Annotated in this window: 56 protein-coding genes and 1 pseudogene; 36 read left to right on the forward strand and 21 right to left on the reverse strand. The window is 58.9% G+C overall.

Features of this window, described 5'->3' with window-relative positions; genetic code table 11:
* Positions 1-58 precede the first annotated feature (58 nt).
* The 7 genes from repB (at position 59) to AC07ED_RS03630 (ending at position 8187) form a co-directional block, all read left to right on the forward strand.
* Positions 59-1027, forward strand: a complete 969-nt coding sequence (repB, locus tag AC07ED_RS03600) for a plasmid partitioning protein RepB (RefSeq protein ID WP_245918252.1) — start codon at positions 59-61, stop codon at positions 1025-1027.
* 210 nt (positions 1028-1237) lie between these two features.
* A complete protein-coding gene (gene repC / locus AC07ED_RS03605) occupies positions 1238-2323 on the forward strand; it encodes a plasmid replication protein RepC (protein ID WP_245918253.1) in 1086 nt (361 codons plus the stop codon).
* Between the two features lie 106 nt (positions 2324-2429).
* The gene (locus AC07ED_RS03610; protein ID WP_105236774.1) at positions 2430-4598 is read left to right on the forward strand and encodes a ParB/RepB/Spo0J family partition protein; all 2169 of its coding nucleotides are present in this window, start codon (positions 2430-2432) and stop codon (positions 4596-4598) included.
* A gap of 99 nt (positions 4599-4697) precedes the next feature.
* Complete coding sequence (locus tag AC07ED_RS03615; RefSeq protein ID WP_074646410.1) at positions 4698-5171, forward strand: hypothetical protein; 474 nt, start codon at positions 4698-4700, stop codon at positions 5169-5171.
* Between the two features lie 387 nt (positions 5172-5558).
* Positions 5559-5723: a hypothetical protein gene (locus AC07ED_RS03620; RefSeq protein WP_008335988.1), complete on the forward strand. Its 165-nt coding sequence runs from the start codon at positions 5559-5561 to the stop codon at positions 5721-5723.
* A gap of 254 nt (positions 5724-5977) precedes the next feature.
* Entirely contained in the window at positions 5978-7030 is a 1053-nt protein-coding gene (locus AC07ED_RS03625; RefSeq protein WP_105236775.1) for a hypothetical protein, read from the forward strand.
* A gap of 752 nt (positions 7031-7782) precedes the next feature.
* Positions 7783-8187, forward strand: coding sequence for a single-stranded DNA-binding protein (locus tag AC07ED_RS03630; RefSeq protein WP_074646413.1), 405 nt, complete (start codon positions 7783-7785; stop codon positions 8185-8187).
* A gap of 101 nt (positions 8188-8288) precedes the next feature.
* Here AC07ED_RS03630 and AC07ED_RS03635 read toward each other — a convergent pair whose 3' ends face one another.
* Positions 8289-9362 carry a hypothetical protein gene (locus tag AC07ED_RS03635; protein WP_107718007.1) on the reverse strand — a complete coding sequence of 358 codons (1074 nt, stop codon included), beginning with the start codon at positions 9360-9362 and terminating at the stop codon, positions 8289-8291.
* 236 nt (positions 9363-9598) lie between these two features.
* On the opposite strand from AC07ED_RS03635, the gene AC07ED_RS03640 reads away from it, so the two are divergent.
* From AC07ED_RS03640 to AC07ED_RS03675, 8 genes are all read left to right on the forward strand, one after another.
* Positions 9599-10798 (forward strand): DUF932 domain-containing protein, encoded by a 1200-nt coding sequence (locus AC07ED_RS03640; RefSeq protein WP_074646415.1) that lies wholly within the window; start codon positions 9599-9601, stop codon positions 10796-10798.
* A 123-nt stretch (positions 10799-10921) separates the two neighbouring features.
* Positions 10922-11362: a JAB domain-containing protein gene (locus AC07ED_RS03645; protein ID WP_074646416.1), complete on the forward strand. Its 441-nt coding sequence runs from the start codon at positions 10922-10924 to the stop codon at positions 11360-11362.
* A 108-nt stretch (positions 11363-11470) separates the two neighbouring features.
* On the forward strand, positions 11471-11989 hold the full coding sequence (locus AC07ED_RS03650) for a DNA repair protein RadC (protein WP_074646417.1): 519 nt from the start codon (positions 11471-11473) through the stop codon (positions 11987-11989).
* 101 nt (positions 11990-12090) lie between these two features.
* Positions 12091-12582, forward strand: coding sequence for a DUF6878 family protein (locus tag AC07ED_RS03655; protein WP_074646418.1), 492 nt, complete (start codon positions 12091-12093; stop codon positions 12580-12582).
* A gap of 10 nt (positions 12583-12592) precedes the next feature.
* The gene (locus AC07ED_RS03660) at positions 12593-12970 is read left to right on the forward strand and encodes a DUF6915 family protein (RefSeq protein WP_074646419.1); all 378 of its coding nucleotides are present in this window, start codon (positions 12593-12595) and stop codon (positions 12968-12970) included.
* A gap of 1 nt (position 12971) precedes the next feature.
* Positions 12972-13169: a hypothetical protein gene (locus tag AC07ED_RS03665; protein ID WP_074646420.1), complete on the forward strand. Its 198-nt coding sequence runs from the start codon at positions 12972-12974 to the stop codon at positions 13167-13169.
* Between the two features lie 75 nt (positions 13170-13244).
* The gene (locus AC07ED_RS03670; RefSeq protein ID WP_074646421.1) at positions 13245-13664 is read left to right on the forward strand and encodes a hypothetical protein; all 420 of its coding nucleotides are present in this window, start codon (positions 13245-13247) and stop codon (positions 13662-13664) included.
* The gene (locus AC07ED_RS03675; protein ID WP_074646422.1) at positions 13657-14301 is read left to right on the forward strand and encodes an antitoxin of toxin-antitoxin stability system; all 645 of its coding nucleotides are present in this window, start codon (positions 13657-13659) and stop codon (positions 14299-14301) included. The genes AC07ED_RS03670 and AC07ED_RS03675 overlap by 8 nt, the downstream gene beginning before the upstream one ends.
* 55 nt (positions 14302-14356) lie before the next feature.
* On the opposite strand, the gene AC07ED_RS03680 is transcribed toward AC07ED_RS03675, so the two are convergent.
* Together AC07ED_RS03680 and AC07ED_RS03685 are read right to left on the reverse strand one after the other, a co-directional pair.
* Complete coding sequence (locus AC07ED_RS03680) at positions 14357-14971, reverse strand: Abi family protein (RefSeq protein WP_245708041.1); 615 nt, start codon at positions 14969-14971, stop codon at positions 14357-14359.
* Between the two features lie 361 nt (positions 14972-15332).
* The gene (locus tag AC07ED_RS03685; protein WP_074646424.1) at positions 15333-15629 is read right to left on the reverse strand and encodes a hypothetical protein; all 297 of its coding nucleotides are present in this window, start codon (positions 15627-15629) and stop codon (positions 15333-15335) included.
* A gap of 176 nt (positions 15630-15805) precedes the next feature.
* Here AC07ED_RS03685 and AC07ED_RS03690 point away from each other — a divergent pair, with 176 nt between their 5' ends.
* The 4 genes from AC07ED_RS03690 (at position 15806) to AC07ED_RS03705 (ending at position 22872) form a co-directional block, all read left to right on the forward strand.
* Positions 15806-20182, forward strand: coding sequence for a strawberry notch family protein (locus AC07ED_RS03690; protein ID WP_074646425.1), 4377 nt, complete (start codon positions 15806-15808; stop codon positions 20180-20182).
* A gap of 3 nt (positions 20183-20185) precedes the next feature.
* Positions 20186-21217, forward strand: a complete 1032-nt coding sequence (locus AC07ED_RS03695; RefSeq protein ID WP_105236777.1) for a DUF7146 domain-containing protein — start codon at positions 20186-20188, stop codon at positions 21215-21217.
* 365 nt (positions 21218-21582) lie between these two features.
* A complete protein-coding gene (locus tag AC07ED_RS03700; RefSeq protein WP_105236778.1) occupies positions 21583-22515 on the forward strand; it encodes a DUF2493 domain-containing protein in 933 nt (310 codons plus the stop codon).
* Between the two features lie 84 nt (positions 22516-22599).
* The gene (locus tag AC07ED_RS03705) at positions 22600-22872 is read left to right on the forward strand and encodes a WGR domain-containing protein (RefSeq protein WP_009574187.1); all 273 of its coding nucleotides are present in this window, start codon (positions 22600-22602) and stop codon (positions 22870-22872) included.
* 261 nt (positions 22873-23133) lie between these two features.
* Here the strand turns inward: AC07ED_RS03705 and AC07ED_RS03710 are convergent, their stop codons facing one another.
* The 3 genes from AC07ED_RS03710 to AC07ED_RS03720 are packed head-to-tail and all read right to left on the reverse strand — an operon-like array spanning position 23134 to position 24909.
* A complete protein-coding gene (locus tag AC07ED_RS03710) occupies positions 23134-23922 on the reverse strand; it encodes an ImmA/IrrE family metallo-endopeptidase (protein ID WP_105236779.1) in 789 nt (262 codons plus the stop codon).
* Positions 23919-24332 carry a hypothetical protein gene (locus AC07ED_RS03715; protein WP_105236780.1) on the reverse strand — a complete coding sequence of 138 codons (414 nt, stop codon included), beginning with the start codon at positions 24330-24332 and terminating at the stop codon, positions 23919-23921. The genes AC07ED_RS03710 and AC07ED_RS03715 overlap by 4 nt, the downstream gene beginning before the upstream one ends.
* Complete coding sequence (locus tag AC07ED_RS03720; RefSeq protein ID WP_009574182.1) at positions 24319-24909, reverse strand: hypothetical protein; 591 nt, start codon at positions 24907-24909, stop codon at positions 24319-24321. The genes AC07ED_RS03715 and AC07ED_RS03720 overlap by 14 nt, the downstream gene beginning before the upstream one ends.
* A 162-nt stretch (positions 24910-25071) precedes the next feature.
* Between AC07ED_RS03720 and AC07ED_RS03725 the strand changes: the two genes are divergently transcribed.
* The 15 genes from AC07ED_RS03725 (at position 25072) to AC07ED_RS03795 (ending at position 40885) form a co-directional block, all read left to right on the forward strand.
* A complete protein-coding gene (locus tag AC07ED_RS03725) occupies positions 25072-25611 on the forward strand; it encodes a multiubiquitin domain-containing protein (protein ID WP_051130673.1) in 540 nt (179 codons plus the stop codon).
* The gene (locus tag AC07ED_RS03730; protein WP_074646429.1) at positions 25608-25988 is read left to right on the forward strand and encodes an E2/UBC family protein; all 381 of its coding nucleotides are present in this window, start codon (positions 25608-25610) and stop codon (positions 25986-25988) included. The genes AC07ED_RS03725 and AC07ED_RS03730 overlap by 4 nt, the downstream gene beginning before the upstream one ends.
* Positions 25985-26878, forward strand: coding sequence for an ANTAR domain-containing response regulator (locus tag AC07ED_RS03735; protein WP_105236781.1), 894 nt, complete (start codon positions 25985-25987; stop codon positions 26876-26878). Before AC07ED_RS03730 ends, AC07ED_RS03735 begins: the two co-directional genes overlap by 4 nt.
* Positions 26879-27035: 157 nt before the next feature.
* On the forward strand, positions 27036-28289 hold the full coding sequence (locus tag AC07ED_RS03740; protein ID WP_478241837.1) for a transporter substrate-binding domain-containing protein: 1254 nt from the start codon (positions 27036-27038) through the stop codon (positions 28287-28289).
* Between the two features lie 185 nt (positions 28290-28474).
* Entirely contained in the window at positions 28475-29311 is an 837-nt protein-coding gene (gene urtB / locus AC07ED_RS03745; RefSeq protein WP_478241839.1) for an urea ABC transporter permease subunit UrtB, read from the forward strand.
* A 2-nt stretch (positions 29312-29313) separates the two neighbouring features.
* Entirely contained in the window at positions 29314-30474 is a 1161-nt protein-coding gene (gene urtC, locus AC07ED_RS03750; protein WP_105236783.1) for an urea ABC transporter permease subunit UrtC, read from the forward strand.
* A gap of 3 nt (positions 30475-30477) precedes the next feature.
* Entirely contained in the window at positions 30478-31230 is a 753-nt protein-coding gene (gene urtD / locus AC07ED_RS03755) for an urea ABC transporter ATP-binding protein UrtD (RefSeq protein ID WP_105236784.1), read from the forward strand.
* On the forward strand, positions 31230-31925 hold the full coding sequence (locus AC07ED_RS03760) for an ATP-binding cassette domain-containing protein (protein ID WP_105236785.1): 696 nt from the start codon (positions 31230-31232) through the stop codon (positions 31923-31925). The genes urtD and AC07ED_RS03760 overlap by 1 nt, the downstream gene beginning before the upstream one ends.
* A 41-nt stretch (positions 31926-31966) precedes the next feature.
* The gene (locus tag AC07ED_RS03765; RefSeq protein ID WP_105236786.1) at positions 31967-33007 is read left to right on the forward strand and encodes an aliphatic amidase; all 1041 of its coding nucleotides are present in this window, start codon (positions 31967-31969) and stop codon (positions 33005-33007) included.
* Between the two features lie 72 nt (positions 33008-33079).
* The gene (locus AC07ED_RS03770; RefSeq protein WP_105236793.1) at positions 33080-33886 is read left to right on the forward strand and encodes a CbbQ/NirQ/NorQ/GpvN family protein; all 807 of its coding nucleotides are present in this window, start codon (positions 33080-33082) and stop codon (positions 33884-33886) included.
* Positions 33883-36120, forward strand: a complete 2238-nt coding sequence (locus tag AC07ED_RS03775; protein WP_105236787.1) for a nitric oxide reductase activation protein NorD — start codon at positions 33883-33885, stop codon at positions 36118-36120. The genes AC07ED_RS03770 and AC07ED_RS03775 overlap by 4 nt, the downstream gene beginning before the upstream one ends.
* Before the next feature lie 21 nt (positions 36121-36141).
* Positions 36142-37830, forward strand: coding sequence for a GMC family oxidoreductase (locus tag AC07ED_RS03780; RefSeq protein ID WP_105236788.1), 1689 nt, complete (start codon positions 36142-36144; stop codon positions 37828-37830).
* Positions 37808-39043 carry a CaiB/BaiF CoA transferase family protein gene (locus AC07ED_RS03785; RefSeq protein WP_105236789.1) on the forward strand — a complete coding sequence of 412 codons (1236 nt, stop codon included), beginning with the start codon at positions 37808-37810 and terminating at the stop codon, positions 39041-39043. Before AC07ED_RS03780 ends, AC07ED_RS03785 begins: the two co-directional genes overlap by 23 nt.
* Positions 39040-39876, forward strand: coding sequence for an enoyl-CoA hydratase-related protein (locus AC07ED_RS03790; protein WP_105236790.1), 837 nt, complete (start codon positions 39040-39042; stop codon positions 39874-39876). The genes AC07ED_RS03785 and AC07ED_RS03790 overlap by 4 nt, the downstream gene beginning before the upstream one ends.
* A gap of 16 nt (positions 39877-39892) precedes the next feature.
* Positions 39893-40885, forward strand: coding sequence for an MDR family oxidoreductase (locus AC07ED_RS03795; RefSeq protein ID WP_105236791.1), 993 nt, complete (start codon positions 39893-39895; stop codon positions 40883-40885).
* 366 nt (positions 40886-41251) lie between these two features.
* Here AC07ED_RS03795 and AC07ED_RS03800 read toward each other — a convergent pair.
* Positions 41252-42121 (reverse strand): annotated as a pseudogene (locus AC07ED_RS03800) (type IV secretory system conjugative DNA transfer family protein); the annotation flags it as partial.
* A gap of 350 nt (positions 42122-42471) precedes the next feature.
* On the opposite strand from AC07ED_RS03800, the gene AC07ED_RS03805 reads away from it, so the two are divergent.
* Positions 42472-43191: a HoxN/HupN/NixA family nickel/cobalt transporter gene (locus tag AC07ED_RS03805; RefSeq protein WP_009574170.1), complete on the forward strand. Its 720-nt coding sequence runs from the start codon at positions 42472-42474 to the stop codon at positions 43189-43191.
* A gap of 120 nt (positions 43192-43311) precedes the next feature.
* Here the strand turns inward: AC07ED_RS03805 and AC07ED_RS03810 are convergent, their stop codons facing one another.
* The 14 genes from AC07ED_RS03810 to AC07ED_RS03875 are packed head-to-tail and all read right to left on the reverse strand — an operon-like array spanning position 43312 to position 54619.
* Positions 43312-44337, reverse strand: coding sequence for a TrbL/VirB6 family protein (locus AC07ED_RS03810; protein ID WP_009574169.1), 1026 nt, complete (start codon positions 44335-44337; stop codon positions 43312-43314).
* Positions 44337-44756: a hypothetical protein gene (locus AC07ED_RS03815; RefSeq protein ID WP_009574168.1), complete on the reverse strand. Its 420-nt coding sequence runs from the start codon at positions 44754-44756 to the stop codon at positions 44337-44339. Before AC07ED_RS03815 ends, AC07ED_RS03810 begins: the two co-directional genes overlap by 1 nt.
* A 16-nt stretch (positions 44757-44772) precedes the next feature.
* Positions 44773-45807, reverse strand: coding sequence for an ATPase, T2SS/T4P/T4SS family (locus tag AC07ED_RS03820; protein WP_043872329.1), 1035 nt, complete (start codon positions 45805-45807; stop codon positions 44773-44775).
* Between the two features lies 1 nt (position 45808).
* Positions 45809-47134, reverse strand: coding sequence for a TraB/TrbI/VirB10 family type IV secretion system protein (locus AC07ED_RS03825; RefSeq protein WP_043872330.1), 1326 nt, complete (start codon positions 47132-47134; stop codon positions 45809-45811).
* Positions 47131-47832, reverse strand: a complete 702-nt coding sequence (locus AC07ED_RS03830; protein ID WP_009574160.1) for a TrbG/VirB9 family P-type conjugative transfer protein — start codon at positions 47830-47832, stop codon at positions 47131-47133. The genes AC07ED_RS03825 and AC07ED_RS03830 overlap by 4 nt, the downstream gene beginning before the upstream one ends.
* Positions 47829-48476, reverse strand: coding sequence for a VirB8 family type IV secretion system protein (locus AC07ED_RS03835; RefSeq protein ID WP_043872331.1), 648 nt, complete (start codon positions 48474-48476; stop codon positions 47829-47831). The genes AC07ED_RS03830 and AC07ED_RS03835 overlap by 4 nt, the downstream gene beginning before the upstream one ends.
* Before the next feature lie 14 nt (positions 48477-48490).
* Positions 48491-49288: a type IV secretion system protein gene (locus AC07ED_RS03840; RefSeq protein ID WP_028095516.1), complete on the reverse strand. Its 798-nt coding sequence runs from the start codon at positions 49286-49288 to the stop codon at positions 48491-48493.
* Complete coding sequence (locus AC07ED_RS03845) at positions 49285-50451, reverse strand: lytic transglycosylase domain-containing protein (RefSeq protein ID WP_043872332.1); 1167 nt, start codon at positions 50449-50451, stop codon at positions 49285-49287. Before AC07ED_RS03845 ends, AC07ED_RS03840 begins: the two co-directional genes overlap by 4 nt.
* A 4-nt stretch (positions 50452-50455) precedes the next feature.
* Entirely contained in the window at positions 50456-50671 is a 216-nt protein-coding gene (locus tag AC07ED_RS03850; RefSeq protein WP_043872333.1) for a hypothetical protein, read from the reverse strand.
* Positions 50668-53052, reverse strand: a complete 2385-nt coding sequence (locus AC07ED_RS03855) for a VirB4 family type IV secretion/conjugal transfer ATPase (protein ID WP_043872334.1) — start codon at positions 53050-53052, stop codon at positions 50668-50670. Before AC07ED_RS03855 ends, AC07ED_RS03850 begins: the two co-directional genes overlap by 4 nt.
* The gene (locus AC07ED_RS03860; RefSeq protein WP_009574151.1) at positions 53042-53320 is read right to left on the reverse strand and encodes a VirB3 family type IV secretion system protein; all 279 of its coding nucleotides are present in this window, start codon (positions 53318-53320) and stop codon (positions 53042-53044) included. The genes AC07ED_RS03855 and AC07ED_RS03860 overlap by 11 nt, the downstream gene beginning before the upstream one ends.
* Positions 53321-53341: 21 nt before the next feature.
* Positions 53342-53656, reverse strand: coding sequence for a TrbC/VirB2 family protein (locus AC07ED_RS03865; protein WP_043872335.1), 315 nt, complete (start codon positions 53654-53656; stop codon positions 53342-53344).
* Positions 53653-54336 carry a lytic transglycosylase domain-containing protein gene (locus AC07ED_RS03870; protein WP_043872336.1) on the reverse strand — a complete coding sequence of 228 codons (684 nt, stop codon included), beginning with the start codon at positions 54334-54336 and terminating at the stop codon, positions 53653-53655. Before AC07ED_RS03870 ends, AC07ED_RS03865 begins: the two co-directional genes overlap by 4 nt.
* A complete protein-coding gene (locus AC07ED_RS03875; RefSeq protein WP_009574148.1) occupies positions 54293-54619 on the reverse strand; it encodes a hypothetical protein in 327 nt (108 codons plus the stop codon). The genes AC07ED_RS03870 and AC07ED_RS03875 overlap by 44 nt, the downstream gene beginning before the upstream one ends.
* Before the next feature lie 218 nt (positions 54620-54837).
* On the opposite strand from AC07ED_RS03875, the gene AC07ED_RS03880 reads away from it, so the two are divergent.
* Positions 54838-55092, forward strand: a complete 255-nt coding sequence (locus AC07ED_RS03880; protein WP_158664612.1) for a hypothetical protein — start codon at positions 54838-54840, stop codon at positions 55090-55092.
* The last annotated feature ends 377 nt before the right edge of the window (positions 55093-55469 follow it).

Consider the following 55469-nt stretch of genomic DNA (forward strand, 5'->3'; position numbering starts at 1 on the left):
TGAACAGCGTTGCTGATGAGCTGGAGCAGACAATCCAAATGGCATGGGGGCGTCGCTGATGGCTCGAAATATCTTCAACCAACCACCGAAAGACGAAAAAGAGTCGGCAGCCCCCTCCCCTGCCCCGGTCAAATCCTCGAAGCTACCTGGCTCTGTTGGCGGATTGCGGGATTCTCTCCGGGAAATCACTGCCAACTCAATCCGAGATATCGAGCCCGACCGGATCGATATGGATGGTCTCCGGGATCGCCTGATCCTGGAAGATAGTAGCATTGAAGATCTCGCCGAAAGCATTCGCAAGCATGGTCAGCAAGTGCCGATCATGGTTCGCCCCTCTGACCAACCGGATCGATACCGCATCATCTACGGGCGTCGCAGACTTGCAGCCATTCGAAGAGTTGGTGGAACCGTCAAAGCGATCGTTCGAACGCTCGATGATGATGCTTCTCTGATCGCGCAAGGTCAGGAAAACAACCTGCGGCTGGATCCGTCCTTCATTGAAAAATCTCTTTTTATCAAAGAGATGCAAGAGGCCGGTTACAAGCCTGGCGTCATTCAGGACGCCCTAGGCCTCACCCGGCAAGGTGTGTCGAACCATCGTGTGGTCATCGAGCAGCTGCCTGACGAACTTGTCCGGCTTATCGGCCCGGCTCATGGCGTAGGTCGACGCCAATGGGGTGATCTTGCTGCACTTTCAGAGAAGGTTCCGCTTGTCGACATTGCGCGTGAGACACTTGCCTCTCTGCCTGACACCACTCCAAGCTCGGACAAGTTTCAAGCCGTCTATGTTGCTTGCTCCAGCAAGGCGCGTGGCGCAGCCAACCAAAGCGCCCGTGGCCAAACGACCGTGGTAAAGGACAATAGTGGTAGCCCTGTCGGCACACTTTCAGTCGATGGCAAGTCGATCGCTATCAAGATCACCCGCAAGGACAACCCGGAATTCGGCCAATGGCTCGAAGAGCGCGCGGAAACCACGCTGCGACAGCTTTTTGAACAATGGCAGAATGAGAGAGGCTCGGGGAGCTGATCCCCGGTCATAACCAAAAACACGAGCAGAGGAGAAAGGCGAAGACCAAAAAGAAAAGAGCCCCCCAAGGTTTCCCCCGGAGAGCCCTCATCATCTGATTAGCACCTGTGATGTAGCAATCTCCGACATACCGGTCAAGAGTCACCGATTCGGTGGACGTCTTTTTGTTGCCTTTTCTCGCCAAAAACAGCGGGAAGAGCCGGGGAAGTTGTGGGCCGCAACGGTCGTCGTTCAACAAACATGGCATTCACAAAGCTTTCCGTTCAGACCTTTGGCGTCGGCAAGGGCACCCCCGCCACGTCAACACCTGAGACCGACATCTGGGCAGTCTTCCGCGCGCTCAGAGATACTCGCAGCCTGTTCGGTCTCCGTCCAGGACATGTTCAAACGCTCCAAGCGATGCTGAGCTTTCTCAAGCCCGGGCATGGAGACACAGTCTTCGCTTCCAACGACGAGATCTGCCGTCGAGTTGGCGGGATCGATGAACGAACCCTCCGTAGGCACATCGATCGCTTTGTTGAACTCGGTTTCATGAAGCGCCACGACAGCCCAAATCGCAAGAGATACCGAGTGAAGTCCTCCGAAGGTCAGTCCATTAGCTATGGCTTGTCGCTGGCTCCGTTGCTCGCGCGTGCCGGCGAACTACTTGCGACAGCCCAAGCGATGGAAAACGCTCGTCGGGATCGCGTGTTTTTGCGAAAGCAAATCCTAACCAAACTTGCTCAGATCGACGAAGCTGACCCCGAGAACGAACTCACTCATCAGGTACGCCGAGTTCTTCGGAGGAAGCTCTCGATCGCGGAGTATCGTGCTTTGCTCGGCGAACTGGAGGCTCAATGCAAACAGATGTCCACCGCGGTGGACGCACCAGAAACAATGAAACTGCCCGCCAATGACGGGCAAACTGTCCGCCACCATTCTAAGTCTAAAAAAGAACAAAAAGATTTAGAAAGCGGGACCGACAGCGAAACACTTACCCTGAAAACGCTCACAACCGTTTGTGACCAAGCTACATCGTTCGCGACGAACTCACTTAGGAACTGGCACGATGTCGAAAGCCACGCGAGAACGCTCGCTCCAATGATGGGAATCCACGAAAGCACCTTCGAAAAGGCTGCTAGGAAAATAGGCTCTCAAAAAGCATCATGCGCCATCTTCATAATTCTCCAGATGAGCAATCGCATCCGAGACTTTGGAGCGTATTTCCACAGCATCACGCTCGGTCGCAGAGAAACTGACTTCAACCCATCACTGTTGTTGGAGAGGCTTTCTCGTTCTGGGGCAGCAACTGCGTGATGTCCACCGCGGTGGACATGTTGAGAGGTAGAGATGGGCTGTGAAAGGGGTGACGGGAAGTGAGATCGGAAGAGTGGCTTCCGGCGCCCGTCGTGGAGAAGATCTGATGGCGAAATCTGCCCAGAAAGTCACCCTGTCCCCGTCCCGGGACATTCCCTTCGACAAGCTCGTGCTGAGCCAGTCCAACGTCCGGCGCATCAAGGCCGGCATCTCGGTCGAGGAACTGGCCGAAGACATCGCCCGACGCGGGTTGCTGCAGAGCCTGAGCGTTCGGCCCGTTCTGGCGGAGGATGGGTCCGAGACCGGCAAGTTTGAAATCCCCGCTGGCGGTCGGCGCTTCCAAGCCCTGTCACTCCTGGTGAAGCAGAAGCGTCTGGCCAAGACGACGCCCATTCCCTGCATCGTACGGGATGCCACTTCTGCGATCCTCGCCGAAGACGACTCGCTCGCTGAGAACATGCAGCGCGCAGCCCTGCATCCTCTCGATCAGTTCCGCGCCTTCGTGGCGCTGCGGGAGAAGGGTCAAGGCGATGAAGAGATCGCAGCCGCCTTCTTTGTCACGCCGCAGGTGGTCAAACAGCGCCTGAAACTCGCCGCCGTGGCCCCTGCCCTGCTCGAGCTTTATGCCGAGGATGAAATGACGCTGGAGCAGTTGATGGCCTTCACGGTCAATCCGGATCACGAGCGTCAGATTCAGGTCTGGGAGGCGATCAAGTCGTCCTGGAACAAGGAGCCCTATCAGATCCGGCGCATACTGACGGAAACCTCGGTGCGGGCCTCCGATCGTCGTGCCGTCTTTGTCGGCGTCGATGCCTATGAGGCTGCTGGCGGCACCATGTTGCATGACCTCTTCCAGGGCGATGACGGGGGCTGGCTGGAAGACCCTGCCCTGCTCGATCGTCTGGTCAGCGAGAAGCTTCAGGCTGAAGCCGAAGTCATAGCGACCGAAGGTTGGAAATGGATCGAGGTCTCGCTCGACCTGCCCTATGGCTACAGCCACGGCTTGCGGCGTCTCAACGGAGACCCGGCGCCGATGACGGAGGACGAAGGCGCGGCCCATGCCAGGCTGCTTGCCGAATACCGAGCGCTCGAAGAGGAATACGAGGGCCAGGATGAATTCCCCGAAGAGATCGACGCGCGTCTTGGCGAGTTGGAAGTCGCGATGGAGAAGCTCGAGACCCGGCCGCTGATCTTCGACGCGGGGGAGATCGCGAGGGCAGGGGCGTTCGTGACGCTTGACCGTTATGGCGAGCTTGCCGTTTATCGGGGCTTTGTGCGGCCCGAGGATGAGCCAAAAACAGACGTCGACGTCCACAGCGGTGAACAGGCAGCAGACGGGCCGGGCGTGGAGCTTTCAACGGGGAGCAATGTGGACGGTATCGGCCACAGCACGGTGATCACCTCTGCTGGTCAAGCGCTTGGCGTCAACGTGCCCGACGACGAGGACGATGGTGCGTTGAAGCCCTTGCCTGAGCGGCTGGTCATGGAGTTGACGGCGCACCGGACAGTGGCACTGCGGGAAGCTGTCGGGCGCTCCCCCGACGTCGCGCTGACGCTGCTGCTCCTGAAGCTCGTGGGTGACACCTTCCAGACGTCCAGTTCGGCCGGCAGCTGCCTCGAGGCTTCGGTCCGTCACGTCTACATGTCGGCGCAGGCGAGCGATCTGAAGGACAGCGTGGTGGCCAAGCTGGTCGACGATCGCCACGCCGAGTGGGAGGCCGACTTGCCGCTCGGCGACGATGCCGCTCTCTGGGACTACCTGACCTCCCTTGATCAAGGGAGCCGGCTGTCGTTGCTCGCGCATTGCCTCAGCTTCGGGGTCAACGCGCTCCATGAGAAGGTGAACCCCTATGGTGCCGGTATCTCCGCCAGCGGGTTGACCAGGCGGATGACCCAGTCTGACTTGGTCGCCCAGGCGGTCGAACTCGACATGGTCGAGGCGGGTTGGCAGCCGACGGCCGATACCTACCTGAACCGCGTGCCCAAGGCCCGGATCCTCGAGGCCGTGCGTGAGGCGAAAGGGGAGGGGACGGCGCAACTCCTCGATCACCTGAAGAAGGGCGAGATGGCGAGTGAAGCCGAGCGTCTGCTGAAAGGCAGCGGCTGGTTGCCGGAGGTTCTGCGCCGTCACGATCTGGCAGCACTCGATGGCGCGGAAGGGCAGGGGGCGCCTGAGCTCGTTTCCGACGCTGAGCAAGCCGAAGATGTCGACCTTCCCGCCTTCCTCACCGCTGACCTGCCGAGCAATGAGGCATCGATGATAGCTGCGGAGTGATCTGCGCCATCCGAGGGCGGGGAAACCCGTCCTAGATCACATAAAATACAACAATATCAATATGATGAATGCAAAATCACGCATTCAGGATGAGGAATCATGTCTGCATCGACCATTCTCGACACCGCGCCGCTAGGGGCGCTCATTCGCTACACCGACAACAGTCCGAAACCACCTGCGCGTTTCACGAAGAAGCTCGCGGCCTGGGAACGCTCGAACGGCGTTGGCCGTCTCGTCAAGAAGGAGCCGCCGCGACCCTATCCGACCCGGGCGGCGCCGGCGTCGTTCACGCTGCACGAGGGGAACTTCTCTTCGGACGGAGTCATTCTCGTGACGATCATGCGAACGCATTCGGCTGACAGCGCCTTGACCTTCGAGGTCGCTGAGGAACCACAGCCCGGGCAGGTTCGCGTCCTTTTGGATTTCGGCGGTTGCACGGAGCTGCTCCACCTGGCCGAGTCTGTCACGGCTGCCGAGCTCTGGATCGCCAAAGAAGGCTATCGCAATGCGCGGCTGGAGATTGTCGGCGAAGAAGGCGCTGCTAGGGCAGGGGGCGCGGAGCTTGCCGCCTGAGCCTACGTAGAACCCACGGGGCCCGCCAAAGCGCGGGCCTCTCACCCATCACGACCCTGTCCCGCGAAATCGCGGAGCACCATAGGATCCAATCCAACACGGAAGGAGGTCTTCTACCAAATGTCTGCCGGGAGGCTGGCAGCGATAGCATCAGCGGGACACCCGGCTCCAGTCAGCGGTCGCACCATCCCCCGCTCGCCATTCCCTTCCTTGCCCCGAATCCAGTCTTCGAGATCAACCCGCGAGGGGTCGGACTACGGGCGAGCCCGTGCCGCCGGGTGGATTCGGACGAGCCGAACGCACCCGGTGATGTCAGCCAGTTTTCGGGCCAGCGGGGTCCTGTCGCGCGGGGGATGGTCCTCCGCCTCCAAGACAGGAGCCAAACAGATGTCCCGCAAAGATGCACATGCCTTCGCCGCCTCCCTCGCCGCCACGCTCATGGTTTCGATCGTCGTCTTCCAGGCAGGTGATGGAACCTTTGGCGCCGTCCCCGCCGATGAAATCGACGGAGACGAGGTACAGGTGGTGGGTGAGATCGACCCCTGGGCGTAACGCCCACGGGATCGAAGACGGCTCGGGTTCGGAGCAAGGCTCCGATCCGGGCCTTTCGCCTGTCCACCGTTCCGGCCGACCGGCAGAATGAGCCGACGATGGTCGGCATGCCTTTGCATTAAGAAAACAAGCTCGAGCGTTAGCCAATCTGGCTTTGCACAGACATCAGCGGTCAATTGCAGTGCAATGAATGCAGCTTGAACATCGTCAGGGTTCGTCGGACACTGCGTTGTATTTGGTTCGGGTCACGTCGCATGCTCTACAAATCATTGATTTCCTTATACGGTTCATCGCTTGCGGGTAAATCGGCTCCTGCTGACGACCTGGTTTGGCACTTTACGCCGTCCGAGGATCTGAGGCTTTTTCGCGAGTATGCGCTCGATGCCCTACAGCAGGCAAAAGTATACCTGCTCGACCATATGGCTGCAGCCTATGCCGATACGCTTCATGACGCAGTCGCCAAGCAGGCTTCGGAAACCGGTCTTCCCGCAATGGCCATTCTGGGTGAGGTAAAGCTCCCCGCCGACGTTGTTTGGGTCGAATTTGACGATCGAGAGCTGGGTGTCGCGCGCTTTGAACGGGCTTCACATGTAACGAGACATGACGACAAACCCATAGGCACTGGTCTACGCGGCTATCTCATCGATGATCGAAACAATGGCCACTTGCGCATCACGATGTTCCATCGCCGCGACAATTCGAGGGTCGTCGATCCAATCTGCGCTTTGCTCGTGAAGCGAACTCCGACAGGCGAGTTGAACTACGACAACGTCGAAATCGAGTTGAGCCGTTCCATGGTCGAATTCCGTGTGCGGAGCGGTGATACGATGGAAATGATCAACGGTCGGCGCACGGTGCACCAAGTTGAAACAGGCTACGATCTTTTCATCCCCTACGCGCTCTTTGCGATGCTGGTTTCCCCGGACTTGGGGGGCATCATTCCCACGGAACATGAGACGTTCACGGCCAAGGACGCAAAGACAGCTCGAAAGTTCGGGAAGTCCTGGATTCTGGGTGCGCAGAAATCCCATCTTACAATCCGCATTGGTCCGCAGGCCGCGGCTCACATGCAAGAGCGTCAGGCTCGCCTTGAGTTCGAGCGGCGGACTCAGGACGGACGCAACGGCCCTGTTCGCCATTGGGTGAGCGAACATGAGCGGCGCTATCGCAGCGGTAAGGTTGTCTTGGTGAAGGGGCACCACAGAGGGCAATTGCCTGCGCCCAATCTGCCAACGCGTGTGATGGGGCCAAAACCCGAGGCAACGATTTTCGAGTTAGACGCAGTTGATCCGTCCGACCCAGACTGAACCCGGAGTTTGCCGCGCGGTCATGTCGTCGGCCGTCAATCTATCGCCGCCACATCGACGAACTCCCGTAGTTTTCGGCCGTGACCTGACCAGGTCGGCGCCAAGAGCTCAGGGAGCCGGAAATCCAACAATGCTGGCGCGAAGCGGTATCCGCTCTCCCCGATCAGTTCGGCCAGGAAGTGGCCCATACCGTGGCGATGGCTTCCGCCTTGGTGCAACCTTTCACCATGCACCAATCCAAGACCGTGGAGAGTGCCCCGGCGACTTCCTTTTGCATTTTCTGTACGCGTTGAGCGACAGCGCCCCGAGATCGCAATCAGCTGTTGGGTGCGGTCCGTGTCCGGAATATTCCGGTATCGATAGCCCGTCGCAGCAAGGCCCTGCATTTCCCAACAGGTAAGGGCAGGGGGGCGAGAGCCGGTGATCGACAGTTGCGCCGCTGGTGGGGTGCAGGGCTTTGGGTCAAACAGTCCGATTGGCAAGGGGACATGGTCTGGCATGGGCTCCCCGCATCTCTCCGTCTCCTGGGCCATCCCTTCGACTGACAATCCCCTAATCCCGTTCGGTCTCCTGCGCGCAACCCCGCGTCAGTCCGGGCCGTGTTGGCCGCCTTTGGCGTCCTGCCCGCTCCACCCCGGTCGTCTGGGGGTGTCCGGTGTCCATGCTGTCCACCGTGCACGCGTCATCCGACGGGCTTTTTCAGGGTCTTGTCGAAGGGACGGTCCCGAAGACAGGACACACAGGAGCTTATCATGCAGAACATCGTCATCCTCGCCGGCAACATCGGTCAGACCCCCGAAGTCCGCACCACCCAGAGCGGCACCAAGATCACCAACTTCAGCCTCGCCACCTCGCGCCCCCGCCTCTCGGAAGGCCGTGTGATGCGCGACGAGAACGGCTACCGGGTCATGGACACCGAATGGCACCGCATCACCTGCTTCAACGGTCTCGGCAAGACGGTCTCTGAGCATTGCGAAAAGGGCATGAAGGTCCTCGTCCACGGCCGCATCCACTACACCAAGTGGATCGACAGCATGGGGAACGACCGCTACGGCTGCGAGATCATTGCCGAGAAGGTCGACTTCCTGAGCCGCCCGAAGTCGGCCGAGAACGAAAACCCCGAGCTGGTCGACCGCGACGACGAGATCCCGTTCTGAGGAACGGGGTCTCCCCCTCGGGCCCGGTGGGAAAACCCGCCGGGTTCGCTGCACTGCTACAATGTAGCTTCGAGCCCACTTTGGCCGATGATGCAATGCAGCTATCTGCCGAGCAGTGCACGCATTAACGGGTTCGTCATGGCAATGTCGGGCATGCTTTCCGATCGGTATGGAATATTGAATTTAATCAGGTCGTCGGACTCGCGCGACGCTTCGACACCAATGCTCTCAGCCATGTCCTCTAAGATATCGCCGATTGCCTCGAAGGCATCCAAATTCTTCCATCTCCCAAACTCGTTCCAAAGCGCCTCCTGCATTTCAATCAAGCGTTCGTAGAACGGAGAAAACCACCCAAACTCAGCCTCATCGGTGAGAGCAGGCGGATGCGTTTCCGGGGTTTCCTGCGCCGCTGCAGCACCCACAAAGTAAGATGAATACTTCAGCAGATCGCCGAGCTTCCCATATACTTCCCCTACAATCTGCCCAACATCCCCGTGGGTCCGATATGCCTTAATCAGCTCATAGCATTGGCCCCTGGTATCGCCCAACACCTTGACCAAGGTTTCGAGGTAACCCTCTACGGGATCATCTCCAATGGAGCCTGCGATGCGGCATACAGCATACTCATCCCACGTTGCCAGAATAACCTGCCAGCGCATGTTATCTAGGATATTGCTGTGTGTTTTCTGAAGAAGAAACCCGGGGAACGACTTGTCAAATGCTGCTGTCACCTCCACATGCGCGCATTCGTGTGCAATTAGGTGAAGTGATTGCCAAAAGTATTCGGTTTCCTCCCCAGGTCCTTCTAGGATGCTGAGCGCGTAGTTCGCGTTAAGTACTAGATGCGTTTTGATCACACCGTCGCGAATTACCGTGGGCGCCATTGCAACACCGATGGCGACACCTTTGGTGGCGGTGAGTGTGTAGGTTGTCTCATATCCACGATCAAGATCAGCCAGTGCTTCGTCGTAGTCGAAGGCGACCGTCACGCCATCCAGGTTGGTTAGGTCGATGGATTGGCTGATGACGCTGAGAACGGAATGCAACTTGTACATCGCCTCCTTGGCGTAGTCCTCGTCTGGAAACATTCTGGCGGAAAACTGAAGATCGCTCGGAATCGTAGTGCCTTGTGGCAGTTCGGCGGTCTTGCCCTCTTCATCCTGCAACTTGCTCACCTTTCACCCCCTAAGTCTGAGATTCCCACGCACATCTAGAGATGGACACATACTGCGCTGGTACAACCGAATCTGGGTAGGAAATTCGGCGATTGCGCAATCGCAGCGAGCGCCCGCTTCGTCCCGCATTGCCGCCGCTCGTGCCTCTTTTGAAGAGTGAGAGAAAGGCTGGTTGCTTTCGCGACAGGTTAAAGGCTGGGAGAGTGGCTCCCGGCGCCTGTCGCGGAGGAATGCCGATGGGCGTTGTTGAAGTTCTGGATCCGGTACAGCCGACGCGGGCTGGTGGCTGGAAGGTGGATGTGAGCCGGGGTGAGCGGAACGGGCGGGTGTCGTCCGAATGGTTCAACCGGCCCGATGACGAGCGGTATCTGTCGCTCGACGATCTCTGGGCGAGCGTGAAGGGTCGCTCCGAGCGCAGCCGCAGCCGCGTGGTGCAGACAGCGGACATCCGCGTCGAGGCCGCGCGCGACAGCGCCGAGCGATTGCACCTGGTCCTGCCGAAGGCGCATGAGCCGGTCGTGCCTACCCATTGGGCGTTTGGCCAGCTTGCCAGCATTGTCGGCGCTCCGGCCTCCTACCTGCGGCAGTTGCCCGCGCCGCTGGCGGGGATCAACCTGCAATACGGCCTGACCAACCACCGCGCCGAGCAGGTGAAGACTCTCGAGACGGAAGACGGCCAGACCGAACTGCGCGCCGTGACCGGTCCCGACTACGGCCGCATCCATGACTTCGAGCTTGTCGAGGCGGTGCAGCGCATCGCGGGCAATGGCACGGGCGATACGCGCTGGAAGGTGCCGGGTGTGCTCGACTGGTCGACCGGGGTCTACAACCCCGATGTCGAAATCAGCCGCGATACGACCACGCTCTACGCTTCGGACCGCGATGTCTTCCTGTTTCTGGTCGACGACCGCAATCCGATCGAGGCGGGCAAGTTGCCCGACGGCTCCCCCGATCTCTATTTCCGGGGCTTCTATTGCTGGAATTCCGAGGTGGGCGCGAAGACCCTCGGCATGGCGAGCTTCTACCTGCGGGCGGTGTGCCAGAACCGCAACCTCTGGGGCGTCGAGGACTTCCAGGAGATCAAGATCCGCCACTCGAAATACGCCGCTTCGCGCTTTGCCCATGAGGCGGCCCCGGCGCTGACGCGGTTTGCCAACTCCTCGCCGCAGGGCTTCGTGAATGGCATCAAGGCAGCACGGCAGCAGGTCGTGGCGCGCAGCGACGAAGACCGCGCGGATTTCCTGCGCAAGCGGGGCTTCTCGAAAGCGGAGTCGGGCAAGATCATCGAGAAGGTGCTGATGGAGGAAGGCCGCCCGCCCGAGAGCATCTTCGACTTCGTGCAGGGCATCACGCGGCTTGCGCGCGACAAGACCCAGCAGGATGCGCGCCTCGACATGGAAGGGCGCGCCAAGAAGCTCCTCGACCGGGTCGGCTGACGCGAAGCCCGGCACAGCGACCGCCTGCATCCGCGGCGGTCGCGTTTTCCTCTTCCACATGCACGCCACTGGCCCCGCCTCGAGAGGGCAGGGGCTTCGAGGTGGGCAACTCGCGAGACCTCCATGACCCCCCAGGAAAAAACCGTCATCCTCGAGGCCCGAGACATCCTCGGCCGTTATCTTAGCCAAAACCCCGTCATCGACAGCTGGCAGGGGCTTTTGGACTATTGCGCGCTTACCGTCCGCGGCCCGATCGAGCGATTTCACGTGCTCTATCTCGACCGCAAGAACCGCATCCTTGCCGATGAGCTCCTGTCGACCGGAACGGTCGATCACGTCCCGGTCTATCCGCGCGAGGTGATCAAGCGGGCGCTGATGCTGAACGCCAGCGCCCTGATCCTGATCCACAACCACCCATCGGGCGATCCAACGCCGTCCGAGTCCGATCTCAGCATGACGAAGGAGATCCAGAATGGCTGCAAGTACCTGGGCCTGACGTTGCACGACCACATCATCGTCGGCGCCGGGACGGAGCTGAGCTTGCGGGCCCTCGGCAAACTCTGAGGGCCCATCGGACCCATCACCGCCGCCCCTTCGAGGAAGAGGGCGGCGGTTTGGTTTTTGACGGATGAGGCGGGGAGAGAGGCTTCCCGCGCCGTCGGAGATACTCCCATGTTCGACCTGTACTTGCCCATCCACCCGACCGCCTTCGCGCGGGGCATCCCGCCACATTTTCCCTTGGGCGACACCGATCCCGATCATCCCTTCGCCCTGACACTGTCGCGCCGCGCACCGGCTGACCTCATGTCGGGCCGGGCCGCCCCGCTGGTCCTCGCCCGTTTCGCTTCGCTGGCCGAGGCCATGCAGGGCGCGATCGATCATGCCGAGGGGATCGACCCGGGTGCCGCACCCCAGCTTCTGGCAATCCTCGACCGCGACGCCCGCCTTGTGCTGGCCGGGGCCGCCAGTGATTACGCGGTCGCCTGGTGCCACCCGGTGACGAGCGCGGCCGAGGCGCGGGGCGTGGTGACCGAGGCGAGCCAGCTGCGCGCACAGGCGGGCCGAGCGGCCACCTGGGGTGAGCCCGATCTGGCGCAGCGGCTGCGCCACCGCGCCGATCTTCTGGATGCGCGGCTGGTCGATCCGCTCTGGCGCGGTTTCGCCGCCCGGGCGCTGCAGGTCGCGGCGTGAGGCCCGAGAGACAGAGGAGGGCAGGGAGGAATTGGAGTTGTTCCGGGTGAGAGAGAACGCCCGGGACAGCTCCGATCCCTTCCCTTGACCGGAGACACCCGATGACCCTGACCGAACCCTCCCTCACGCCGCCTATGGTGCCCCCGACCGTCGACATGGCGCAGATCATCGCGGCGCATGCCGAACGCACGGCTCGCATCGAAGCACTGCGCCCTGGCAACAAGGACCGCCTCTTCGACGGCCTCATGGCAGCCGGCATCACCCATGTCACCGTGACGTTCGATGGTGCCGGCGACAGCGGCCAGATCGAAAGCATCGGCGCATGGTCCGGTGATACCGCCGTCGATTTCCCCGCCACCGAAATCGAATACGCCGCGCTGACCTGGGACGACCCCGAGGTCGAGATGCGCAGCCTGTCGCTCGAGGATGTTGTCGAACAACTCGCCTACGACTTCCTCTCCGACACCCATGGCGGTTGGGAGAACAATGACGGCGCCTGGGGCGAGTTCTGCTTCGACGCCGCTGCCCGCTGCATCCATCTCGAGTTCAACGAACGGTTCACCTCGTCCGAACTCACCACCCATGATTTCTGAGGGGGCGGGTATGGCACATCCCTATCACCACGCCCTCTCCTCGGTGAAGAAATGGGGCGGCACGGTCGACGACTTCATCGCCGTGCATTCCTGGTTCGACCAGAGCAAGGAGATCACAGCCGACTTTCGGCACCGGGCGCTGCGCCACCATGCGGAGGGGATCTTCATGGCCGAGACGATTTTCGGGCAGACTCTCACGCTCTCGACCGGGCGCATCATCCCGACCCGCTGGGTCGGGGAACAGCATGTGAAGGAAGACCTCGGCTTCATCCCGAGCTTCGCCGACTGGGTAAAGGCGATCCGGCCCGAACCCTGGATGGGCCGGGCCGAGCGGATCGAGGCCCTGGTTGATCCGCATCTCGCCTCGCCCGTGGTCGAGGTCACCTGAGATGAGCGATCCAGCCTATCAGCGCCTCGGCCTGTCCGAAACGGCTTCGCCCTACGCCGTCCTGCGGGCGGCGGTCAGGGCGCTGCATCCCGACACGCGCGCCCTTCGCACCTTCCGGACGGCGCGCAAGCGCTTCTATAGGCAGATGCTCTGCGCGCATGCCGCGCGACAGGCGGCAGGCGACAGTCCTACCGGCTGATCGCCCCCAACCACCCCTTCATTCCAACACAACGCCCGGCCGCCCGGCCGGGTTTTCCTCATTCAGGAGGTCCCCATGGCGGATTACTTCACCCATTTCTCATGCCTGCTCGACGTCGGCACCCCCGACAAGGCTGCTCGTGCACTCGCGCTGTTCCAGAAACTGCGCGCAGCGGATCAGGACGCCGACGATCCGGAGGTGGCGGGTTTCACCCTCGTGCATCAGGACGCGCCCGAGGGCAGCACCCTCTGGATCCATGATGACGACGACGGCGATGTCGAAGCCGTCATCCGCTTCGTGCTCCGCCTTGCGGACGACCTCGATCTCACCGGGCTTTGGGGGTTCCAGCATGCCCTGACCTGCTCTCGGCCACGACTCGACGCCTTTGGTGGCGGCGCGCATGCCATCGATCTCAGCACGCGCAAATCCATCGGCTGGTCCAGCACGCAAGAATGGCTGGCCGCAGCATTGAACGGGGAGGGCATCGATGCCTGAGGTGATCTGCACCACCGTCTACCAGTTCCCCGAACTCTCGGATGCCGCCAAGGAGAAGGCGCGCAGCTGGTATCGCGAGCTTGGCCCCCATGACGATTGGTGGGACGCGGTCTATGAGGATTTTGAGCGGGTCTGCGAGATCCTCGGCATCCGCCTGAAAACCACACCCATCCGCCTGATGGGTGGCGGGACGCGGGCCAAGCCTTGCATCTGGTTCTCCGGCTTCTGGAGCCAGGGCGACGGGGCCTGCTTCGAGGGCTACTGGTCCCACGCCAAGGGCGCGGCCGCGCGCATCCGGGACTACGTACCCACGGACACGACGTTGCATGGCATCGCCGACCGGCTGCAGGCCATCCAGCGGCGGAATTTCTACCAGCTCGCCGCGGAGGCCAGCCACCGTGGCCGCTATTACCATGAATGTACCATGTCAATCGACGTCACGCGGGACAGCGCGACCTGGCAGCCGCCGACTGAGGACGCGGAAGAAGTCGTGACCGAGGCGCTGCGTGATCTGGCCCGCTGGCTCTACCGCCGGCTTGAGGCCGAATACGACCACCTCACTTCGGATGAGGCCATCGAGGAGGGGATCATCGTCAACGAGTATACGTTCACGGAAGGAGGGCGGCGGTTTGGGTGAGCTGATCTCGTTCCACGCAGACAAGCGGGGGCTAGGTGTTGTCAGTCGGCAATGCTCACGGCTTCTGCCGCACGACCGTCATGACCCGGGAATATTGTTTGATCCAGATGGCCTTATCTGGGCTCAACCATTTAATCAGTTCCATGATCTGACTATACTCAGCGGTGATATTTCGATGATGAATTGGTTCATGATGAAAGACGCGGTTGCGAAATTCACGGACATCGTCACAGCGCTTGTATAGTTGTGCATAGGAAACAGGCCCCGGCAGGTGAGGGAAGTCTCCATGCAGATTTGCCCAGAAGACGGGTTCGTGCCTTGGCAGCAGCATTTTCACCCAGAATCCAAAATTGAGCTCTGCGGTCATTCGCCCTGAGGTAACCGCGCCCGTTGTGACGAGCTTGTCGCGTGCTGTTTTTACTATGCGCTTGCCGCCGCTCTTGATCTGCAAGAGAAAGGCAGGGTCATCCCACCATTGCGGACCATAGAGCGCGATGAGGCGAGCGACGATTATGTTCCTTAGACTGACCTCGGCTGCGCTCAGTACAGGGAAGAAAGCCTCACTGAGCTGAATGTTCCAGCCATAGAGGGCGAGAGCGTGATCTGGATCGTGACCAGCAGCAATGAGGTACTTCGTGAGGCGTTCTTGAGAAATTATATTTGTTACCAAGTACTTAATGCTCCGATCGACTGTTCGCACGACTTTCACACTGCGCTTGACAGTCGTGCGAAGATACCCATATATGAGAGCAATCGAAGGCAAAGTCAGGCCTTCAAACCCTTAGAAGCCCGCGACAGCCGTTACAGGTCCTCGCGGGTTTTCGCTTTTTATACATCTACTTACGGAAATCCAAGAAGATTTGGCGAGGCAAACTCTCAGCCCAATATGGTGCGGTGGCGCTTGGTCATCCCACTATTCTGCTTCTAGTCGACCTTCACCAGGAATGGCTTTTCCAAGCTCAGAGTTATGACGTGTGAAGATACCGCAGGCCTGTGACCCCGTTCGTCGGGGGACGAGCGCCCCGTTCCTGTCACTTGTTCCCGTCGATCCACTTCGACATGAGCCCCTTGTCGCGGAAGCATTCGTCCGGAACGGCGCGCCTTTTGATCCGGGCGAGTTTCTCAGCGAAGGCCACCTGCTTGGACGTGGGCAGCCGGTCCATGTCCGATACCGGTTTCATCTGGGCCTGAGCCTCGATCCAAGCGCTCAAAGATCGCCGGTCTTGCTGAACCTCCCAGGGCAGGAGCGTTCGGTTGCGCAGGGCGAGCGACCGCGCATAGGCAATCTGCTTGGGCGTTACGGGCAGGGCGTGCTTGGTGCTTTCCATTGTGGAACCCCCTTTCTGGCTTGGTTCTAAAATAGAACATAACAAGAACAAAATCAAGCCAAGCGTCGGGAACACCTTGGTGCGAGAGGGAGAGAGGGGCCGGGAAAGATCAGGTCCGAGGCTGCCCGAGATAGGGTGTCCGGGCCTGATCCTGTCCTTCATTCCGGAGTTTCCCGATGACCCATCTTGCCCCTGTTGCGCAGGCGTCCTTGCCTGCGCCCGTTGTTCCGTTGGCAGCAAATCCTGCCCCTGCGATCGTTGCTGTTGCCGAAGCGCTGCAGCCCGATCTGGCGCAAGGACTTCAGATCGACGCGCTGCACCTGCGCCGCGAGATGGAACATGCCTTTGGCGGTTCCGATGCGACCGGTGCCTGGGACTGGAAGCTCGCCTATGAGGCGGGTGAGGTGGCGCAGATCCTCTTTCTGCAAAAGTTCGGTCGGGCGCTGCTTGCGCGTGCCGGCTCGCCTGCGGCGCTCTTGCCGATCCTCGCCAAGGTGGCAGGCCTCTTACCCACGCACACCCGGCGGTCGGAAGAGATGGAGCGCTTTCAGCAATTCTCGACGCCGCTGCCTATGGGGCTCACGGCTGTGGCGGCAGCACAGCTCACGCCCCGAGATCTCGTCCTCGAGCCGTCGGCCGGGACCGGGCTTCTGGCGATCCTCGCCGAGATCGCCGGCGGCACTCTGGCTCTGAACGAGTTGGCGGACACCCGCGCCGACCTTCTTCGGCTGCTTTTCCCGGGTCGCCCCGTCACCCGGTTCGATGCCGCGCAGATCGATGATCATCTCGGCGAAGAGACCCGCCCGAGCGTCATCCTGATGAACCCGCCCTTCTCGGCCCAAGCCAATGTCGATGGTCGGTCGACCGAGGCGACGGCCCGGCATCTGCGCTCGGCCCTCGCGCGTCTGGCCCCCGGCGGACGGCTCGTCGCCATTACCGGAGCTGGTTTCGCGCCGGATGCGCCTGCCTGGGCCGAGACCTTCGGCCGTCTGACCGAGACCGCGCATCTGGTGTTCTCCGGCGCGGTGTCGGGCGCAGCTTTCGCCAAGCACGGCACCAGCTTCGAGACGCGGATTTCTGTCTTTGACAAATGCCGCGGCGGTGAGCCGGGCGGCACCACCGCAGACCTGCGCCAGCCCACGTCCCCGGACGTGGCACATCTGATGTCTCGGGTCACTGCCGAGGTCCCGCCGCGCCTGGAGCTTGATCCGGCAGCTACCGTGAGTCTGGGCCACACTTCCCTCTTCCCGGGAAGTCCTGCCCCGACCCCCCGCAAACCCGTCAGCCGATCCCGCGCGACCTCCGCAGCTCAACCGGCGAAATCAGACATACCGATCGAGGTCGAAGACCTAAACTACGCGCTTCGCGACGTCGCCGGGGACGAAGATGCCGCACGGCTGTCCGACGCGATCTACGAGACATTCCGTTTGCAGGCTATCGACATCCCAGACGCCGCATCGCACCCGACCAAGCTTGTGCAATCGGCGGCCATGGCCTCTGTCGCACCGCCGAAACCCACGTACCGCCCCAAGCTGCCCCCGGCCATCCTGCGTGACGGCCTGCTGTCAGACGCGCAGCTCGAGACCGTCATCTACGCGGGGGAGGCGCATGGCGCGCATCTCACTGGGTCTTGGACCGTCGATGAGACCGGTGACGTGGTCTCCGCTGCACCGGACGATGCCGCTGACGCCGTCCGCTTCCGCCGCGGCTTCTTCCTCGGCGATGGCACCGGAGCGGGCAAGGGCCGCCAGTCGGCTGGGATCCTGCTCGACAACTGGTGCCAAGGCCGCCGCAAGGCGCTCTGGATCTCGAAGAGCGACAAGCTTCTGGAGGATGCGCAGCGCGACTGGTCGGCGCTTGGCCAGGAGCGGCTTCTGGTGACGCCGCTGTCGCGTTTCGCACAAGGGCGCGACATCCCTCTGACCGAGGGCATCCTCTTCACCACCTATGCGACGCTGCGCTCCGAAGAGCGGGCGGCCAAGAAATCCCGCGTCGACCAGATCGTCGACTGGCTCGGGGCGGATTTCGACGGGGTGATCCTCTTCGACGAAAGCCATGCTATGGCGAATGCCGCCGGGGGCAAAGGCGAGCGGGGCGATACCATGGCATCGCAGCAGGGCAGGGCGGGTCTGCGCCTGCAGCACAAACTTCCGAATGCCCGCGTGGTCTATGTCTCGGCCACGGGCGCGACGACGGTCCACAACCTCGCCTACGCGCAGCGTCTCGGGCTCTGGGGCGGGGAGGATTTCCCCTTTCAGACCCGGTCGGAATTTGTGGAAGCCATTGAGGCTGGCGGTGTCGCGGCGATGGAGGTTCTTGCCCGCGACCTCCGGGCGCTCGGTCTCTACACGGCGCGGTCGCTGTCCTATGACGGTGTCGAATACGAGATGCTCGAACATGCGCTCAGCCCCGAGCAGCGCGGCATTTACGATGCCTATGCCGGGGCCTTCGCCATCATTCACAACAACCTGATCGCGGCGTTAGATGCGGCGAACATTTCTGGCGAGAGCGGCACGTTGAACCGTCAGGCGAAATCCGCCGCGCGGTCAGCCTTCGAGAGCGCCAAACAGCGCTTCTTCGGCCATTTGCTCACCTCGATGAAGACCCCCACGCTGATTGCATCCATCGATGCCGATCTGGCTGCGGGTCATGCGGCGGTCATCCAGATCGTCTCGACGGGCGAGGCACTGATGGAACGCCGCCTGACGGATATCCCGACTGACGAATGGAACGATATCCGTTGTGACATCACCCCCAGGGAATACGTCCTGGACTACCTTGCCCATTCCTTCCCGGTGCAGCTCTACGAGCCTTTCACCGACAGCGAAGGTAATCTTTCGTCGCGCCCCGTCACGCGAGACGGCCAACCGGTCGAATGCCGCGAGGCCGTCCGACGGCGCGATGCGCTGATCGAGAAACTGGCTTCGCTTCCGCCCGTGCCGGGCGCACTCGACCAGATCGTCCAGCGCTTCGGCACCGACCTCGTCGCCGAGGTCACGGGCCGGTCGCGCCGTATCGTGCGCAAGGGCGAAGGAAGTGCTGCGCGCCTCGTCGTGGAAAATCGGGCGGTCTCGGCCAACCTCGCGGAAACCGCCGCCTTCATGGATGACGAAAAGCCTATCCTGATCTTCTCGGATGCCGGGGGCACCGGGCGCAGCTACCACGCCGATCTCGGGGCGAAGAACCAGCGCTTGCGGGTCCACTACCTCCTGGAACCCGGCTGGAAGGCAGATGCGGCGATCCAGGGCCTCGGGCGCACCAACCGCACCAATCAGGCGCAGCCGCCGCTGTTCCGGCCGGTCGCCACCGATGTGAAGGCGGAAAAGCGGTTCCTCTCGACCATCGCGCGTCGTCTCGACACGCTTGGCGCGATCACCCGCGGCCAGCGCCAGACTGGCGGGCAAGGGTTGTTCCGACCCGAGGACAACCTCGAGTCGCCTTACGCCCGTGATGCTTTGCGCCAACTCTACCGCCGCATCTATCGTGGCGATGTCGTTGGCTGCTCGCTCGGGGCGTTTGAGGACGCGACAGGTCTCAGCCTGACCGACGACAACGGGCTAAAAGACGACTTGCCGCCGATCACGACTTTCCTCAATCGCCTGCTGGCGCTGACGATCGACATGCAGGCCGTGCTGTTCGCGGCCTTCGAGGAGCTGCTCGATCAGCGAATTGCGGGTGCTATCGCCGCCGGGGTCTACGATCTCGGGCTCGAGACACTCCGTGCCGAGAGCTTTCGAGTGACCGACGCACGTGTCATCTACGCCCATCCCGGCTCCGGCGCAGAAACCCAGCTTCTCACCATCGCGGAGAAACGCCGCAACACGCCGACCTCGCTCGCGGATGCGTTCGACTGGCTGGATGACCCGAAGGCGCGGTGTCTCATCAACAGCCGCTCGGGCCGGGCTGCCGTGCAGGTTCCCGCCACTAGTCACATGCTGGACGATGGGACCATCGAGCCGCGCCTGCGCCTGATCCGCCCGCTTGATGCCAGCACGGTCCCGGCCAAGGTCATGGAGGACACCCACTGGCTCGAGGCCGACCGCGCGGCCTTCACTGCGGCGTGGACTGCGGAACTGGCCGAGGTGCCGGAGTTTTCGGGCTCCACGCTGCACATCGTGGCAGGTCTGCTGCTGCCGATCTGGAAGCAGCTTCCCCAGGATGAAACCCGGGTCTATCGCCTGCAGACCGATGACGGGCAGCGCATCATCGGCCGCCGCGTCTCGCCTGCCTGGGTCGCGACCACGCTGGCCACCGATGCGCCCAAGCTCTCGGCCGCTCAGATCCATGCCCTCGTTCTGGAGGGCAAGACCGTGGTGTGCCTGTCCGAAGGGATGGAATTGTACCGCTCGCGCGTCATGGGCGCGAACCGGATCGAACTGTCGGGCTTCTCGGAGGCAGCCAAGGATCGGCTCAAGGCCGATGGCTTCTTCTCGGAGATTATCAGTTGGAAGCTTCGGCTGTTTTGCCCGACCGACGCCGATGGCATCGCGATACTGGATCGTCTGCTTGCACGTTGTCCTGTTGCAAGGCTACATGATCGCGGAGGTTGTTGACCCATGTATTCCGAGACCGAAGACCTCGTGCGCGATCTGGCAGAAAATGCCGAAGGCGTCTGTCGTGCCTACCTTCCCGCCGGACGGCGGGAAGGATCCTACTGGATCGTCGGCGATCTGCAGAACAACCCCGGCCGGTCGCTCTTCGTGCGGTTGACGGGCCCTGCGTCGGGACGAGGGGCAGCGGGCAAGTTTATGGATGGGGCCACAGGCGAGCATGGCGATCTCCTGGACATCATCCGCGCCCGGACGGGGATCACGCGCTTCCCCGACCTTCTCGCCGAGGCCCGAGCGCATCTTGGCCGTCCGCAGCCGGTCGTCCCGGATAGGCAAGAGCCGAGGAAGGCTAAGGCGCCCGGTGGCACTCCTGCGGCGGCGGCGCGTTTGTTCGCGGCCTCGAACCCGATCACAGGCACGCTTGCTGAGACCTACCTCCGTTCCCGAGGCATCACCCAATTCGGGGCGAACGGCGCCTTACGCTTCCACCCGAAGTGCTGGCATCGGGAAGAGGGGCAGACCCGGAGTATCCCCAGACCTGCGATAATCGCGGCGGTCACCGATGGGGCAGGGGCCGTTCAGGGCGTGCATCGCACCTGGTTGGCCGCTGACGGGCAGGGGAAGGCGGCAGTGAAGCCAGAGCGTCGGGCTATGGGTCACCTCCTCGGCAATGCTGTCAGGCTGACCCCGCAGGATGACATCCTCGTCATCGGCGAAGGCATCGAGACCATGCTGTCCCTGTCCGAGGCGTTCCCAGGTCTGCCCGTCTGGGCGGCACTCTCTTCGGGTCACCTCGGGGCGGTCCTGCTGCCAGCGGGGCTGAAGCGCCTCTACATCGCGATCGATCGCGATCCGGCCGGGCATCGCGCGGCAGAGAAGTTGAGCGCCAGAGCCTCCGAGGTCGGGGTGCGCGTGCGGGTGCTGGAACCGCGGCTCGGGGATTTCAACGATGATCTTCGGGCGAACGGCAAGGACGCGCTGCGCCAGCATCTGGCAGGTCAGATCGGGCCAGAGGATCGGCATCGCCTATTGGGCTGAGCTGCATCGCGCAGGGGGGGGCTGGGAGTGCGGGGCAGGAGGCAGCATCCCAGTCGTGGCACTGGATCGTCGTCCTCACCCCATCCCGGTCCTTGCGCATCCACCCGTCAGCCCTGCGCGGCCTTCAAGAGATGGGCAGGCCGTCAAAGCGTTTGCCCCTGCAAGGTCGGCAGGGAACCTATTTCCGCCGGCGGCAAAGCCGCCTTTGCATCGCGAGACAAATAGCTTCCCTGCCGACCTCCTCCACGCTGTTCCGGCCCCGGTGAAGCCGGGGTGAAGGGGCAACCGCTCCGACGGCTCGGGTCTGCCCATGAAGGCCGCGCGGGATGACGCGCGGACGAGACAGGCCCGGAGGCAAGAAACCGATGACGATCCAGACCCACGACGACGCGTATGAACCCGCCCATAGCGCATCCCAGACCGCCCATGCGCTCGACGAGCTTCAGCTCTATGGCTATCGCCCCTTTGACGAGCCCGATCCGCGCCCGATGCCCGATGGGCAGCGCCTCGCCGTCGCCGTCGCCGACATCTTCGACGCCCTCGTCGCGACCCTGGAAGACACCCGTATGGAACCCGACCTCGAAGAGGTGCTCTGGGGCCAGGTCAACCTCTTCCACCGCGCCACGGCCCGGATCGAGCGGACGCTCGATGAGAACGAGCAGGCGCAGCGCCGCCTCCAGCGCGAGCAGGACGGCTCCGAAGTGAAGTCCGTCGAACTCGAGCGCCTGACGGCCGAAGGCCTGACTCTCGTTGAACGGCGCAACTGCATGGACATGATGCGCGATCACGCCGCCACCGAGTTCGTCCATCACACGGGATCGACCTGGCGCCCCCGCACCGGCTCGATGGTGAACCGCCAGCACATGACCGCATCGCTCATCGACAGCCGCGACTTCCTGGCCGCCAAGCGCCGCGCCGAGACCGAGGTAATGCTTCCCGCTGGTCCCAAGGTCGCCCTCACCGGCGGGACCGACTTCAATGATCACCGCCTGATCTGGGGTAAGCTCGACCAGGTCCGGACCAAGTATCCAGACATGGTCCTCCTGCACGGTGGAAGCCCCAAAGGCGCAGAACTCATCGCCGCCAAATGGGCAGAGTCTCGGGGCGTGACGCAGGTCGCCTTCAAGCCTGACTGGACCAAGCACGCCAAGGCCGCGCCCTTCAAACGAAACGATGCGATGCTGGATGTGCTCCCGGTCGGGGTCCTTGTCTTCCCCGGCACCGGTATCCAGGAAAACCTCGCCGACAAGGCCAAGAAGCTCGGCATCCCGGTCATGAAGTTCGAGAAGGGGGCGTGAGCCCCCGACTTCAATCCGGCACAGAACATTGTGGAAACGTCGAAGAGCGCTTGATATTGTGGTCCGGAGAGAGGCGCCAACAACATGTTCGACATATCGCAGCAAATGGAAGTGTTCCCGACAACGGTCGATCTCAAGCGGATCGACCCGTCTCTCAACATGCGGCGCTTCTATCGAATGAGCGTTCAGCCGGACCTGTTTGGCGGCGCATGCCTTGTGCGGGAATGGGGCCGTATCGGGTATAGAGGGCAGATGCTAATCGAACAGCATGATGACGAGGGCAGGGCGGTCAACGCTCTGATGAAGCTGTCGGCGACGAAGCAGCGGCGGGGCTACAAATTATTGGGCGAAATTTGAAGAAGCGGCCCGATGCAGCCACTGACCTTGAACTCAAACGCTGCACTGTCATTTCCCAAGAGATGTATTGCTTTGAAGCGATATGCGAAAGGCTGTGAACGTGAAGCGCAAGCCGACCAAGCACGTGATCTAGAGCAGGAGCGGCAGGTGTACGAACGCATGCTTGAGAGACAGTCTGAGGCATCTCGTCAATACAGCGTGGGTAAATTTAAGTCAGCTTGAGCACTTGCTGGGTGAAGAAGCTATTGAGGTTGTGAATTTTTATCGCGCCATCATGTATTCGCTCTTCAGGACCAGCAAGGTCATGACCTCGTCGTCACCCACACGGAACGACTGCTCAGCAAGCTCATACCGATCGGCGCCCTCTGTATCGAACCAGGTGTCCGCGTCCATAAGAGACAGCGAGATGTCGTCCCGGGCTCCCTTGTGCAGGATATCGTGAGCGTTGCTCTGCGGGTCAAGTGTTCGACGCAGGAACCATCGCTCCCCGACGCTCTTCGATCTCTTGAACCAGTTGAGGCCGCCGCGGCTGTAAGAGGCCAGGAGGCTCGGCTCGAAATCCAGATCCACCAAGCGATACGCCATGGCCGTCTTGCTGACAGAAAAGGCGTCCGAAAGAAGACGGACGGTGCGCATATCGAATTTCCTGAAGTCATTCAGTGCGCTCTTGAGCATGAACTCCGGCATCAACAGCTCTGAGGCGAACCGGTTGGCGCCCTTCTCTCGGGACATTCCTCGTTCCCGCCCCTTGCTACCCCCGATATCCTCTTTTGCACAAAACAGATGTTCTCCCCTGTGCCATTCCCAGTGCCCCAGTTCGTGTGCGAGGGAGAACCTCTGGCGCCGTAGATTTCCATGCGCGTCATTCACGGCGATTATCGCGCGGCCGACGTCAGCTCGACCATGGATGCAAGCCTCACATCCGTCCATTTCCCGGTAGTCAACCTTGGCACCTTGAAGCCAGGCAATGGCTTCAAGGTTGATGTCTTCCGGTCGCTTCAGGCGCAAAGCCTGGAGGATCTCCTCAGCACGACGCGGAGAATGAGTCATTCTTCATCGCCGTTTTTGTCAGGCCAAGCGTCATCGTCGAACAGGTCTTCCAAGTCCTTCTCGATCCCTTTTCTGTCTCTCTCCGACAGCTTCATTCCATGACGAGCGGCCACCGTATCGGGCATGAAGTTGCCAGGCCTGTTCGCAGGCCTGCGTTGAGCCATGGAGACGACATTCTGGTCGCGCGTTGCACGACCTTGCTCAGCTGCGGCCTTGGCTTCCTTCATTGCCATTTCGGCGACCTCGTCTTTCGCGGTCTCCAGCCAAACTCTCATGCGATCACCGAAAGCAGCAATGTCCTCCCCGGCCTCTTCAGCCTCTTTTCGAATATCCTCGTCTGAAGCGTTCGTGATAGCTTCGTCGATTTCCTCCGCCAGGCGATCTTGAAAGGTTTTCTTATCCTTCGCCATTGAGCATCTCTTTCATTTCCGGGTGGGCGTTGCGTGTCCTTTTGACCCGCTGCACCACCGTGTTGTATTCCCTTTCATTCCAGTCGAGGCCCGTCATGATCTCGGACTTCGATTGCCCTTCCTCCAGAGCCAGGAGGTATAGCTGTGAATCGTCATCACCCTCGAAGAGCGCCATGAAGCGGGCCATAAATTCTTTCTCGAAGAGCTGCCCTTCTTGGTTGCACGACGAGGCAATGTCCTTCGCGGCCTCCATGTCTTTGTCGGCGTTCTTGCGAAACCCGATCTTAGGCCGCTCCGATGCAATGCTCCGCATCACGCCGGAGAGAAAGTCCATAAGCGCAACACCTTTGGGCCATTGGCGTGTCCCGGTGATCTCACTTTTCATCACCCTCATGACGGCCTCTTGAAGGACCTCCTCCTCGTCGCCGACTCGGTTGTTCCGAATGCACCAGTTGCGCGCCTTCTGAAGGAGCTTTCTGAGTGCGACATCATCGCGGAAGAGAAGGTCCAGTTCGTCAGTGAATTCCTTGAGGGTATTGAACTCTTGGGGTGTGTCTTTCGCCATGCCAATCGCCATCTTCGCTGCTCTTAATATACATATGCGCACTCAGCGACCTATCGCAGTCAAGAAAATTCAAAAAAATATCAAGGCTAAGAACGCGAACCCTCTTGTGCCGCGCATACACCATTGATGGCGCCTGCTGCGGGCGTCGAGCAGACAAGAAAAGGATTTGCTGCCATGACTACCGAACAGATGGAAATCGAAGATCTCCAGGCCGCCCTGAAGGCCGGCCGCAAGCCCCGCGACCACGGACCCTACAAGGTCAAAGTCGGCGACCACGACCTGAAGTTCACCGACGCCGTCATCGACGATCCGACGCCCACCGGCCGCCAGATCATCGAGGGGGCCGACTTCCGTAAGGCCGAGGAACACCTCGTGTTCCAGGTGCTGCGCAACGGTGAACTTGAAGAACTGCGCCTCGAGGAAACCACGGATCTGCGCCCTGGCCAGGTCGAGCGCTTCCTGGTCTTCCCGAGCGCGGAATCCTTCCGCTTCGACATCGATGGCAAACGCCTCGAGTGGGGCCACAAGGTCATCAGCGGGCGCGTGCTCAAGAAGCTGGCCGGGGTCGATCCCGCGAAGTTCGCCGTCTGGCAGGTGATCCCCGGCAAGGATGACATCCTGGTCGGCGACACCGATCTGATCTGCCTCGCGGATGCTGGCCTGGAGCACTTCTTCACCGGCGTGCCCCAGACCACGGAAGGGGGTGCGGCATGAGCCTCCTCCCCCGTCAGGATCGCCGCTACCTCGAGGGTCGCGGCATCACCGTTCGCGAGGTCATCGAAGGCGGAAAGAAGGGCGTGATCCTCACCGGGATCACGCTGCCGGAAGGCAAGTATCAGGTCGCCCAGGTGGATATCCTGATCCTGCTGCCGCCCTCGTATCCCGAGGTCGCCCCCGACATGTTCTACGCCGTGCCGCATCTGAAGCTCCTTGTCGGCCAGCGTGAGCCCCGCTGCACGCAGGCACGCCAGGCCTTTGATGGCCAGAACTGGCAGCGCTGGTCTCGCCATAACAACCAGTGGCGTCCCGGCACCGACGGCATCTGGACCATGCTGAAGCGGGTCGAAGAGGCCCTGGAGGTGGCGGCATGAAGCGCAGCGACATCACCCTCCACGCCCGTCACCGCGACAAGCTGCAGGCGCTGCTCGCGCACCCCCGTGGGCACGAGGGCGCCGCCTACATGCTGCTCGGCAAAAGCGAGATCGCGCAGGACCCCTGGGACCTCGAGCCGCGGACCCGTTACACCTCCTACGAGGTCATCGCGATCCCGCAGGAGGACCGCGTCGATGCCAGCGACAAGCACGTCACCTGGAATACCAACTCCTTCGCCCAGCTCTGTCGCCGGGCCAAGGAGGAAGGCCTGGTGCCGGCGATTTACATTCAAGCCAACATCAATGAGCGCGTAATGCACAAAAAAATTCTCTCTCGATTGTCACGTTTGGACATTTCGCTTGTTACCCAACCTGATGACGATGGGCTGGAACTGGCCCGTACTCTGGCATACACGAAAGCCAATGTGGAGCGGCGCTGGCCTTGCCCTGATCAGATTGGATCAAATTGCGACATTCTGGTCTGTGATTTTGAGCCCGGAATTGAGAAGCGTTATCCTTGGTCGCCAGGCGAAGCAACGGCTGCCGTTGTTTTGGTTTTGCCGCCAGTAAGCAAGATCGATGTTGATCAAATCCACTCTGCCCTGCCCGATGCGTTGCTCTATCGGCCGTTCCGACCAGAGACATGTCTGGCAGTCATTTCGACCGCCTGGGATAGCTTCAGTTACCATCGTCGACTGAACATGCGAATCGCACAACTTGATGACAGCGTTCGATCTTTGCGAGATGTTGAGCGTGCAAAAACGATTCTGATGCAGGAAAGAAAGATGAGTGAAAACAAAGCATTCCAAGCGCTTCGCGAGGAAGCAATGGAGCGAAGAATGCAGATTTCAAAGCTTGCAAAAACAATTGTTGACAACCGAAGACACTAATCGTTAGCGTTTAGTCCAACCCGTGAGAGGGTAATCTCACATCGGGATATCCGGCAACAACGCCGGCAAAATTTAGCGGCAACATCAGCCTCACGCTAGACCTTGATTGGTCTTCGTGGGGTTTTTTGTTGTGCGCACAACGGGGAAGGAAATAAAAATGCGCAGAAGAGATTTAATTAGAAACGCGTCAGCTTTGGCGGGCGTTTCGTTGGTAGCACCTGCTGCTCTTGGTAAATCAGGAATGGCATTCGCCGCAGGCGACACGATTGATGTCGGAGTACTGTTTTCACAAACAGGTGGTTTGTCGATTATTGAAAAGTCACTGGCTGATGCAACTCTGATGGCGATCGACGAAATCAATGCATCGGGCGGTGTGCTGGGGAAGATGATCAACCCCTTGACCGAGGATGGGGCTTCTGACCCGAAAACATATAACGAAAAGATCTCAAAACTGATCATTCGTGATCGCGTGCCGACCGTTTTCGGCGGCTACACTTCAGCGAGTCGCAAAGCCATTCTGCCGGTTGTTGAGCGCCGCAATAACGTCTTCTTCTATCCGACCTTCTATGAAGGCTCCGAGTGCTCCAAGAATGTTGTTTACACGGGTGCTGTTCCAAACCAACAGCTATCCAACTACATTCCTTGGATCATCAACACATTGGGCAAGAAGAAATTCTTTATCGTTGGTTCCAATTATATTTATCCAAAGGAAATGGCCAAAGTCAGTAAGATTTTGATCGAGCAGAACGGCGGCGAATGGGTTGCTGATGAATATCTGGAATTGGGCCACTCCGAATGGGGCAGCATGGTTCAAAAGATCAAAGCATCGGGCTGTGATGTGGTCCTGTCAAACGTTGTCGGCGACTCTGTTGTTGCCTTTTACCGGGAGTTCGGCAATCAGGGCCTGACGCATGCAGAACTTCCTATCTGCGCGACGGTCACGTCTGAAATTGAAATTGCTGCTATGGGTGCCGACTATGCGGCGGGCAGCTATACGTCCTTCCCTTACTTTCAGGCCATCGGCTCTGACGGGAATAAATCGTTCATTGAACGGTATCGGGCCTATGTGAATGATCCTAACGCGGTGACACATCACGCTCTGGAATCGAGTTACTTCCAGGTTTACCTGTGGAAACAGGCTGTCGAAGCAGCAGGCGAAGCAACGCCGCAAGCCATTCTGGAAGCTGTCAAAGGCCAGGAGTTTGATGCGCCAAGCGGCCACGTAACTGTGGATCCCGAAAACCTGCACACCTATCTGACCCCACGTATCGCCCAGTGGGGCAGTGATGGTCAGGGTCAGATTGTGAATGAGTTCAGTGCTCCGGTTCGACCGCTTCCGTATGTTGCATACGGAGAGTCGGCAGATAACCTGTTCTGCGCTTCAGACGGTTTGGACACCAGCAAACTCTAATCCACCTTTACACCTAAATCCCTGGCCCGATCGTTGATGTTTGATGATCGAGCCGGGTCACCACCCCGCCACGTCCTAGTGGATGCGGGACAGGTGATTTCTATCCAAAAAACGGAGACTGCGCCGCAATGGTAGACATGTTGTTCATAGGACTTTCGCTCGCTTCGATCCTTCTGCTCGTCGCATTGGGCCTGACGATTACCTATGGTGCCATGGGGGTCATCAATCTTGCCCACGGCGAATTGGTGATGATCGGCGCCTACACTGCCGTAATGGCCGGCCTTCATTTGCACCTGAATATGATTTGGGCGATCCCAATCGCTTTCGTTTTTACCGGCGCTATTGGCTTGCTGATCGAACGTTTGGTCATCCGACACCTGTATGGACGGGTGCTGGACACGCTATTGGCAACATGGGGCATTGCTATTCTGCTACAGCAGGCCGTCCGACTGGAATTGGGCCTGTCGTTTTTTGGCATCCATATTCAAGGGCTAGGACCGGGACTTCAAAACCTAGAAATCCCCGAATTCCTGAAATCTTCATTCCTGATCGGTGACTTTGTTTTTCAGCCATATCGGAGTTTTATCATTCTGGTGACGTTGCTGTTGACCGCGCTGACCATGTTCCTGATGTACCGCACACGCATGGGCATTCAAGTGCGCGCTATCATGCGTAACCCGGAAATGGCCGAGGCCTGTGGCATCAACGTAAAACGCGTATCAACCATGACCTTTGCCTATGGCTCAGGGTTGGCCGGCGTTGCTGGTGTCATGCTTGCAGGCTTCAAAACCGTATCCCCTGAAATGGGGTCTGCGTTGGTGGTCGATGGTTTTCTGGTCGTCGTGGTCGGCGGTGTGGGCAGCCTGATCGGCTCTGTCGCAGCAGCCGGATTGCTGGGCGAAATCACAAGTGTGATCGCGGCCTATAGCAACGACATTCTTGCCCGTGCAGCGGTCTTTGGACTGGTGATCGCAATCATCATGTGGCGGCCCGCCGGGCTGTTCTCTTTCAAGGGGCGATAGTCATGACCACCCAACCTCAAACCCGCCAACGGAACGCAGAAATTCTGGCATATGGCCTATTTATCCTCTGTGTTCTGCTGATGCCGACGATCATGGATGAATTCTGGCTGAATCGTTTTGCGAAATATCTGGTGTATGGCCTTCTTGGTGCCGCCGTCGCACTTAGCTGGGGTTACGCCGGTATTCTAAATCTGGGTCAGGGCCTGTTCTTTGGCCTAGGCGCATACATGTTGGCGATGTCGTTAAAACTGAAAAGTTACACGTCATTGCAACAAGGATCCGACACGCCACTTCCGGATTTTATGTTATGGAATGCAGAACCAGGTGCCGCTGCCGAGCTGTGCTGTATCAATCCAACATCATTTATCTGGCTGCCGTTTCAATCGCAATTATTTGGACTGGTGATGGGAATCGCCCTGCCCTGTTTGGTGGCATTCGTTTTGGGTTCGGCGATTTTCGGCAAGAGGGTCTCGGGTGTCTATGTCGCTATCATTACTCTGGCGATGGTGCTGCTGGTGCGATTGCTGATCATTGACGCTCAGCCGCTGACCAACGGGTTTAACGGTCTGACTGACCTTGGTTGGCTCAGCATCGGCGGGTACGAATTTGATCCTTATACGGTTCAGACATATTACCTTATCGCAATCCCGACGATCCTAAGTCTGTTGGCGGCCCGGTGGCTTGTTGCCACCCGTGCGGGATTGATTTTGCAAGCGACCCGCGATGATCCAACACGGGCCAGATATCTGGGCTTTAATGTTGCTGCATATCAAGTCTTCTTTTTCACAGTTTCCGCTGCAATCGCTGGGTTGGCAGGTATGCTTTATGTCATTGCCGCCGAATTTGCGACGCCGACGTTTTTGGACCTGTCGTTTTCGATCACCATGGTGGTCTGGGCAGCAGTTGGGGGTCGAAATTCGCTTCTGGGTGCGTGCATCGGCGCAATCTTGATCAGCACAGTCTCTGCCACAGCAAGTGAGTCTGAATTGCTGGGCGAAGCATGGCGTGCAGGGCTGGGGCTGGTCTTCATTCTCTCAGTTTTGTTTATGCCCGGCGGTTTGGCGGGCCTCGCACAGCAGGCAGTAAGCCGCCTGCCATTGGGGTCGCACGATAATCGTTCAGGTCAAAATGATCGGCCGGAAGCCCAGGCAGGGAGGGGATAAATCATGGAAAATAGTCCAGCACTTCAACTTAAAAACCTTGGCGTTTCGTTTGGTGCTTTCCAGGCTGTTCAGAACGTTTCGATGGCGGTCACTGATGGTGAAGTGCGCGTGGTGTTAGGGGCGAATGGCGCGGGTAAAACAACTTTGATGAACTTGATTTCAGGGATGACAAAGTCAACCAACGGTCAAGTAAAGCTGTTCGGAAACGACATAACGAACATTCAAGAACACAAAGTTGCGCGCGCTGGGATTGGTCGGAAATTCCAAATCCCAAGCGTTTTTCATGACTTGAATGTCATGGATAACTTAAGGGTTGCCGCCTCTACCAGCCCGTCAGTCATTCGCAACCTTAGACGCGGCATGAGTGCTGAGATGCGCCAGAGATTGGAAGAGGTCATTGCTCTGACTGAGCTCGGTGATGTCCTTGGAAAACGTGCGGGCGATCTTGCTCACGGTCAAATGCAATGGCTCGAGCTGGGAATGCTGATCATTCAGGATGCCCGCGTCATTTTATTGGATGAACCGACCGCAGGAATGACACAGGGTGAAACTCTGAAGACCGCGCAGATAATCAATCGCCTGCGAGGGCAACACACTTTGTTGGTGGTTGAACATGACATGGCGTTTGTCCGTGAAATTGCTGAGCAAATAACGGTGCTCCACTTGGGTCAGGTTCTGGCCGAAGGGACAATCACGGAGATCGAAAATAACGAACAGGTTCGTGATGCCTACTTGGGCAGCGGGGGGATTCATTGATGCTTTCTGTAAACGATCTGCACAGCTTTTATGACGGTAGCCATACGTTGCATGGTGTTTCTTTTGATCTTGAAGAGGGTGGCGTTCTTGCCGTTCTCGGGCGGAACGGAGTCGGCAAAACGACACTCCTGAAATCAATCATGGGTCTGGCTGTTCGCTCAACTGGTTCAATAGAACTCGCTTCACACGAGCTTATCAATGAGCCCACTTACCTGCGTGCCCGTGCGGGCATTGGGTATGTCCCGCAGGGGCGCCAGATAATTCCTGATTTCACAGTGCGTGAAAATATTATTCTTGGCGGTTTCGCAGATGAACAAAATACCAAGTTCATGCCCGAAATCGCAGAAACGTTGTTTCCATACATCGTGGAAAATCTGGACCGCAGAGGCGCGTTGTTGTCTGGCGGGCAGCAACAGCAGCTTGCCATTGTTCGTGCCCTTGCCACTGACCCTCGGCTTTTGCTGCTGGATGAGCCGACCGAAGGCATCCAGCCCAATATCGTAGAAAAAATCGAAGAAGCGATCATCACATTGAATGAAAGCCTGGGGATCAGCGTCATTCTGGTCGATCAAAACATCGAATTTGCGCGCCGCGCCGCCAAGAGCTTTTTGCTTATGGAAAAAGGCCGGATCGTTGCTGGTGGCCCAATAGATGATCTCACGGATGACCTTGTCCATCAATACATGGCCATCTGAATTACGTAACTAAATCAATATCATAACCAACGGAGCAAACTATGATTCACGGTGATATTACAAGCAACAATGACACAGCTGGCGTGTCAGTTATTAACTACCCAATGCCGCGTCTGCATGACCGTGCGGGCGTAATTGAGAACTGCCACAAAATTGCAGATGTCGTACGCAACACCAAAAAAGGCCTTCCAGGGCTCGATCTGATTATTTTCCCGGAATATTCCACCCACGGGATCATGTATGATCAAGGCGAAATGATGGATACGGCCTCTGTCATTCCCGGTGAAGAAACCGAAATTTTTGCGCAGGCCTGCCGCGATGCCGGTGTTTGGGGCGTGTTTTCGCTGACCGGTGAACGTCACGAACAGCACCCTGAAAAAGCCCCGTATAATACCTTGATCCTGATGAATGATCAGGGCGAAATAGTACAAAAGTATCGCAAGATTATGCCTTGGGTGCCGATCGAAGGTTGGTATCCGGGTGATTGTACATATGTCTGCGATGGTCCCAAGGGGCTGAAAATTTCGCTGATCATCTGTAATGATGGTGATTTCCCGGAAATCTGGCGCGATTGTGCCATGAAGGGTGCCGAACTTATCATTCGCTGCCAAGGTTATATGTATCCAGCATGCGAGCAGACCGTAAAGCTTTCGGAATCAATGGCTTGGTGTAACAACTGCTACGTTGCGGTTGCCAATGCTGCTGGATATGACGGCGTCTACACCTACTTTGGCAACTCATCCATTATTGGTTTTGACGGTCGAGTCTTGGGCAAATGTGGAACCGAAGAAATGGGTATGCAATTTGCGGCATTGTCTATCTCGCAGATCCGCAACGCACGTCGGACAGCTACATCCAACAACCACCTCTACAAGCTGCTGCACCGTGGTTACACCGGGATGATCAATTCTGGCGACGGAACCGAAGGCACCAACGCTCTGCCCTTCGATTTCTACCAGAAATGGGCCACAGACCCCGAAGGCACCAAGGAAATGGTCGAAGCAATTACACGACCTACGCCGGGTACCTCTGAGAACCCGATGGAGGGTATCCCCGACGAATCCTCTCTTAAACACAAGTAGAAGGCCGGGTTCCCTTGAATGGCGGCGGCTTCGACCTCGCCGCCATTCGATTGTTATTTGAAAGGGTACATGATGTCAGAGCATCTAAACGACTATCTCATAACTGATGAGCCATTTTATTGCGCATCAAGCGACGAAGTAGACCGTTTCACAGCGGCCTACAATTTGCGTATGCCGATGATGCTGAAAGGGCCGACTGGAAGCGGTAAAACGCGATTTGTCGAACATATGGCATGGCGCCTGAAAACACCTTTGATCACCGTGGCTTGCCATGAAGACATGACAGCCGCGGATCTTGTTGGTCGTTATTTGCTGTCGGGTGATGCGACTGTTTGGGACGATGGCCCTCTGACGCGTGCCGTTCGGTACGGTGGCATTTGCTATCTCGATGAGATTGTGGAAGCCCGCCAGGACACGACGGTTGTTATCCATCCATTGACCGATGGCCGTCGTATCTTACCATTGGAAAAAAAGAATGAACTGGTGCACGCGCACCCGGATTTCCATCTCGTGATATCTTATAATCCTGGATATCAAAGCGTCACGAAAGACTTGAAAGAATCAACCAAACAACGCTTTGCAGCGTTGGATTTTGGATACCCGACAACCGCCACCGAAGTCGACATTATCGTGGCGGAGTCAGGTATTGGTGAACCCGTTGCAAGACAATTAGTTCAGATTGGTGAAAAGACTCGCAATCTTAAGGGGCATGGCCTTGATGAGGGCGCATCGACCAGGATGCTTGTTCAAGCCGCAAAACTAACTCAGCAAAATGTTTCCCTGGAAATCGCTTGCGAAATGGTTTTGACAATTCCTTTGACGGACGATCCTGATCTGCGCAACGCGCTGACTGCAACAATCCAGGCAGTGCTGGGATGATCGACCCGCTCTTGCCGCCTCCCAACGAAATCAAGCCACCTGATGTGCCCTTGTCGGATGTCAGGTCCGTCGGCCCGCTTCAGGATAGAATGCGTGCAAAAGTGACGAGCGCAGATTTCGACATATGGCAAGAACAGGTGATGGCAATTGCGCCGCTTGGCAACGCGGCGCTGATGGATTTTTGCAATACATCTTTGGCCGCTGCGGACAAATTCGGCCCTGAACATACTCTGCATATTGGGCGAACTTGCCTGCATATCGAAGAAGTTTCCAGCGGTGACAATGCCCGTCATCTATTGCGCAATGCCTTGAATGCGATCGCAACCACGGCGGATGGGGCGACGTTTGAAATCTATTTGGATTGTCTCGTCACAGTCGCCAGACAAAGCCCGTTGATGTTACCGCCGCTCATAGACACACAGGCGCAAATACTCCCTGTACTACAATCAAGACATCTTGAACATTGGATCGGTACCGGTTTGGCAATCGCCAGCTGGGACCGCGATGATGCCTTGGCCTATTTTCAGCTTCAAAGCGAGGATGCCCGCAACCTGCTCGACCAAATGTCTGGCGAAGTAGATTTTGATACCGTCGCAACCAGTGTGCGCAGTTTTATCCGCGCGCTTTGGGGTATCAGCCCCATTTGCGTTAGCTTTGTGCCGGACGACAGCAACACGAACCTGCAGAGGTCATCGTTTTTTCATTCACTGATCCGAATGCCATCAAGATATGCAGGTGTTTCCGGTGAATTAGGTGAGCAGCAGTTTCGCGGTGCTTTCGCCCATATCGCGGCCCACCTTGTATTCGGACAGGGCCCTCAAGAGATAGGGTCGCTAAAACCAGTTCAGGTCGCGCTGATTTCGTTGATTGAAGATGCCCGTGTCGAGCAGTTGGCCAGTCTTGAGCTTCCGGGTTTGGGGAAATTGTGGGCAGGTCTCCATACGGCGAAAGCCGGGAAAACGACGACCGTAAACAAGCTTTTGGCGCGTCTCGCGCGGGCTCTAGCTGACCCGGATTATCACGATGAAAACACTTGGGTCAGACGAGGCCAACAACTTTTCTTTCAGGACAGTGCCCAGTGGCAGGAACCTGACTTTAGTCGAAAACTGGGTGGGTTGCTGGGGAATGATCTGGGTCAGATGCGGATCCCGTTCAACGCGCGCGCCTATGTTGTTCAACCCAGTTACAGAGATGATAACTCCGGGCTTTGGGTGCAAAAGCCTGATGAAACCGATCCGGAACAAACTGAAGATGAGTTTTCCGTTTTATCGTCGCCTGATGAACCTGATCAATCGAAGACAACACAGGTTGCCCAGTCAGCTTCAAAAGACGCGATTGCCGAATTGGGCCGGTATTCGGAATGGGATTTTGAATTGGGCGCTTACCGGCACGCCTGGTGCCGCGTGAAAGAATATGCCGTTGTGCCGGCACCTGTTGCTGCTGTGGAACGGGTGCTGACGAATGAAGGCGGTACAATCACGCAGGTCGAAAGGTTATTGCGCGAAACACGTGTCGGCCGCCCAAAACGCGTTCGAGGGCAAAGCCATGGGGATATCATTGATATCGACGCCTGCATTCGCTTTGTTGGCGAAAAACGGGCGGGGTTGACCCCTGATCCGCGGATTTACCAGATCAGCCAGATTTCCGAGCGCGAACTTTCTGTATTTGTGCTGTTGGATATTTCTCAATCGACGCGAAACCGGGTCGGGCAAACTGCGGATACTATTTTGTCGATTGAACGTTCCGCGGCGAGTATTTTGGGCTTGGCCATGCAGCGCGTCGGCGACGCATTTGAGATGGCAGGTTTCTGTTCAGATGGACGCAATGATGTACGCATCTACCCGGTTAAGGATTTCACAACGCCATTCGACATGGCGTGTCTCTGTCGATTGAATGGCCTTCGAGGTGGATTGTCGACCCGGTTAGGTGCGGCATTGCGGTATTGCGGATCAAGACTGGCCACACAAAAAAGCGAACGAAAACTGGTGCTCGTAATCACGGATGGGGAACCATCTGATCGTGATGTTACGGACGATCGGTACCTAACCGAGGACGCACGCCAGGCGGTATCGGCGCTCAGATCACAAGGTATTGACACCTTTGCTGTCGCCTTGGGTTCTGACGGAATAGATACATTGCCGCGCATTTTCAGCCGCCGCAATTACCAGGTTATCGACAGGGTTCAACAACTGCCTGAGCGATTGACCAGGCTCTATCACCAACTCGCAAGATAATAGAATGGACGCCAGACAAACATGACTTCTGAATGGAAATACGACTATGTGATTGTTGGTGCAGGTACGGCCGGATGCCTGCTGGCCAATCGGTTAAGTGCCGACCCCAACACCCGAGTCTTACTTATTGAAGCGGGGGGACGTGATACCTATCCGTGGATTCACATACCAGTTGGGTATCTTTATTGCATTGGAAACAAACGCACGGATTGGTGTTTTTCCACAGAGGCGAGCAAAGGGATCAACAACCGCTCTTTACTCTACCCGAGGGGCAAAACGCTTGGTGGATGTTCAAGTATCAACGGCATGATTTATATGCGCGGACAATCGCGCGATTATGATGGTTGGGCCAACGAGACCGGTGATGACACATGGCGTTGGGACAATTGCCTACCCGCTTTTAAAAAGCATGAAGATAACTATCGTTTTGACGGTAAGGGGAATGCGCCTGATAGCGACGAACTTCACGCAGGTGGCGGCGAGTGGCGCGTTGAAAAACAACGGTTGAAATGGGACGTTCTGGAAACCTTTTCTCAGGCGGCAGTTGAAGCAGGAATTCCAGCAACATCCGATTTCAATTCTGGTGACAACGAAGGTGTCGGATACTTTGAGGTTAACCAGAAAAGTGGTTGGCGCTGGAATGCATCAAAGGCGTTTTTGCGCCCTGTGCGCCATCGCAAGAACCTGGAAATCTGGACTGGCGCCAACGTTCAAAAGCTTTTGCTGACCGGGTTGGCCGATGGTCGTAAACAATGCAAAGGCGCGCTGGTTGAAATCGACGGGCAAGAAATCGCTGTCACCGCAACAACCGAGCTTGTCCTAAGCGCAGGTGCTGTTGGTTCGCCACAAATACTTCAGCTTTCCGGTATTGGCGGTGGCGAGCATCTGAAAAACGTCGGATTGCCCGTTCATCACGACTTGCCGGGCGTGGGCCACAACCTTCAGGATCATTTGCAGATCCGTGCGGTTTATAAGGTTCAAAACACGCGAACCTTGAACCAAATAGCAAGCACCTGGCTTGGCAAGGCCTCAATTGCATTGGAATATCTGGCAAAACGAAGCGGGCCGATGAGTATGGCACCGTCGCAACTAGGTGCATTTGCGCGCAGCAACCCAACCCGCGAACATGCCAATATTCAGTTTCATGTGCAGCCACTGAGCCTTGAGGCATTCGGTCAGCCATTACATGACTTTCCTGCGATTACCGCAAGTGTTTGCAACTTGAACCCCACAAGTCGGGGCACGGTATTGGCCCGATCACCCTCAGCCAATGATGCGCCCACGATCCAGCCCAATTACCTTTCGACCAAAGAAGATGAAACGGTTGCAATTGAGTCTCTCAAAGTTGTGCGAGACGTGATGAGCCAGCCGGCTATGCAGGCATATTCACCAACCGAATACAAACCGGGCGCCAGCAAAATCTCTGATGAAGACTTGTTGAATTCCGCTCGGGAAATTGGGTCGACGATTTTTCACCCCGTGGGAACAACAAAAATGGGTCGCGCTGATGACCCGATGGCGGTTGTGGATTCCCGGTTGCGTGTGCGGGGCATCCGTGGGCTGCGCGTTGTCGATGCGGGTGTCATGCCCAGCATCACCAGCGGCAACACGAACAGTCCGACTTTGATGATTGCGGAAAAGGCGGCCGAATGGATCGTCGCAGATCAACACAACAAAGGGGGAGCCAATGGCCGATCAACAAGAGCTTAAAAAGGGTCCACTGGACGGCGTTACAGTCCTTGATTTTTCCCGTGTTCTAGCCGGGCCTTATTGCACGATGGTCCTTGCTGACATGGGCGCACGCGTTATCAAAGTCGAAAAAATCGGCACGGGCGATGACACCCGCGCATTCGGTCCTTTCATTGATGATCAATCGGTCTACTTTTCTTGTTTCAATCGCGGAAAAGAAAGCATCGCGTTAGACATCAAATCACCCCGTGATCGCGATTTGCTGGAACGGCTTCTTGATAAGGCAGATGTTCTGGTCGAGAATTTTCGCCCCGGCGTGATGGAGCGGCTTGGTTATGGCCCGGAACGGCTGGCAAAAACCCATCCACACATCATTTATACATCCATTTCGGGTTTCGGACATTCGGGCCCGTATAGTGACCTTCCCGGGTACGACATGGTTGTGCAAGCCATGGGCGGAATTATGAGCCTGACAGGTTGGCCGGATGGCCGTCCTGCCCGCGTCGGAACGAGTTTCGGCGACTTGGGCGCCGCGCTTTTTGCGGCCGTAGGTATCGTTTCAGCCCTTTTCCGGCGGACGAAGGATGCGCAAGGTCGGCGGGTAGATATCGGGATGCTTGATTGCCAGGCGGCACTGATGGAAACGGCTTTGGCGCGTTGTGATGTAGAAGATGATGTCCCAACCCGCACGGGTGACAGTCACCCGTCGCTTGCCCCATTCGAAAGCTTTGAGGCGCAGGACGGACGACTTGTCATTGCGGCAGGCAACGATGCTTTGTTTCTTCTGATGGCTGATGCGCTTTCAAACCCGCAACTTGCCTCTGACCCAAGGTTTTTAACCAACGATCTGCGTTGCAAGAATCGGCCGGAAATGGTTGCCGCTGTCGAGAAGTTAACAAAAACTGCGCCAATTAATCACTGGATTGACCGGCTAAATGATGCGGGCGTCCCTTGTGCGCCGATCAACACCATCGACAAGTTATTCGATCACCCACAGCTGCTTGCGCGCAACATGATCGTGAATGTGGATGTTGCCAAACAAAAGGTCCGCACGGCGGGCAATCCAATCAAATTTACAGGTCACGTCGATTTCGACGCGAATTCCAAACTTTCTGCCCCGGAACTTGATCAGGATCACAGCACGATCCTGACGGAGTTGTTGGAGCGTAAGGTCGCAAAGGAGCTTCCAACTTCAGACCTGTTTGAGAACCAGAAAAAAGGAACCACATCATGACGGGTGCAACTGCCAAAAATAAGAAGGGCCAATTGCCTGTTTCCAAGACCTCGCAAGACGAAGTAGAAACCGTTTTGCTGATCGAGCGGCGCGACGATGTTGCCCTTCTGACGTTGAACCGGCCTAGACAGTTGAACGCGTTAAACCGTCAATTGGCGCATGACGTTTTGACGGCCTTGAGAGAATTCGATGCAGACCCGGAAATTGGCGCGATTGTAATCACTGGCAACGCCCGTGCATTTGCAGCTGGCGCAGATATTGAAGAAATGGCCGAAGAGCAGTTTTGCCAATTCTATATGAACGATTTCCTCTCACCCTGGGATCGCATTCAGGAGATATCGACCCCTATTATCGCGGCGGTTTCCGGGCATGCTCTGGGTGGCGGGTGTGAACTGGCACTTTTGTGCGACTTCATTATCGCATCCGATGACGCGCAATTTGGGCAACCCGAGATCAAATTGGGCATCCTCCCTGGAATTGGTGGCACTCAACGTCTGACCCGAAGTGTCGGCAAAGCCCTTGCCATGGATCTTGTGCTAACCGGAAGGTCAATTTCTGCGTCTGAGGCGCTTTCTTCTGGAATTGTAGCTCGCATTGTTACGAAAGAGCAGTTGCTTCAGACAGCGTTAGAGGCCGCACATACCATCGCAGGCTACAATCAGCCAGCCGTAAAAATGGCAAAAGCCGCCGTGAATATGGCCCAAGAAGTGCCACTTACCGCGGGATTGAAGCATGAAAGATTGCTGTTCCAAGCCGCCTTCGCAACGGACGGGCAAAAAGAAGGCATGAATGCCTTTGTCGCAAAACGCGCCCCTGTATTCCGCAACAAATAACCGAGGTAGATCGAAAATGTCATTTAAAGCGATGGTGGTTGAACGGTCCGAAGATGGTGTGACCCAAGCGGCAGTTCAAGTTCTAGACGATAGTCACCTACCCGAAGGCAACGTGACTGTTGCTGTCGAATATTCGACATTGAACTACAAAGATGGTCTTTGCATTGGGCCCGGTGGCGGGTTGGTTCGCACCTATCCACATGTTCCTGGGATTGATTTTTCTGGAACCGTCGAAACCAGCGATGACCCGCGCTATAAGTCGGGTGACAAGGTCGTCTTGACAGGATGGCGTGTCGGGGAAAACCGCTGGGGTGGGTATGCGACACGTACCCGAATTGATGCGGGTATGCTGGTCCCTTTGCCCGATGGAATGACCACACGCGATGCAATGGCCATCGGTACAGCCGGGTTCACTGCGGCGCTGGCCGTTACGGTATTGGAAGATCATGGGTTAGTTCCTGAAAATGGAAATGTTCTGATCACGGGTGCTTCTGGTGGAGTCGGATCGATTGCGACTTTGTTTCTATCCAGCTTGGGGTATCAGGTCGCAGCAGTGACGGGACGACCCGATTCAGCCGAATATCTTAAAGCGCTCGGAGCCTCGACAATTGTGCCGCGTGAAGACTTGAATGAAGTCACAAAGCGCCCGCTTGAAAAAGAAACGTGGGCCGCATGCATCGATAGTGTGGGCAGCAAAACTCTGGCCCGGGTTCTGGGTCAGATGAACTATGGATCGTCTGTGGCGGCAGTGGGATTAGCGGGCGGCGCTGACTTACCAGCAACTGTCATCCCGTTCCTTTTGCGCGGTGTCAACCTATTGGGAATTGATAGTGTTATGTGTCCCTATGAGACGCGCGTGAGAGTTTGGAATCGTTTGGAAAATGAATTCCCTCTCAACCGATTGGCGGACCTTTCCAAAACAGTGTCGCTGGATGAGTTACCTGAACTAGGCGCACAGATACTGAAAGGTCAGGTCAAAGGTCGCCTGGTTGTCGATGTGAATAGCTGAGACGGGTGGGCGGTCACTGCCTCCCGTCAATCGGGCTCAGTTTCTCCGAAAATTGCTGGAAATAAGCGATTTTGGGGTGACTCAGGATTGACAGATTGAATAATGGTACTGTAGAGTACCATACATGATCGGGAAAAGTTAATATCTAGCGAAATATAGCTATTTAATATAATATATTCCGATTTATTTAGGTACCATTAGGTACCTTAAGATGATTTATCTCAAACGAAAAGCCTCTCATGGGGCGGCTCGGTCCGGAGATTTTGTCTTGGAACTCACACAAATTTCCCTGTAGAAATCGTCCTCTACAACCTCCCTGTGGACGACCAACTGGCGGCACCGGCATTGCTGGTGCCGCCTATTTCTTTACCCATGCCGCGCAATAATCGCCCTCGTCGTCTGAACCGCCGAAGCCAGCTCCTTACTGGCTGCGCTTGTGATCCCCAATCCCCCGACATCGAGCGATAGTGGACCCGGGCCACCGCCGCTCGCAGCAGCTCGAGCCGCGCGGCCGCGTGCCTTCGCTGACTTGATAGGACCCGTCTTCGAGATTTCATTCGACGGCTTCTGCGCACTAGGGCCAGCTTCCCGCCCGACATTCGCCTCCCACACCTCCTGCAGTTCCTGCTTCAGCTTCTCCACTGTCTCGCGGGTCTCGGACATCTGCCGATCCCGCCGCAGGCCGTCCTCGTCCGGATACGGAAAACTACCCGACTGGCCCGCGTGCAGCACCTTGAGCGCCGGGTCCTCGAAATACTTCACCCTTCTTGCGCGGATCGGCATCTGCGCGTCGATCACGAGAATGACCTCGTCGAGGTCCATGCGCCGGGCCTCATCCTCTGTCAGGAGCGGCGTATCCTCGGTCCGCTCCGAAACGCTGCGCCCTTCGAACGGATTGCGTCCGACGGCACGAGAGCGGGTCACCACGCGCTTGGTGGTCTTGCCGACAGCTTGGCTCAACTCTTCGATGGTCTTCTGCTCGGACGGGGTGAGGTAGAGTTTCACGCCGGCGCCACCCTGAAGCGACCGGCGCGTGTTTTCGCCATAGATCTCGTCCAGCGCTGGGATCGTCTGGGTCACGATGGCGAGGTTGCCGCCGAAGGAGCGCAGCGTCTTTATGCTTTCGGCGACGATTGGCATTTTCCCGAGCCGGTCAAACTCGTCGAGCATGATCATGACCGGCCAGGGTTCATCGTCCCCGGGTTCCTGTGCTTGCAGCGAGGCAATCAGGTCCGATCAGACAACGAGAGCTATCATCGCGGAGCACGGATGAGTTTCGCAGGAGTTGACGTTCATTCTCCTCGCGGCGAATGTAACTGAAGAGCCCTTTGCGGACGACAGCTGCACATGCGGTCTTGACCGCGTTCCGGCCATTGGTAGCAGAAGGCACGTATGGCCGTCATGCCAGACACGGGATGCGGTCTGGCGTGACGGGTTGCGCGCATCGTCGACAACTGCGATCGGGAAGGGGGCCGCATGGGAAGTTCGAAGCGGTGGTTTAGAAGGGCGCTGTTGGTCCTGCAGGAATGGTGGGACGGCGCCTATTCCGGTGATGCGTCCCGGGCTCAATACATGAGGTCTAAGGCATGAGTTACTCCGCGATCCTATTGCTCGCCTTCGTCATCGGCATGGGGCACGCGCTTGAGACCGATCACTTGACCGCCGTATCCAACATGCTGGCTCAGAAGGGCAGCCGCCGAGCGCTGATTGCCCGTGGGGCATTCTGGGGGCTGGGACATACACTCGCGTTATTCGGTTTCTGCGCTGCTGTAGTGCTGCTGGGCCTTACAATTTCGGGCCAAATGCAAGCAGGACTTGAATTTGCGGTTGGCGTGATGATCGTGGCGCTCGGCACGCAGACACTTTGGCGGTTGCACCGAGACCGCGTACACATCCACATGCACGAACATGACGGCTCCCAGCACATGCACGCCCATTCGCACAAGGGAGAGACGCTGCCTCACGGCGAGGTGTGGCACAACCACAGCCACCACAGGACCAACGCCAAGGCCCTTGGTATCGGGCTGGTTCACGGCGCCGCAGGCTCAGGAGCGCTCTTGGTGCTAGCAATCAGCGCGACACAGAACATTAGCCAAGCTTTGGCGTATTTCGCCGTGTTTGGACTGGGTTCGATGGCCGGAATGGCGGCGTTGTCCACGGTGGTCAGCTTTCCGTTGCTGCTAGCTCAGCGCGGGGCGAATTGGCTTCGAATTGGGACCTCTGGAGCAATCGGGATAGCAGCGCTATGGATCGGCGCAACCATCATCGTTGAGAACGGAACAGCGCTTAATATCTTCGGAGGCTGAAAGCGTACTCGTCAACGCCTCACGGCCTGCACGCTTGATTCGGTCGAACAGCAGAAGGTGCGGAAAGTCCCGCATTGTGTGAGTTCATGCACAGTGCGGCGAAAGGCTGCTTTCTCCTTTCTACTCTCGCAAACGTTTTGCCCGTTCCGCCATTCTGACCACCTGCGCGCTTGTCGTTGCCGCGGCGCTCCGCACAGCGGCAGGCGTCTGCACCGCGCCTCGTCCGATTACTTCGCTTGTCGTGAGCGCACCGATCCGCGCCCGGCCCTTCACGCCGTCGGTATTGAAGATCCCCCGCATGATCCCGGTCGATCCAGCGACCACAGCGGGCGCTGCGGCTACCATCAGGTTCCCAGAGATCCCCCGCACAATCAGGGGCGTTGCAGCGACGAAGCCCTTGGCTAGGAACACCATGACGAAGAACGGCACGAGCGATCCGATGTTGGTTGCCGAGTTTGGATCACCGAGCTGCGCGAGAAGCGAATTCGCCATGCCGACGACGGTCGAAAACATTGCTGCGATGACGATGGGGTAGAAGGCATAGCTGACCGTCGTCGAGACCCACCTATGGAAGAAATCCTTGGTCGCGTCGAAGAGCGACAGAGCGATCATGATCGGAGCAAGGCCGAGCATGAGGGTCAGCATCATCTTGGCGAATATGAGGACGATGCCGGTCATGAAGCCAAGGAGGCTCAAAAGAATAAGCCCGATGCCGCCTAGGATCGCGCCCGTCATCCAGTTCAAATTGCTGCCGATGGCATTCAGGTACTGGCTGAATTTTTCGATCAGGATGTCGAATTCGCCGGCAAAGTGTGTGGCTCCGGCTCCTCCGCCGCCAACCGAAGACACTAGTGCGCCAGCGACGTAGTCCAAGCCTCCAATGACGGCGTTCGCTACTGCATTGAAGTTTGCCCAGTTGAAGGCGAAGAGCCCTATCAGCATCAGCTTGATCAGGTACCAGAAGAAGCTGGCCCCATCCATGCTGCGGAACTGGAATGCCATGTTGATGCAGACGCCGATTAGCGAAAGCGTGACCATCAGCAGGACGATCGTGCCGGTATTGCTTGCCACGGCCCCGAACTGGGACTCAGCCGCATCGACAAGGAACGCGTCTGCCGTTCCGACCATCCAGCTGACGACGCCCATTACCAGTTGCCTTGAGCTTCGCAGATTGTACGCACGCTCGGCTCGAGTTGCTTCCTTACTTCAATCCAGTCGCGGCGAAACGCTGAATGCTCGGCTTGGCTAAGGCCTGCATACCTTTCATGATACTCGCCATCGGAGCTACCCCAAGCGGGAAAGCGGGTTTCACAGCCGCAGTCGCCAGATTCAGCGATCTCCTCCCAGGCCCGAATTTCGTACAATTCCATCAAAGCTGCTGCCTTGTAGGCTTCCCGCGGATTGATTTCGTCCATCCAGGTCGGGCGCGCCGGACGATCGTTGCAGATCCGGTATTGTTGAGGCGACATATCGACCGTGAGATCGTTTGAGATCGGAGGCGAAGTCTGTGCCACAAGTGGGCCCGCAAGGGCGGCAAGCATGACTGCGAGGATTGGTTTTCGCATCTGGGGGGTTCCTTTTTTACTCAGCGGCAACGGAGGGGCTCTTGTTGCCTCTGCCGTCGACCGTGTCGAGGTTCAAATCAGTGGTTTGGCCCGGGAGAAAGAACTCGGTGATTCCGCGCGCGCCTTCATGGCGGCCTGCCTGAATGATCACGTCGATTGAGCCCTCGATATAATCGAGCATGTCGGCATAGGTCATCGGCACATCGGTTTTCAGGGCGGCGATGGCGAGGCGGCGAACAGCAAGTTGTGGGGTCTCGGCATGCAGCGTGGTCAGCGATCCACCGTGGCCGGTGTTGATTGCCTCGAGAAACGTCATCGCCTCGCGACCGCGGACTTCGCCTAGGACAATCCGGTCGGGTCGCATGCGAAGCGTTGAGGCCAAGAGCACATCGGCACTGCGGGCATCCGTGTCCCGGTCCGCGATCAACGTCACGGCATTGGGCTGCTCGGGGCGCAGCTCGGCCGCCTCCTCGATGGTGATGATCCGCTCTTCGGGCGGGATCAGCGAAAGGATCTTGCGCGCCGCCACCGTCTTGCCGGTAGATGTACCGCCCGAGACGATCATGTTGAGCTTGTTCTCGACGCAAAACCGCAGCGCAGCGTCGATGTCGCCGGACCTCACCACATCACGAAGCGCGGCGTTCCGTTCCCGGCGCAGACCCTCAAGGCTGCGTTCCTTGCCGAAAAGGAATCCGAGTTTGACCTTCTCAAGCGGCAGGGAGGAGAAGAACCTAAGAGAAATCGAGAAACCGCCCTCGACTGCCGGCGGCTGGATCACCTGCGCGCGGATCGGGCGATCACGATATAGGATCGAGACCGAGACGATAGGCTTCTTGGTGCTGAGCGTGGTCGAGGCGGCGGAGGCGATCTGGTTGCCGAGGTCCTTGATCTCGGTCTGGCTCAGCGGGCTGCCGAGACCTCGCATGAAGTGGTCGCCCTGGAATTCGCCCCAGACTTGTCCGTCGGGATTGATACAGATCTCGATCGTGTCGTCGCGCAGGACCTCGGGGCCGAAACGGTCGAGCGACGCTTCCAGATAACTTGCAGCCATGTCAGAAAATCTCGAGGTCACGATCAACCATGACCGTGATCCGTGTACCCTGGTCGACATGTATCACTGGCCGGATCGCCAGATAGTCCTGCATCACGCTTTGCGTGCTATCGCGCAGGTCGGTGCCGACATCACTCGCAACATCGGCCGCCGCCTCGCTGTCGATTTGACCCGCTGCAGCCGCAGGCAGAGCGCCGATCAAGGAGATCAGCGCGGCGGAGCCGAAGCGTTGCGCGAAACGGGTGTCGACAAACCCGGTGGTGCCAGTACGGCCGAGTTCGTCTCCACCGAAGGCGCTGATCTGCACAGTCTGATTGTCGGGCAAGATGATCCGGTCCCATGCCACCATGACGCGCGATTGGGCGAGTGCGACATCGGAGCGGTAGCGCCCGATCAGCCGCGCGCCGCGCGGGATCAGGATACGGGTTCCATCGAACGAATGGACGTCTTCCGAGACGATGGCGCGGATCGCGCCGGGCAGTGTGCTGTCGAGAGCCGTCTCTGTGACAGCCTGAATCATGGTGCCCTGAACAACCGTGTTCGATGGGTTCGCGATCACTTCGGCACGTGTCACCTGCGCAGGTTGTGCGCCCGAACGAACAAAGGCTTCATCTGCATTCAAACGTGCGGCTTCCAGCGTGTTCTCCCTATCCGCACCCGCGCCCATCCCGGAGAATGCGATCATAGGAGACGCGATACGCTCTGCGCGGGCCTCAGCTTCAGCAGCGCGCCGCCTTTCGAGTTCGGCCAGCCGCAATTCTTCTTCACTTGGTCCCAATGAGGTCGGCTCTGGTGGTGCAAGCCGTGCAAGTTCCAAGTCCATGCGGAGCTGATCCAATTCGCGGTCCCGCTCGGTCAGCTGCCGCTCGAGGGCACGCTGAGCCTCGGCGGATGCTTCCTGTAAGGTGGCAATTTGCGCCGTCAGGTCCGCAATAGCCTGCTCCGCCCCGCTATCCGCGGCCTCGGCCGGTCTTGCGCGCAGGTCCTCGAGTTCCGCTCTCAATGTCGCAAGACTTTCCATCAGCGCGAGTTCAGACTCGCTCGGACCTGTGTCCGCAGGCGGGGCTTGGCTGGGCTCCGGGGTAGAAATCGGCGCCAGATCTCCGAATCCGGGGCCGCTGCTCTGGAACTCCTCCGGCGCGGCGGTCGCCATTGGTGCTTCTGCCGACGGCTGTAGGGCAGCCCACGCCAGACCACCTGCTGCGGCGATGCCGACGACTCCAAGGATCGCGGCAAGCGGTGCAGGCCGCTTGTTTGCCTTCGCTTTGCCTGTCGAACCTTCGAGAGCCGCGAGGCGCGCGGCGAGGTCTTCCGTACCTTCGGTCATGATGTGGCCTGTCCTGCGTCCTGGACGCAAATCACCTCTTCGCCAAGGCGAAGGACCCATTGCCGGTTGACGCCGGACACGCGGATGACGCCGTCACTCAAGGCTTGGCTGTTCACCGCGCGTTCCCTGCCGTTCGAATATCGGAAGATGGCGGGCACCGGCGCGTTCCGTGCAAACCGGAAATACGTGAAGGTACCATCATCCCAGATGGCCGTCGGCGTGAACTCTTCTCGGGCGCTGACCGCATAGTTCGCGTTCGGCGCATCGGCCGCAACCGCCCTGGTGGGTTGCACGCGGTTTTCAGGATAGCGGAACTGCACGACATAATGCGGCGTCTCCCGGGCTTCGACGACATGGAAGTAGTAGGAGCGGCGGTTGGTGTAGACGGTGATGTTGGTGGCGACGCCAGATGCTGTCGGCTTGATGGCGAAGGCACGGCCACCCGGGACACCGTCGAATTGAAACCCGACCGTATCGCCGGCGATGATCGAGCGGATGGTTTCACCCTCACCGAATTCGACTGTGGTGACGCGGGTCAGAGTCGTGACGACACGGTAAACCTGGCCTTCAGTCCAGGTCGCGACGCGCACGCGATTGTCATGAGAACCTGGACGGGGCGTAGTTTCGGCCAAAGCAGTCGTTCCCGCGAACGCGAGAATACTGGCGGCCAGCAGCGCAGAGATTGGAGTGCGAGTCATTCGGAACGGTCCGATCGGATGGCATATTGGGTAACGGTGAAACCGAAAGGGTTTTGCCAAACATCGTCGATCGCTCGGGTCCGCTCGGGCCGGAATTCGAACATCAACGTGGCAGTGAACGATCCATCCTGTACCCCCTGAGGGCTGGTCAGGCGCTTTCTGAGCCGCACCTGGGCGCGGTTATCGCCAATAAGGGTGATCGATGCGATCTCAACGGCCATCTCGGCCGCAGCCCCGTAACGCGTCGGCGGATAGCTGTCCTGCCCCGATGTCCACATCGCGCGCATGCTGGCCTCGGCCGATCCGGAAGACTGTGCCAGGACACGGCGGACACGAAGATCGTTGTCGAGCTGGTTGTAGGTTTCGCGGTCGAAAATGTAGCGGTAGATTTGCGCTTCGATCACGGCAGGCCGTTCGGCGAGCGACACGGTTTCAACCGTGGCATTGGGGAGCGCCATCCCGGTCGCGGGATCGTAGGGCACAACCACGGGAGGCGGCGTCTCGACCATCAGCGCGACAGCCGCAGCCGTCAAACAGCCGAATACGCCAAAGCCTGCCCCGGAAATGCCGATCATCCGCCAAAGCTGTTCCCGGCGCAGGGCACCGTAGACAAGTTCCTCTTCCACGAGCTCGCGCGCAGTCATCACCCCTGCCCCACTCATGGCTCAAGATCCGGCAAGGTGAAGTCCATGTAGCGGCGTTCTTCGGCAACCGTGGCGGCGTCGACCACGCCTGCATTGCCTGCGCCTAGGGTTTGGATCGCTTCCAGCTCCCACATCCGGGTCATGGCGATGGCGAGTTCCGCCGTGACGCGTGTGTTATGATCCATCGAGGCTTTGAGATCCTCCATGTCGGGGATCATCTCGACCAGACGTTCCACCCGTTCGAGAGACTGTTCCGCCTCTGCGTGGCTGTTCTGCGCCGCCGCCGACATCACAGCACCTGTGGTGGCCCGCGTGGCCACGCCTTCGGCGCCCGGATTGCCGCTGGTGGCGATCTCGCGGAGTGAATCCTCGTCGAACCCGGCGCTTGCCAGCGCCTGTTCCATCTGCGTGCGCATGGGCCCGGCATTGGGCCCGATGAGCGCGCTCCAATCGCCCGCCTGGATGCCTCGGATCAGGCCGGGGATGTCTTCGAAGTTGGCCTCAAGCAAGGTATCGAGGTCCCCGCCCATGGCAAGTCCGAGGATGCTGCGCGGCCCGGTGAGCGAGGCATACATCTCGTTCAGCTGATCGAGTTGGCTTTGCAGCATGTCCAGTTGCTCCAACGCATTGTCCAGAAGATCGGTCTGGATCCCGAAATCCTGCAGCATCTGCTGAAGCTGGCGGATTTCCTGGGCAATGTTCTGAGTGTCCACCGTGGGCACACCCTGTGCCGCGACAGGTCCGGTAACATTGAGGGCAAGCGCGAGAGCGATGCTACCGGCGAAAAGGGAACGGGGCAGGCGCAGGTTCAACGCAAATCCTCCTGACTAAAATCCATGTATTGCCGCTCGGCAGCTTGCGCTGCCGCCAAGGCGATCTGCTCGGCGCTGAGTGGCTCGGTTCGGGCGGCCTTGATCCGGGTCCGGATTGCGACCAGCCGGGCCAGTTCGGCCCGGGCATAGGTGTTGAGCGCGATGGCCTCGTGGAGATCCTCGGTCTCACCAATGCGGGTGATGATGTCCTGAACCCGCAGGGCGGCGGCACGGACCGAGACCAGCGAATAGTCGCCATAGACCCCTGCGCCGTGGGCCGAGAGGCTGAAACTCGCGTTGGCGAGGAGCACAGGATCGATGGTGCCGAGCGCATCGATGCCGCCCACGGCCGCGAGGTAGCTGTTGTACTGCTGCGGGATCACCACGACATAGTGCTGGGTTTCCGCGAAAGGCGGCACACCGCCATAATCCTGCACATTGCCAGGACCGGCGTTATAGGCGGCGAGCGCATGGATAATGTTGCCATCGAACATGTTCAGCATTTGTGCGAGGTATCGCGCACCGCCGGTGACCTGCAGATAGGGATCGTCGTAATAGGCCGGGTAGATCCCGAGATCGCCCGCGGTACCGGGCATGATCTGGGTAAGTCCGAAGGCCCCTACCGGTGAGCGTGCCCCGATCTGGAAGCGGCTCTCCTGCCAAATCAGCGCCTGCAAGAGACAGCGCCATTGCACGAGCGAAAGACCTGCGCGGCCGACCCCGGACAGACTATGGGTGTCGCGTGCTGCGCGGATGATCAGCTCCTCGATCCCCTCCCTGGCATCGCCGAACATCCGCGCTGCCGCTGGATTGGTGTCCTCGGGCGCATAAAGACTGGCGGCCGCGCTTTCGACGTCGTCTACCGCCCCCTGCCCCGCCTCGAGCCCCGCCACGGTTCCGGCCACGTCTCCAGCGCCAAGCGACATGGCATCCATCAGCCCTTCGAGGGAGGCGAGTTGCTGGCGCTCGATTTCGGCCAGTTCCTCCTCGCGGCTTAGCCGGACCTGCTGCAGTGCCAGGTCCCGATCGGTCTGCTCAAGGATGGCCTGCCGCTCTGCGAAGAGGCGCAGATCGAAGGTCGGCACGCCTTGGGCGACCGCTGGCCCTGCCGTGGGACCTGCCAGTGCAAAGCCGATCATCGAGAGAGGTAGCCAGGTCCGCATTGGCTCAGCCGCCCGCCCCCAAGAGGACGAAATCGCAAGGACTGTCGCGGCGCGTGACCTCCGCCCCCATGGTCGAGATCGTGGCGGTGGCGGTTCCTGCCTGCGCAGGAGCCTCGCGAAAATTGAAGCAGTTGGCTTGCGGGGGGTTATGCTGCGCACAGGCTGTCAGGGTCAGGCCGAGCCCGAGCAGCACTACGCTGCGAATGATGGTACGGGTCATGTCACTCTCCAGAAATCAGGACGTTCGCGATAATCGGCGCCGACAAGCGCTTCGCCCTTCTCCATTCCGCCAAGGATGGTCACGAGCGGGCCGAGCGCGCTGAGATCGGCATCGATCACGACGGAACCACGGTCGTCGCGTACAAGCGCGAGCCGCGAGGCCGAGCCGACGCCCAGAAGCACGTCGAGCTCTTTCTCGGTCAGGCCGAGCATCGCGTAGTCAGCGGCGGAAGCACGAATGTTGGGCAAGAGCACCTGCGTCGGCACCGCTTCCACGATGGTCTTGCCGGTGCGCGTGCGCTCGAGCTGGCTGGCATATTGCGTCATCATCACGACGACGGCGTTCTGCTTGCGGGCGGTCACCAGCCAGTTGCTGAGGCGCTCCGCAAAGTAGGCGTTGTCGAGGGCTTTCCATGCCTCGTCGATGACGATGATGGTGGGCTTGCGGTCCTCGATCACCCGCTCGACCCGGCGGAAGAGGTAGGACAGGACCGCCATGCGTTCCCGCTCGCTCTCGGAATCGAGGATGCCGGTGAGGTCAAAGCCCGCGACGTCTCCATCGATGCTGAAACTGTCCTCGGCATTGGCCCCGAAGATCCAGCCGTAGCGACCCTCGGCCGTCCATTCCTGCATACGCTCGAAGAGATCGCCCTCGTCATCGGTCGAGACCAGCAGCGAGGCGAAATCCGACCAGTTTCGTAGGCCCGCATGTCCTGCGCTCGCGTTCTGGCGCACGACTTCCTGCAATCGGTTGGTCTGAACCGGGGTTAGCGGTCGATCGCGCCGCTCCAAGAGGCTCGCGAGCCAATCAGCAAGCCATGCCTGGCCCCGCATGTCGATCTCGGTCTGGAGCGGATTGAGGCCCGTGGGGCGCCCCGCCCGCACGGTCGAATAGCTGCCGCCGAGCGCGCGGACGGCCATCTCCATGCCCGCGCGATAGTCGAATACGAAGACCCGCGCACCTGCCCGCCGTGCCATGGTCATCAGGAAAGCCGCCAGGACGGATTTGCCGGAGCCGGGACGGCCGAGGATCAGCGTGTGGCCTCCCGTGGGCTCGCGATCCGGCGCGCCCTGTTCGTGGAAGTTGAAGCGAAAACCACTGCGCTCGGGTGTCGGAAAGAGCGTGATCGGCACGCCCCAGGGGACTTCCCGACCTGTCTTTCCGAGCGGGGTGCGGTGAAAGGTGGCGAGATCGGTGAAGTTGTGGTTCGTGATTGCGGCCTTGCGGCTGCGCGCCCCTGTGTTCCCGGGATGCTGCGCCATGAAATGCGCCCGCGCCCCGAAAGCTTCCGAGATCAGGTTGATCCCGGAAGTGGCGGAGATGTTGCGGATTTCGGCCGCGATGTCGTCAAGCGCCGTCTGGGTGCGGGCATAGACGGCCACGGTCATGTGGTGCTCGCCGAAGATCAGGCGTTTGGATTCCAGATCGTCCTGCGCGAGTTCCAGTTCCTGGGCGAGACTGACGGCTCCGTCATTGGCGGCCTGCATTAGCCGCAGCTGCCGCTTGATCCGGCCCGCCATGATGTTGGCGTTGATCGGCACAAAAGAGTGCGTGACCACCATGTCGACGGGCAGATTCAACTCGTCGAGCATCAGGCTATCGGTCTTGGCCGGGTAGTTCTTCACCGCAAAGATCGCCCCGAGCTTGTCGCCGACGGCACCGTCCGAGAGTGCGATGGTCGTGCCGCGGAAGGTGACGCGCGTATTGGCTACGTCCTCGGCGATCACACCGAGGCGCGACCGGGGGAAAAGCGGGGACTCCTCGCCCGTGTTGAGTGAACCGAGGAAGCCCAGAAGCTCGCCGGTGCTTGCGGCCAGCGGGCGGGGCTTCAGCTCATCGAAGGAGGACAGCAGAAACCCCACAACCTCGTCGAGCTTGCGCAAGCGGCGGGTGGTGTCGGCCGCATGTCGCGAGCGAGACGCCCCCAGACCGAAGGGCAGACGGCTGCTCGCCTCGGGGCGCTTCAGCACGGTCAGAGTCAGCGTCTTGTCGCGCAAACTCGCGCGGCCGAGATGCGCGTGCCATCGTTTGTCGACGGCGGCCGCAAACCCTTCGCCCGGAACGGGCGGCAGGGTCACGTCGACCGCTTTCGAGACCTTGTGCAAGTAGAATGAGAACTCGGTCCCGACCTGCGCCACGATGCCAGCCAGCAACCCTCCGATCCGGTCGAGATGCCCGTCCTCGCTCGTGGTGCTGTTCACCCCCTCGAGCCGGATGCATTGCATCAGCTCGTTGCCGCGTGTCCGGATCGTTCGGTCGTTCACGAGGCTCACATAAGGCAGCATCATTGAGAGCCGCTTCTCGCCCTTGACCCATGCGGGTAGCGCGGTCAGCGGATCGATGGCGTTCTCAATCTCATCGGCAATTCCATCACGGGGCATAGCTGTCGCCTCCATGCAGCTTGCGGTTCGTCGTGGGCGGGGTTTCCTGCAGGGTGATCACCAGGACATCGAGGAAGTTCGGATCCCAGTCCGCGGCCTTCCAGAGCGCCGGCCAGGCCAGCCCCGCGAAAACAGCCACCACCCAGCTCTGCACCCAGAGGAACAGAAGCGTCGAGCCGAAGAGCCAGACCATGGCGTACATGATCGGCAAGCCCATCAGCTTGGGTGGCCTGAGAAGGCCGATGAACACGCGGGACTGGTCAGCCATGGCCAAGAACTCCGGGATTGCTCAGGTGGTCCAGATGGCGGCGACGATGGTGGGTGCTGCGGCGATGCCCGCGATTGCAACCACGACCCAAAGCGCCTGACGAAAGTCGAGGATGCCAAAGAGCCAGGAAAGAAACACACCGATCAGTGCGAGCGTGCCAATCACGATGCCCAAGGGACCGGTGATCGCATCGACAATGCCTTGAAGCAGGGTCTGTACCGGCGAGAGGTCGATGCTTTGCGCAAGCGCTGGACCCGCCAGCACGATAAGGGCCGTCGCGCCGAGCGCGACGATCGCCCGCGTGCGGAGCACGCTTTGACGTTTCCTCGATGTCATGAAAGATCTCCTCTGAGCCGCTCAAACACGGCAGTCACACGGGCCACATGCCCTTGGGTTTCTCGAAAAGGGGGGATGCCGCCGTGGCGTGTGACCGCCTCAGGGCCAGCGTTGTACGCGGCAAGGGCCAGAGAACCCTCACCGAACTGGTCGAGCATCATCAGCAAGTAGCGGGCTGATCCGTCGAGGTTCTGCGCAATGTCATGTGGGTCCACGCCGAGGTCGCGGGCGGTATCCGGCATAAGCTGGCCAAGGCCTATGGCACCGACAGGGCTACGTGCAGCCGGATTGTATGCGCTCTCGACTTCGATATTGGCCCGGTAAAGGAGCGCCCAATCAGTGACTGAAAGCCCTGCGCGACGCAGCGCACCATGCCCGGCATACCGCAGAGCCGTGGTCTCGATCGCATGGAGGATTTCTGGGGTGGCGCGGGCGGCGGATCGAGCCGGGATCGCTGTCTCGCTCGTTGCGTCAGGAACGCGAGGTTCTGCGAAGAGAAAAAGGCGCCCGTTTGCCTCTTGAGAAGAGGAAATCAATTGGCCGTCTGGGCCAACCGAAAAGATGAAACCGTCGGCCAGGGCCGGGGGCGCGGAACAAACGCCTGTACCCAAAGCAACGACGAGCGCAGTCGCGCGGTCAGCTGCCTTTGACCGGAGGCGCGGCGTGGCGCTCGCGGCCACCTTCTTCAAGTGGGATGCTAGCGGTCGTACAGCCCATGTCGGCCAGGAAACTGACAAGGCCAACGATGGTTTTGAAGTCGCGGAGCTTGAGGACGCTTCGGCTGGTGACGAGCATCTTATCGTCACGCTCATCAGTGGCGACGGCGCGGATGACCCACGAGCCGTACCAGCTGTTATGGCGCTTCTCTGCTCTCTCCTTGCAGACCACCTCAATGAGGTAGCCCTCGGCGAGCAAGCCGCGCAGTCCGTCTTCTGTAACCACATTCGGGGCTTCTTCAATCATGGCCTTCCCTTGGGTCCTTGTTCTGCCTGGGTGCAGTATCAGGCCCACGGGGTCGCAACACCGTGAGCGATACAAAACAACATTAATGATAGCAAGACAATAATAACGTGTTGACGAAGTTCGCCTTGCTCCGATAACGGTGATAGCCGACAGAATGATAATCTTAAAGGCGGCAAAGGAGTTTTGCCCTGCGGCTGTTTATTGCGCGCAACGCACCGTTGCTGTTCGCGTTCCTGCTTGGAAGCATGCCGATAGCCGCGGCAGCAGATTGCGTACCTCCCGAACGACCGTTCTTGCCTCAGTCGCAAGACGACATGCGTGCCTACGCCGATCTGATCAGAAGCGATTTCGAGACCTACATTGCCGATGTGCAGGACTACTTTCGTTGTCTCGACGCCGAGCGCGCTCGCGCCTTTGTTGAGGCGAGGGAGGTCAGTGATGACTACGCCAGGTTCCTGAATGCTCTCGAGTAAGCGACTACGGGTTTGTGCCGCCAGTAGAAATCAACCGTTAGACCAACGCTCCGTCAGTCTCTAACGCAATGATGTTTTTCAAGCGGGCGATCATGTCGTCACCGCTTGCGACATCCGCGCTCGCACATTCATTGATCGATTAGGATTTCAGCAGTTTGTTCAGACTTCTACGAAGAATGTATGAAAAATTGGCCCACACGTTTTGGTGACTTGCCGACATTTTGTTTCAGCAATACAGCTTCAAAAATGATGTACAGGATTCGGGCCTTTTTTGGGATACTCCAGATTGCCTCCATATTGGTGGCAGTGACCCTGATGCCGTCCAATGCATCAGCCATGGTTTCGTGCTCTGTTGAACAACTCGCCCAGGAGTCTTC

Source organism: Aestuarium zhoushanense (assembly GCF_056431045.1).

What these genes read in the sequence shown, in the direction of transcription:
- repB (WP_245918252.1), top strand. Translation starts at nt 59, where the DNA reads ATGGCTCGAAATATCTTCAACCAACCACCGAAAGACGAAAAAGAGTCG.
- AC07ED_RS03610 (WP_105236774.1), top strand. Translation starts at nt 2,430, where the DNA reads ATGGCGAAATCTGCCCAGAAAGTCACCCTGTCCCCGTCCCGGGACATT.
- AC07ED_RS03615 (WP_074646410.1), top strand. Translation starts at nt 4,698, where the DNA reads ATGTCTGCATCGACCATTCTCGACACCGCGCCGCTAGGGGCGCTCATT.
- AC07ED_RS03620 (WP_008335988.1), top strand. Translation starts at nt 5,559, where the DNA reads ATGTCCCGCAAAGATGCACATGCCTTCGCCGCCTCCCTCGCCGCCACG.
- AC07ED_RS03625 (WP_105236775.1), top strand. Translation starts at nt 5,978, where the DNA reads ATGCTCTACAAATCATTGATTTCCTTATACGGTTCATCGCTTGCGGGT.
- AC07ED_RS03630 (WP_074646413.1), top strand. Translation starts at nt 7,783, where the DNA reads ATGCAGAACATCGTCATCCTCGCCGGCAACATCGGTCAGACCCCCGAA.
- AC07ED_RS03640 (WP_074646415.1), top strand. Translation starts at nt 9,599, where the DNA reads ATGGGCGTTGTTGAAGTTCTGGATCCGGTACAGCCGACGCGGGCTGGT.
- AC07ED_RS03645 (WP_074646416.1), top strand. Translation starts at nt 10,922, where the DNA reads ATGACCCCCCAGGAAAAAACCGTCATCCTCGAGGCCCGAGACATCCTC.
- AC07ED_RS03650 (WP_074646417.1), top strand. Translation starts at nt 11,471, where the DNA reads ATGTTCGACCTGTACTTGCCCATCCACCCGACCGCCTTCGCGCGGGGC.
- AC07ED_RS03655 (WP_074646418.1), top strand. Translation starts at nt 12,091, where the DNA reads ATGACCCTGACCGAACCCTCCCTCACGCCGCCTATGGTGCCCCCGACC.
- AC07ED_RS03660 (WP_074646419.1), top strand. Translation starts at nt 12,593, where the DNA reads ATGGCACATCCCTATCACCACGCCCTCTCCTCGGTGAAGAAATGGGGC.
- AC07ED_RS03665 (WP_074646420.1), top strand. Translation starts at nt 12,972, where the DNA reads ATGAGCGATCCAGCCTATCAGCGCCTCGGCCTGTCCGAAACGGCTTCG.
- AC07ED_RS03670 (WP_074646421.1), top strand. Translation starts at nt 13,245, where the DNA reads ATGGCGGATTACTTCACCCATTTCTCATGCCTGCTCGACGTCGGCACC.
- AC07ED_RS03675 (WP_074646422.1), top strand. Translation starts at nt 13,657, where the DNA reads ATGCCTGAGGTGATCTGCACCACCGTCTACCAGTTCCCCGAACTCTCG.
- AC07ED_RS03685 (WP_074646424.1), bottom strand. Translation starts at nt 15,629, where the DNA reads ATGGAAAGCACCAAGCACGCCCTGCCCGTAACGCCCAAGCAGATTGCC.
- AC07ED_RS03690 (WP_074646425.1), top strand. Translation starts at nt 15,806, where the DNA reads ATGACCCATCTTGCCCCTGTTGCGCAGGCGTCCTTGCCTGCGCCCGTT.
- AC07ED_RS03695 (WP_105236777.1), top strand. Translation starts at nt 20,186, where the DNA reads ATGTATTCCGAGACCGAAGACCTCGTGCGCGATCTGGCAGAAAATGCC.
- AC07ED_RS03700 (WP_105236778.1), top strand. Translation starts at nt 21,583, where the DNA reads ATGACGATCCAGACCCACGACGACGCGTATGAACCCGCCCATAGCGCA.
- AC07ED_RS03705 (WP_009574187.1), top strand. Translation starts at nt 22,600, where the DNA reads ATGTTCGACATATCGCAGCAAATGGAAGTGTTCCCGACAACGGTCGAT.
- AC07ED_RS03710 (WP_105236779.1), bottom strand. Translation starts at nt 23,922, where the DNA reads ATGACTCATTCTCCGCGTCGTGCTGAGGAGATCCTCCAGGCTTTGCGC.
- AC07ED_RS03715 (WP_105236780.1), bottom strand. Translation starts at nt 24,332, where the DNA reads ATGGCGAAGGATAAGAAAACCTTTCAAGATCGCCTGGCGGAGGAAATC.
- AC07ED_RS03720 (WP_009574182.1), bottom strand. Translation starts at nt 24,909, where the DNA reads ATGGCGATTGGCATGGCGAAAGACACACCCCAAGAGTTCAATACCCTC.
- AC07ED_RS03725 (WP_051130673.1), top strand. Translation starts at nt 25,072, where the DNA reads ATGACTACCGAACAGATGGAAATCGAAGATCTCCAGGCCGCCCTGAAG.
- AC07ED_RS03730 (WP_074646429.1), top strand. Translation starts at nt 25,608, where the DNA reads ATGAGCCTCCTCCCCCGTCAGGATCGCCGCTACCTCGAGGGTCGCGGC.
- AC07ED_RS03735 (WP_105236781.1), top strand. Translation starts at nt 25,985, where the DNA reads ATGAAGCGCAGCGACATCACCCTCCACGCCCGTCACCGCGACAAGCTG.
- AC07ED_RS03740 (WP_478241837.1), top strand. Translation starts at nt 27,036, where the DNA reads ATGCGCAGAAGAGATTTAATTAGAAACGCGTCAGCTTTGGCGGGCGTT.
- urtC (WP_105236783.1), top strand. Translation starts at nt 29,314, where the DNA reads ATGACCACCCAACCTCAAACCCGCCAACGGAACGCAGAAATTCTGGCA.
- urtD (WP_105236784.1), top strand. Translation starts at nt 30,478, where the DNA reads ATGGAAAATAGTCCAGCACTTCAACTTAAAAACCTTGGCGTTTCGTTT.
- AC07ED_RS03760 (WP_105236785.1), top strand. Translation starts at nt 31,230, where the DNA reads ATGCTTTCTGTAAACGATCTGCACAGCTTTTATGACGGTAGCCATACG.
- AC07ED_RS03765 (WP_105236786.1), top strand. Translation starts at nt 31,967, where the DNA reads ATGATTCACGGTGATATTACAAGCAACAATGACACAGCTGGCGTGTCA.
- AC07ED_RS03770 (WP_105236793.1), top strand. Translation starts at nt 33,080, where the DNA reads ATGTCAGAGCATCTAAACGACTATCTCATAACTGATGAGCCATTTTAT.
- AC07ED_RS03775 (WP_105236787.1), top strand. Translation starts at nt 33,883, where the DNA reads ATGATCGACCCGCTCTTGCCGCCTCCCAACGAAATCAAGCCACCTGAT.
- AC07ED_RS03780 (WP_105236788.1), top strand. Translation starts at nt 36,142, where the DNA reads ATGACTTCTGAATGGAAATACGACTATGTGATTGTTGGTGCAGGTACG.
- AC07ED_RS03785 (WP_105236789.1), top strand. Translation starts at nt 37,808, where the DNA reads ATGGCCGATCAACAAGAGCTTAAAAAGGGTCCACTGGACGGCGTTACA.
- AC07ED_RS03790 (WP_105236790.1), top strand. Translation starts at nt 39,040, where the DNA reads ATGACGGGTGCAACTGCCAAAAATAAGAAGGGCCAATTGCCTGTTTCC.
- AC07ED_RS03795 (WP_105236791.1), top strand. Translation starts at nt 39,893, where the DNA reads ATGTCATTTAAAGCGATGGTGGTTGAACGGTCCGAAGATGGTGTGACC.
- AC07ED_RS03805 (WP_009574170.1), top strand. Translation starts at nt 42,472, where the DNA reads ATGAGTTACTCCGCGATCCTATTGCTCGCCTTCGTCATCGGCATGGGG.
- AC07ED_RS03810 (WP_009574169.1), bottom strand. Translation starts at nt 44,337, where the DNA reads ATGGGCGTCGTCAGCTGGATGGTCGGAACGGCAGACGCGTTCCTTGTC.
- AC07ED_RS03815 (WP_009574168.1), bottom strand. Translation starts at nt 44,756, where the DNA reads ATGCGAAAACCAATCCTCGCAGTCATGCTTGCCGCCCTTGCGGGCCCA.
- AC07ED_RS03820 (WP_043872329.1), bottom strand. Translation starts at nt 45,807, where the DNA reads ATGGCTGCAAGTTATCTGGAAGCGTCGCTCGACCGTTTCGGCCCCGAG.
- AC07ED_RS03825 (WP_043872330.1), bottom strand. Translation starts at nt 47,134, where the DNA reads ATGACCGAAGGTACGGAAGACCTCGCCGCGCGCCTCGCGGCTCTCGAA.
- AC07ED_RS03830 (WP_009574160.1), bottom strand. Translation starts at nt 47,832, where the DNA reads ATGACTCGCACTCCAATCTCTGCGCTGCTGGCCGCCAGTATTCTCGCG.
- AC07ED_RS03835 (WP_043872331.1), bottom strand. Translation starts at nt 48,476, where the DNA reads ATGACTGCGCGCGAGCTCGTGGAAGAGGAACTTGTCTACGGTGCCCTG.
- AC07ED_RS03845 (WP_043872332.1), bottom strand. Translation starts at nt 50,451, where the DNA reads ATGCGGACCTGGCTACCTCTCTCGATGATCGGCTTTGCACTGGCAGGT.
- AC07ED_RS03850 (WP_043872333.1), bottom strand. Translation starts at nt 50,671, where the DNA reads ATGACCCGTACCATCATTCGCAGCGTAGTGCTGCTCGGGCTCGGCCTG.
- AC07ED_RS03855 (WP_043872334.1), bottom strand. Translation starts at nt 53,052, where the DNA reads ATGCCCCGTGATGGAATTGCCGATGAGATTGAGAACGCCATCGATCCG.
- AC07ED_RS03860 (WP_009574151.1), bottom strand. Translation starts at nt 53,320, where the DNA reads ATGGCTGACCAGTCCCGCGTGTTCATCGGCCTTCTCAGGCCACCCAAG.
- AC07ED_RS03865 (WP_043872335.1), bottom strand. Translation starts at nt 53,656, where the DNA reads ATGACATCGAGGAAACGTCAAAGCGTGCTCCGCACGCGGGCGATCGTC.
- AC07ED_RS03875 (WP_009574148.1), bottom strand. Translation starts at nt 54,619, where the DNA reads ATGATTGAAGAAGCCCCGAATGTGGTTACAGAAGACGGACTGCGCGGC.